The sequence below is a fragment of the Salmonella sp. SSDFZ54 genome, assembly GCF_004010735.1.
Lineage (GTDB): Bacteria > Pseudomonadota > Gammaproteobacteria > Enterobacterales > Enterobacteriaceae > Salmonella > Salmonella enterica.
The window spans coordinates 2820762-2878432 of sequence record NZ_CP034819.1 but is presented as its reverse complement, the minus strand read 5'-3'; the positions used below and the strand labels follow the sequence as shown (position 1 = coordinate 2878432).

The window sequence follows — 57671 nt, the reverse complement described above, 5'->3', positions numbered from 1 at the left end:
TGTATGGGCGGACAATCGTCTGGCGCTGATCATCACCCTGCAACATCAGCGCATTATGCCGCTTCGCATCAAGCGTATGGGCGTTAACGCCGCACTGTGGAAAGAAGAGCAAAGCGCTGAAATTATTCATCAGTTGGCCACGCTCATTCATGCCGGACTGACGCTTTCTGAAGGGCTGGAACTCCTTGCGCAACAGCATCCACACCGACAATGGCAAGCGCTGTTGCGCACGCTGGCTCACGAGCTTGAACAGGGCGTCCCTTTTTCCAGCGCATTAGTCTCCTGGCCGCAGGTATTTCCGCCGCTCTACCAGACGATGATCCGCACCGGAGAACTGACCGGCAAACTGGCCGACTGCTGCTTTGAACTGGCCCGTCAGCAAAAAGCGCAACGGCAGATTACGGTTAGCGTGAAAAAGGCGCTGCGCTATCCCGCCATTATTCTGACAATGGCCGCCCTGGTCGTTTTCGCCATGCTGCACTTTGTCCTGCCGGAATTTGCCGCCATTTACCGTAGCTTCAATACCCCGCTCCCTCTTCTGACGCGCGGTATTATCGCGATAGCGCAATGGGGGTCGGCATGGGGTTGGCTCATCTTGTTCCTGACGATGCTCATTGCTATCGCTCACCGCAGGGTAAAACAAAAGCCGTCCTGGCAAGCGCAGCGGCAGCGTCTTCTGCTACGGCTTCCCGTTATGGGTCGCCTGATAAGAGGCCAGAAACTAGCGCAAATATTCACCGTACTGGCATTGACCCAAAGCGCAGGCATTCCTTTTCTTCAGGGACTGGAAAGCGCTATCGATAGTCTCGGCTGCCCTTACTGGTCACAGCGTTTAACGCAGGTACATCAGGAGATCGCCGCGGGCAATCCGGTCTGGTTGGCGCTAAAAAATACCCAGGAATTTAGTCCGCTATGCCTGCAACTGGTCAGAACGGGCGAAGCGTCCGGTTCACTCGATATCATGCTGCATAACCTTGCCCGTCACCACAGTGAAACTACGCTGGCGCTGGCCGATAATCTGGCGTCGCTGTTGGAACCGACGTTATTGATCATCACCGGCTTAATTATCGGTACGCTGGTGGTGGCGATGTATTTGCCGATTTTTCATCTGGGAGACGCGATGAGCGGGATGGGATAAGGCTGGCGCACATTTACGCCAGCCAGAATATTAGAGGCTATTGAAAATGCGGTTTTCTTGTTCCTGCACCCGAATAAAGGTGGTGCGTTTGGTCAACTCTTTCAGGCGAGACGCGCCGACATAAGTGCAGGCTGAGCGTAGACCGCCCAGGATATCGCGGGCAGTATTGCCCACCGGCCCACGCAGCGGCAATTTAACCGTTTTACCTTCTGCCGCGCGGTATTTCGCGACGCCGCCGACATGACGGTTCATCGCAGATTCCGAACTCATGCCGTAGAACAGCATAAATTTCTCGCCGTTCTCTTCTACCACGCTGCCGCCGCTCTCTTCGTGCCCCGCCAGCATGCCGCCCAACATAACGAAATCCGCGCCGCCGCCGAAGGCTTTTGCTACGTCGCCTGGCATGGTGCAGCCGCCATCGCTGACGATCATGCCGCCCAGGCCATGCGCCGCGTCAGCGCATTCGATAACCGCCGACAGTTGCGGATAACCAACGCCAGTTTTTACACGCGTCGTGCATACGGAGCCGGGACCAATTCCCACTTTCACGATATCGGCGCCGGAGAGGATAAGCTCTTCGCACATCTCGCCCGTTACCACATTGCCTGCGCAGATTGTTTTTGTCGGCCATGCTTCACGTGCTTTCGCGACGAACTGCACAAAATGTTCTGAATAGCCATTGGCCACATCAATACAGACAAAGTTCAGCGCAGGATTCAGCGCCAGAATCTGCACGGTTTTTTCGAAATCAGCATCAGAGGTCCCGGTGGAAACCATCACATGCTTGAGAACATCAGCCGAAGCCGTGTCGATAAAAGCTGCCCATTCTTCAACGGTATAATGTTTATGTACAGCAGTCAGAATATCAAACCCGGCCAATGCTTGCGCCATTTCAAACGTCCCGACGGTATCCATATTGGCCGCAATAATCGGTACGCCAGACCAGGTCTGACCTGAGTGTTTAAAGGTGAATTGACGTTCCAGTTCGACATCGGAACGGCTTTTGAGGGTAGAACGTTTAGGACGGATAAGAACGTCTTTGAAACCTAACTTCAGATCTTCTTCAATACGCATGTGCGGATTCCTGGGGTTAATGGCGAAAAATCGAAACTCACAACTCCAGTGACGCTATCATACGCACTAATCATGGCCGTACAAGACTGCGAAATTCTCTTTTTTTACGTTACAATCCCATAAATTTACCTGGCGAATAGTAGGTTAATGCTCAGAGCGTATCGTCTTTGTATGCTTAAAATTTAACCTTTTGATTGTCAAACTAAAATTCCGGAAGCTGGAGATATGAGGTATACCGTAGCCTTAACCGGCGGTATTGGCAGCGGTAAAAGTACCGTCGCTGATGCCTTCGCTGACCTCGGAATAACCGTCATCGACGCGGATATTATCGCGCGCCAGATGGTTGAGCCAGGGCAGCCCGCCCTGAACGCAATAGCGGAACATTTTGGTTCTGAACTTATCGCCGCCGACGGCACGTTACGTCGCCGGGCGCTGCGTGAGCGTATTTTTTCGCATCCGGAAGAAAAAGCCTGGCTTAACGCTCTGCTTCACCCCTTAATTCAGCAGGAAACCCAACGACAGTTTCAACAGGCTACGTCGCCCTATGTGTTATGGGTTGTGCCTCTGCTGGTTGAAAACAGGCTGTATCAAAAAGCCAACCGCGTACTGGTGGTTGACGTGACGCCCGAAACGCAGCTCATACGCACAATGCAGCGTGATGATGTTACGCGCGAGCATGTTGAACACATTCTCGCTGCGCAGGCGACGCGTGAAGCGCGCCTTGCCGTGGCGGACGATGTTATTGATAATAACGGCGCACCGGATGCTATCGCATCAGATGTGGCCCGCCTGCACGCCAGTTATCTTAAGCTCGCGTCGCAGTTTGTCTCACAGGAAAAACCGTAATGCATACCCAGGTCCTATTTGAACACCCTCTCAATGAGAAGATGCGTACGTGGCTGCGCATAGAGTTTTTGATCCAACAGCTCTCCATCAACCTGCCAATTGCAGACCATGCTGGCGCACTGCATTTTTTCCGTAACATCAGCGATCTACTGGATGTGTTCGAACGGGGCGAAGTCCGTACCGAACTGCTGAAAGAACTGGAGCGCCAGCAGCGTAAATTACAGGCCTGGGTTGAGGTTCCCGGCGTCGATCAAGACCGTATTGAAGCCCTGCGCCAGCAGTTAAAATCCGCGGGCAGCGTGCTAATCTCCGCCCCGAGGATTGGCCAGCAGCTACGCGAAGATCGCTTGATTGCCCTTGTGCGTCAACGCTTAAGTATTCCTGGCGGCTGTTGCAGTTTCGATTTACCCACTCTGCATATCTGGTTGCACCTACAACAGGCGCAGCGCGACGCCCAGATTGAAAGCTGGCTTGCCAGCCTGAATCCCCTCACCCAGGCGCTGACGCTGGTGCTTGATCTGATCCGTAATTCAGCGCCTTTCCGTAAGCAAACCAGTCTGAACGGTTTTTATCAGGATAACGGGGACGACGCCGATTTGCTGCGTCTTATGCTGACGCTCGATTCACAACTTTATCCGCAAATTTCCGGCCATAAGAGCCGTTTTGCCATTCGCTTTATGCCGCTGGATAGTGAAAATGGTCTGGTGCCGGAGCGTCTTGATTTTGAACTGGCCTGTTGCTAAGGAGTAAAAATGTCTGACGTGACCGTCGTAAACTGTCCGACCTGCGGTAAACCGGTCGTCTGGGGGGAAATTAGCCCCTTCCGCCCATTTTGTTCTAAACGCTGTCAGTTAATTGATTTGGGCGAATGGGCCGCCGAAGAGAAACGAATCGCCAGCAGCGGCGACCAGTCTGATAGCGACGACTGGAGCGAAGAGCGCTAACAGTGATGGCTCTGTTGAGACGGCAATATCGCCTTATGACAAAAATAATCAATAAATACGCGTAGTTTTGGTGCCATATGCGCGCGGCCGGGATAATACAAATAAAACCGGTCCGCCGCAGGCAGCCACTCCTCAAGCACGGAACACAACCGCCCATCCTGTAAGTCTTCGTGGACATCCTGTTCAAAAACGTAGGTTAGACCTGCCCCATCACGCGCGGCGGAGAGACGCAACGCTTTATCATTCACCATTAACGCGGCTTCCGGCGTAATTTCCAGCCGTTGCGCTCCATGAACAAACTCCCACCGATATAGCCCGCTCTCACGCGTAAAACGATGGCAAAGGCAGCGGTGATTGATGAGTTCCTGAGGATGCAGCGGCGTGCCAAAACGCGCAAGGTATGCAGGGGATGCTACGATCGCCGGGCGTAAAACATCACCGAGCGGAACGACATTCATATCAAGTTGTACCGCATCGCCAAAGCGAATACCGGCATCAAAGCGTTCGTTAATTAAATCCACAAAACCGTCATTCACGTCGATATCCAGCCGAATATCGGGATAATCGCGCATGAAACCGGCGAGATTAGGTTGTAACAAAAGCGTAGCCGCCGTGCGCGGTACCGTAAGGCGTAATGTCCCTCCGGGTATATCGCGGCTCTGGCGGGCATGTTCCATCGCCTCATCAATATGGTTTAATGCGGGCCTGATACTGGCAAGAAAGGCATGTCCTGCTTCTGTCAAACCGACACGCCGGGTGGTTCGGTTCAACAATTTCACGCCAAGTTCATCCTCCAGTTGGCGCATATTCTGACTTAACGCCGACGTGGAAATATGTAACTGCGCCGCTGCCCGCGTGAAGCTATGGTTTTCAGCAATCATGCAAAAAGCATGCAATATGGACATCACATCATGACGCATTATTAAGCCAGCCTTCATAAACCATGCTTATTCCCCCTATTTTTCATCTTATACGCCAGGTATAGACTGCCTGCCATGCACAAAATATCCTCATGGAGGTAGTATGCAATATCGTACATTAGGCGCAAACGGACCGCGAGTGTCAGCCATCGGACTGGGATGTATGGGCATGAGCGCATTTTACGGCGCTCATGACGACAGCACCTCAATTAAGACACTACATTATGCGTTAGATCAGGGGGTAACACTGCTCGATACCGCAGATATGTATGGCCCTTATACCAATGAAAGGTTAGTCGGAAAAGCCATCGCCGATCGTCGCGATCGGGTATTTTTAGCGACGAAATTTGGTATCGTTCTCGACCCTGCTAACCCTATGGCGCGTGGCGTCAATGGCAGACCGGAGTACGTTCGCCGTAGTTGTGAGCAAAGTCTGCAACGCCTGGGGGTCGATCATATCGATCTGTACTACCAACATCGCGTTGATCCATCAGTCCCCATAGAAGAGACTGTCGGTGCAATGGCGGACCTGGTGCGCGAGGGAAAAGTGCGTTATCTCGGGCTATCCGAAGCATCAACGCAAACGCTGGAACGCGCCCATCACGTTCACCCCATTACCGCGCTGCAAAGTGAGTATTCGCTTTGGTCCCGCGAAGCGGAAATTTCAGCACTTTCCACCTGTGAACGGTTGGGTATAGGATTCGTCGCTTACAGCCCGCTGGGACGCGGATTTCTGACCGGTACGATTAAAACGCCAGAAGATTTTGCTGCGAATGACTTCCGTCGCACAAATCCCAGGTTCATGGGTGAGAACTTCTCGCGCAATTTACGTCTGGCTGAAGCAATAAAACAAATGGCACGCGAAAAAGAGTGTACCCCCGCACAATTAGCGCTGGCCTGGCTGCTGGCCCGCAACAGGCACATCGTTCCCATTCCCGGCACCCGCCACTGTGCCAGGGTGGATGAAAACCTCGGCGCGTTATCACTGACCCTAAGCCCGCAGGAGCTGGCGGCAATTGAGGCGGTTTTTCCTCACGACGCCGCGGCCGGCCCCCGCTACTGGCCGGAAATTATGTCGACATTAAATCGCTAATAAGATCGATGGGGATCGTGTTGCGATCCCCCACTAAGGCGCAAATTGGCGTAATTTACGAATAATCGGTTCATTGGCCGGTGGAAAATCGTCCGTATTCAACGCGTTTTGCGCGATCCACCGTCCCGGCTGTCCTTCTTTCCCCCACGGTTCGCCCTCCCAGCGTTCAACCAGCCAAAACCACAGCGTAATGTGTCGGTCCGGGAATTGATATTCCAGAGTGTCGAATAATGTCACCTGTGTTGGCGTAATCCCCACCTCTTCCTGTAGCTCCCGGATCAACGCCTGCTCTGGTGTTTCGTCGGCTTCAATTTTTCCGCCGGGAAATTCCAGCTTGTTCGCCATATGCGCATCAGCGGCGCGTCGGGTAATAAAAATTTCGTCGTTCGGGTTGCGGATAATCCCAACCGCGATTTGCAGTTTTTTCATCTTGTTGCATCCATAAAAAAGGCGCAGTCGCCTGCGCCTTTTTATCTGTGTTCAATGCCAGGCCGAATAAGCGTAGCGCCCTTCGGCAATAATGCCAGCACCGACCGACCTGATGGCAACACATTATGTCTTATCAGGCCGGTAAGTTTATCGCATCAGCTCAGGCGACCGTGACACTGTTTGTATTTCTTACCGGAACCGCAAGGGCAAGGATCGTTACGTCCAATCTTACGTTCGCCGGTTTGGGCGGCCAGATCGGCAGCCACGGCGGCATCGTCATCCTGATGGCTTAGCTGCTGCATCTGCGCCAGGCGCTCCGCCTCTTCGCGACGCTGCATTTCCATCGCTTCGACCTCTTCCGGCATACGTACCTGGACTTTGCTCAGGGTACTGATCACTTCATATTTCAGCGATTCCAGCATCGCGGCGAACATAGCGAAGGATTCGCGCTTGTATTCCTGCTTCGGATCTTTTTGCGCATAGCCGCGCAGATGAATACCCTGACGCAGGTAATCCATCGCCGCCAGGTGCTCTTTCCACAGGGAATCGAGCGTTTGCAGCATCACGCCTTTTTCGAAATGACGCATCATTTCAGCGCCAACCACCTCTTCTTTACGCTGATACACCTCGATGGACTGCGCCAGGATGCGCTCACGCAGCGTCTCCTCATGCAGCTCCGGCTCTTTATCCAGCCATTCGGCAATCGGCATCTCCAGGTCGAAGTCGTTTTTCAGGCGTTCCTGCAAACCCGGGATATCCCACATCTCTTCCAGCGACTGCGGCGGAATGTAGGCGTCGATAGTCGCCTTAAAGACATCTTCGCGAATGCTGTTAATGGTGTCGCTCACGTCAGACACATCCAGCAGTTCGTTACGCTGGGTATAAATTGCACGGCGCTGATCGTTCGCCACATCATCATATTCCAGCAGTTGCTTACGAATATCGAAGTTACGGCTTTCTACTTTACGCTGCGCGTTAGCGATAGCTTTCGTCACCCACGGGTGCTCAATCGCTTCGCCCGGCTTCATCCCCAGTTTACGCATCATACCGGAGACACGATCGGAGGCGAAAATACGCATCAGCGCATCTTCCATCGACAGGTAGAAACGGGAAGAACCCGGATCGCCCTGGCGACCGGAACGGCCACGCAGCTGGTTGTCGATACGGCGGGATTCATGGCGCTCGGTGCCAATGATATGCAGGCCGCCGGCAGCCAGAACCGCGTCATGGCGTACCTGCCAGTCCGCTTTAATCTGCGCAATCTGTTCTTCCGTCGGCGCTTCCAGCGCGGCGACTTCCGCCTGCCAGCTACCGCCCAGCATAATATCGGTACCACGACCCGCCATGTTAGTAGCGATAGTGACCGCCGCTGGATAACCAGCCTGCGCAACGATGCCTGCTTCGTTGGCGTGGAATTTTGCGTTCAGGACGTTATGTTTGATACCCGCTTTGGTCAGCTCTCTGGAGACCACTTCAGATTTCTCGATAGAAATCGTCCCGACCAGCACTGGCTGACCGTTCGCGGTACGTTCTTTAATATCTTCGATAATGGCCTGGATTTTTTCCGCTTCGGTCATGTAGACCAGATCCGGCAAATCTTTACGGATCATCGGACGGTTGGTCGGAACAACGACGGTGTCCAGCTTATAGATAGAACTAAATTCGAAGGCTTCAGTATCCGCCGTACCGGTCATACCGGCCAGCTTTTCATACAGACGGAAGTAGTTCTGGAAGGTAATAGACGCCAGCGTCTGGTTTTCATTCTGAATTTCAACGCCTTCTTTCGCTTCTACCGCCTGGTGCAGACCGTCAGACCAGCGACGCCCCTGCATGGTACGACCGGTATGTTCATCAACAATGATGACTTCGCCGTCTTTCACAATGTAATCCACGTCACGGGTAAACAGCGCGTGCGCGCGCAGCGCGGCGGTGACGTGATGCATCAGCATAATATTGCCAGGCGAGTAGAGCGACTCGCCTTCATCCATAATGCCTTCTTGCACCAGTAGCTCTTCAATCAGCACCAGACCGCGTTCGGTCAGGTTAACCTGGCGCGCTTTCTCATCAACGGAGAAGTGGCCTTCGCCCTGGAAAGTGTCAGAATCTTCTTTCTCCTGACGAATCAGGTGCGGAATGATTTTGTTCACTTTTTTGTACATTTCCGAGCTATCTTCCGCCGGGCCGGAAATAATCAGCGGCGTACGCGCTTCATCGATCAGGATGGAGTCGACCTCATCCACCAGCGCATAATGCAGTTTACGCTGCACGCGCTCTTCCGGGCTGAACGCCATGTTGTCGCGCAGGTAGTCAAAACCGTATTCGTTGTTAGTGCCGTAAGTGATGTCGGCAGCGTAAGCTTCACGTTTGGCTGGCGCAGGCATACCTGGCAGGTTGATACCAACGGACATACCGAGGAATTCGAATAGCGGACGGTTGTTTTCGGCGTCACGCTGCGCCAGATAGTCGTTCACGGTTACCACATGAACGCCTTTGCCGGACAGCGCGTTCAGGTAGGCTGGCAGCGTTGCGGTCAGCGTTTTACCTTCACCAGTACGCATTTCGGCGATACAGCGATCGTTGAGCACCATACCACCCAATAGCTGAACGTCGAAGTGACGCATCCCAAAGACGCGTTTACTGGCTTCACGCACCACCGCGAACGCTTCCGGAATCAGGCTCTCTACGCTTTCGCCTTTTTCAATACGGGCGCGAAATTCGTTGGTTTTCGCTTTCAGTTCGTCATCGGAGAGTTTTTCCATCTCCGGTTCCATCGCATTAATAAGGCTGACGGCCTTACGCATACGACGCAGCGTACGATCGTTACGGCTACCGAATACTTTGGTTAATAATTTGATTAGCATAATAAAGTCTCAAATGCCCCGCGCCGCGGAGCTACAAATAAAGTAAAAGGGTCTTTTTTCGTTAGCTGAGACGTTGCGGACCGGCGCGGATACCCTGCGCCTGACTTATCCAGGCCGGGATGCTAAATGCGGTTTGTGGCGCAAAATACGCCAGGGAGAGGCGGCGAACAATCGCCGGCGGCGTGCCCTCCTGCGTGAGCATCGCGCTGAGCGTATTCAGTAAGGCGATATGATGCGCCTGTAATGGCGACGGCGCGTCGGCAACGGGCAGCGTTTGCGGCGCCATTGCAAAAGAAAGGTGGCGAATCACCGTGCGAATAGCGTGCTGATGCCAGTAATCTACGGTGAAATTGGGACGACGGTTAGAGGCTTCTAACAGCGCAAGATGGCTAAAGTTAACTTTAGACGCGGTGCTGGCGGTCGTCCTTGCAGGCGTATTGGTTTCAGCGGCGTTACTGAGCGCGGGCAAACCAAAACTCGCCGCGACCATCCCTAATAAGAGATGCGGCCAGAAGTATCGTCTGCCTAACTGTCGCCAGCGCGTCAGTATTCCACTCACGTCATTGCCACCTGATATGCCCCTCATGGGCTTACGGAATCAAAACAATTTGCGCACAAATCTTATCATTAAAGCGTACGCGCTACAGCAGTAATGACGAGAAGCTAAGGTGAAAATCGGCTAAGAAAACAGCGAACGCGCCGTGTTTCCATTTAACTCTGCCAAAATGGCTGTATTAAGGAAAGCGCAGATAAAGGATAGTAAAAAAAACGACTGGCTCGCCTGGCCGGAGAGAGTGCCAGGTTAACCAGTCGAATTTTATACGACAACGTATGTCGTTATGCCAGTACCGTCGAAGGCGCTTTGAAAGCCAACGGCAGTTCTGCGTCGTCCTGGAAGGTCACAAATTCCCAGGCTTCCTGTTTTGCCAGGACTGCCTGTAACAATTTGTTATTCAATGCGTGACCGGATTTATACGCGGTAAACGCACCAATAATATTGTGACCACACATGAACAAGTCACCGATCGCGTCGAGCATTTTGTGACGAACGAATTCATCTTCAAAACGCAGGCCGTCTTCGTTCAATACGCGATAATCGTCAACAACGATGGCACAATCGAAGCTGCCGCCCAGGCACAGGCCGCGGGACTGCAGATATTCGATATCACGCATAAAACCGAAGGTACGCGCACGGCTGATCTGGCGCATGAACGCATCCGCAGAGAAGTTCATCGCGTAGCGCTGGCTGCTGGAATCGATCGCCGGATGGTTAAAGTCGATGGTGAAATCCAACGTAAAACCATTGTACGGTCTGAATTCAGCCCATTTATCGCCATCTTCAACCCGAACAGTCTCTTTGATGCGTACGAATTTTTTGGCGCAGTTCAGTTCATCAATACCGGCGTCAAGCAGCAGGTAGACAAACGGAGCGGCACTGCCATCCATGATCGGGATTTCCGGGGCATTAACCTCAATAACGATGTTATCGATACCTAAGCCCGCCAGAGCAGCGTTCAGGTGCTCAACGGTTGAAATCCGTACATCATGCTCATTCACCAGACACGTACAGAGCATGGTATCACGCACAGATTTGGCATCGGCCGGGAAATCTACCGGTGGATTCAAGTCGGTGCGACGATAGATGACCCCGGTATTGGCCGGCGCAGGGCGTAATGTCAGGGTGACTTTTTTGCCGGTGTGTAAACCGACGCCAGTCGCCTGAACGATACGTTTAAGTGTCCTTTGTTTGATCATCGTATAATCTCGCCAAATTACCTATCCAACCGAAGTGTACTATACATTCGGCGGGCCAGTTTAGCACAAAGAGCCCAGAATCCCAAATTCCAGCTAATTCTTAATCAGCTTGCTTACGCAGGAATGCGGGGATATCCAGATAATCCGGCTCTTTCGCCGCCTGTGGTGTATTGTCGTTAACCACTTTCGCGACCGTTTTTTGCTCCTGCGTCAGCGGCGCCATACCGTGCTGCTGATAACGATCCAACACCGGCTGCTGCACCTGTTTATTGGTGACCAGAGTGATTTCCGGACGTTTGTCCATACCAATACCGGTCGCCACTACCGTCACGCGCAGTTCATCATTCATATCCGGGTCCAGAGAAGTACCGATAACCACGGTGGCGTTATCCGACGCAAACGCGCGAATGGTGTTACCGACGGTTTCAAACTCGTCCAGACGCAGGTCGAAGCCCGCGGTAATGTTGACCAACACGCCGCGCGCGCCGGACAGGTCGATATCTTCCAGCAGCGGAGAAGAAATAGCCATTTCAGCCGCTTCTTCCGCACGGTCTTCACCGCTCGCCACGCCGGAGCCCATCATTGCGTAGCCCATTTCAGACATCACGGTACGCACGTCAGCAAAGTCGACGTTCATCAGACCCGGGCGGGTGATCAGCTCTGCGATGCCCTGAACCGCGCCTTTCAGCACGTCGTTAGCCGCGCCGAACGCGTCGAGCAGGGAGATACCACGGCCCAGCACTTTCAGCAGCTTGTCGTTCGGGATGGTGATCAACGAGTCCACATGCTTGGACAGCTCGGTGATACCCTGCTCCGCAAATGCCATGCGCTTTTTGCCTTCAAAATTGAAAGGCTTAGTCACCACGGCAACGGTCAGAATACCTAAATCTTTAGCCACTTCAGCAACCACTGGCGCCGCGCCAGTTCCGGTACCGCCGCCCATGCCTGCCGCGATAAATACCATGTCTGCGCCTTCAAGCGCCGCACGCAGCGCTTCACGGTCTTCGTCCGCCGCGTTACGACCGACTTCCGGGTTAGCGCCAGCGCCCAGACCTTTGGTAATGCCGCTACCAATTTGAATGGTCTGGCCAACCGCCGTTTTACGCAACGCCTGAGCGTCGGTATTCACCGCGAAGAATTCAACACCTTCGATGCGCTCGCGCACCATGTGTTCAACAGCGTTACCGCCGCCACCACCGACGCCGATGACTTTAATCACCGCGTCGTTGGTTAGTTCCATAGGTTCAAACATAATCTCTCTCCGTCATGTGCCTGTCGCCTGAGGCCGTAATATCTGGCGGCCTCATAAAAATTAAAACTCTTTTCGCAGCCAGCTATTAAGTCGCTTGATCCACGAGCCAACTGATGCCGTAACACGTTTTTCCACTTCTGCTTCACCGTTTAAGTGGGACTCTTTCCCGTAGTGAAGCAATCCCACCGCCGTTGAGTAATACGGCTCCTGGGCATAATCCGTCAGACCGGTGATATTCAGCGGCGCGCCGATACGCACCTGCGTATGAAACACGCGCTGAGCGCAAGCAGCAAGCCCTTCGATTTGCGCCGCGCCGCCGGTTAACACAATCCCCGCCGCCAGGTGATGTTTTACCCCTTGTTGGCGAAGCTGTTCCTGTAATTGCAATATCTCTTCGTTGACCAGATTGAGCAGCTCGGTGTAACGCGGCTCAATCACTTCCGCCAGCGTCTGACGTTGCAGGCTGCGCGGCGGACGCCCGCCTACGCTCGGTACTTCAACGCTTTCGTCTTTACCGACGATGGAACCCAGCGCGCAACCGTGGCGAACTTTAATGGCTTCAGCATCGCTCGGCGGCGTACCAAAGGCATAAGCGATATCGCTGGTCACCACGTTCCCCGCGTAAGGGATCACTTTGGTATGACGCAGCGCGCCGCCAGTATAAACGGCGATATCCATTGTACCACCGCCGATATCCACGACACAGACGCCCAGTTCACGTTCATCTTCCGTTAACACGGAATAACTGGCCGCCAGTCCGGCAAATATCAGTTGGTCAACTTTCAGACCACAACGTTCAACAGCTTTGACAATGTTTTTTGCCATATCGTTGTGGCAGGTAATCAAATGTACTTTCGCCTGCATACGCACGCCGGAAAGACCGACCGGATTTTTAATGCCTTCCTGGTAGTCAATGGCGTACTCCTGAGGAATCACATGCAGCACGCGATGTTCATCGCGCACGCGCACTGACTTCGCAGTATGCACGACGTTTTCCACATCTTCTTGCGTCACTTCCTCTTCGGAAATGGGCACCATACCAATTTCATTCTGACAGCTAATATGTTTGCCGGAAAGCGCCAGATATACCGAGGAGATCTGGCAATCGGCCATCAATTCCGCCTGGTCAATGGCGCGCTGAACGCATTTCACCACTGACTCAAGGTCATTCACCCCGCCTTTATCCATACCCCGCGATGGGCAACTGCCCACGCCAATGATATTGACCATACCGTCGGGCAGAACTTCCCCTACTAAAGCGGCAACCTTCGCGGTGCCAATCTCCAGTCCTACTACCAGTTTTCTGTCCGTCGCCTTGATCATTGTTGTTCTGCCTGTGCCTGATTCTGTTGCTGATTAGATTCCTCAGGGGGGAGCGGCGCCCAGCCAACTGCCGCACCTGAGTCATAACGCAAATCAACGTAGCTAATCCGTTTGCCATCGGTTTGCGCCTGCTGCTGTAAAACCGGATAGAGTTCTACAAAGCGAGCCAACCTTTTCATCGTATCGCCCCTGCCGAGATTGAGCTTAATGCCGTTATTAAGCGTCAATTGCCAGGAGCGACGTGCGGTCATCGCCGCTTCCTTTAGAGTGAATTTATCCTTAGCCAGCACCTGCCCCATCTCGCGGTATCCCTGCAACACTTCACTCGCGCTGCCTTCCGGGCCATACAACATGGGTAAAACCTGTTTGCCGATGCGGTCTGACGGCACGCTGAAGGTGTTCCCTTCAGCATCGACCATATGTTGATCATTCCAACGCGCAATCGGCACATATTCAACCAGATGAATCTTCAATTCATCAGGCCACTGTTTTCTGACGCTGGCCTGTTTAATCCACGGCAAACGCTCAATCTGGCTCTGGATAATGTTCACATCCTGCGTCATGAAGGTTCCCGGCGCGCCCAGAGCCAGTATCGCCTGACGGATATCATCGTTACGCGTGTAGTGACGCTCGCCGGTTAATACCAGCTTTGATAACGGTAAACGCTGCGCATCTTCCATCCACCCTAACACGACCCACCCGCTAACAAACACGGTGCACAGTACCGTCAGCAGAAATAAAATACCTGCAAGACGCGTTCCATTATTGCGGCGTGAAGAAGGCGTCTCTTCATCACTGTTTCGCGTGTTCAGCGCAGCCTGCGACATATCAGTCCGCCAACTCCAGAATTCGTACCACTAACTGCGAGAAGCTCATTCCCGCCTGACGCGCCGCCATCGGCACCAGACTATGGCTGGTCATCCCCGGAGAAGTATTGGCTTCCAGCAGATAAAACTGACCATCGCTGTCCAGCATGACGTCAATACGCCCCCATCCCGTGCAGCCTAAAGCTTTCCATGCCTGCAGGACGAGAGACTGTAGCGCGGCTTCCTGGGACGCTTCTAAACCGGCAGGGCAGAAATACTGAGTCTCATCAGAGAGATACTTCGCCTCATAATCATAGAAGGTTCCTGCCGGTTGGATACGAATTGACGGTAAAATTTCTTCGCCAACTATCGCCACCGTAAATTCCGGACCGCACAGCCATTTCTCAATCAGTATTTCGTCATCATGCTGAAAAGCCAATGATAACGCACCCTGTAAAGCATTTTCTTCTACTACTTTCGTCATACCGACGCTGGAGCCTTCACGGCTGGGTTTGACGATCAGCGGTAAACCCAGCGCCGAAATTCGCGCTTTTTGTTCTTCGCTAAGGCCTTTTTCAAACTCAGCGCGCGTCAATGCGACCCACGGCGCAACCGGTAAGCCCGCGCCCTGCCACAGCAATTTACTGCGCAGTTTATCCATGGAAAGCGCCGAGGCCATCACGCCGCTGCCGGTATAAGGCAGGCCGAGCAGCTCAAGCATTCCCTGTAAGGTGCCATCTTCACCGCCGCGGCCATGCAACGCAATAAAGACCTTCTGAAAGCCCATTGCTTTAAGCTGCGCGACATCGACCTCTTGCGGATCGACGGGATGCGCATCAATACCGCCTTCACGTAACCCGGCCAACACTGCCGCGCCGGAATTTAACGAAACGTCCCGCTCCGCAGAGGTTCCGCCCAACAGGACCGCGATTTTATCAGCCATGTTGCTCTTCCTCCTGGATTTGCGGCTTCAGCTTGATTTCAGATAAGTAACGCGCAATTTTGCCAACATTTCCTGCGCCTTGCACTAATATCAAGTCGTTACCCGTCAGCACCGGCGCTAACATTGTCGCAACCTGAGCCGGATCGGAAACCAGAATCGGGTCAATTTTTCCCCGATTACGAATCGTACGACATAAAGAACGGCTATCCGCGCCCGGAATCGGCGCTTCGCCCGCCGGGTAAACGTCCAGCATCAGCAGCGCATCGACCTGGGTCAGCACATTGGCGAAATCGTCATACAGATCGCGCGTGCGCGTGTAACGGTGCGGCTGAAACAGCATCACCAGGTTTTTATCCGGCCACCCTGCTCGCGCAGCTTTAATGGTGGCGTCTACTTCAGTCGGATGATGGCCATAGTCATCCACCAGCATCGCCGTCCCGGCTTTACCATTCACCGGCTCAAGCGGGAACTCGCCGAGGAAGTCAAAACGACGCCCGGTCCCCTGGAAGCTTTCCAGCGCGCGCAGGATAGCGTCATCGGCGATGCCTTCTTCGGTCGCTACCGCCACTGCCGCAGCGGCATTCAGGGCATTGTGGCGACCCGGCGCATTCAACGTGACATGCAGATCCTGCATTCCCTGGCGCAACAGCGTAAAGTGCCCCTGCGGCCCTATCTGCTGATAATCTTCTACGCGGACGTCAGCATCCTCGCTAAAGCCATACGTCGTGGTCTGACGCCCCACCCGCGGCAGCAACTCGCGGATGACCGGATCGTCGACGCACATTACCGCGCGACCGTAGAACGGCAGGTTATGCAGGAAGTTAATAAACGTCTGCTTTAAATTTTCAAAGTCGCCATGATAGGTATCCATATGGTCGGCTTCGATGTTGGTGACGATCGCGACCATCGGCTGCAAATGCAGGAAGGATGCGTCGCTCTCATCTGCCTCGGCAATCAGGTAACGACTATGGCCCAGACGCGCATGAACGCCTGCGGCTTTCACCAGTCCGCCATTCACGAAAGTCGGGTCCAGCCCCGCTTCGGCATAAATACTGGACACCATCGCGGTCGTTGTGGTTTTTCCGTGCGTCCCGGCAATGGCGATGCCGTGGCGAAAACGCATTAGTTCCGCCAGCATTTCCGCACGGCGAATAACCGGAATACGCGCTTCATGCGCCGCGACAATTTCCGGGTTATCCGCGGAAATTGCGCTGGAAACGACGACCACGCTGGCATCACGCACATTTTCCGGACGATGGTTAAAGAAAATCGTCGCCCCCAGGCTCGTCAACTGCTGGGTCACCGGATTCGGCGCTAAATCGGAACCACTGATCTGATACCCTTCATTGGCCAGAACTTCGGCAATACCGCCCATACCAGCACCACCGATGCCGACAAAGTGAATGTGCCGAACGCGACGCATTTCGGGCACGATGGAACGCAGTTTTGCCAGTTGTTGTGTATTCATTCTTTACGCCATTAACTTCAATACCCGCCATACTTCAAATTGCAGATGCGTTGGCTTGCCTGCAACCCAAATTATTGAGGGTAGAAAAACCCTGCGATGCAAAAGGCACCGCCACAAATTATGTCCGGGCAACCCGGCTGACTTCACTGGCGACGCGTTCGGTAGCATCCGGAATGGATACCGCGCGGGCACGCTCCGCCATGGTTAACAACGCCTCGCGCGACCACCCCGCCAGGGTGTCGGCGACAGCCTCTACAGTAAACTGCGGCTGCTCAAAAATCTTAGCTGCGCCGGCGTTTTCTAACGGCAGCGCATTCCAGTACTGCTGCCTGTCTTTATGCTGAAACGGCACGAATATCGCCGGTAACCCGGCGGCGGCGATCTCGCTCACCGTTAAAGCGCCGGAACGACATACCACCACATCCGCCCACGCATAGGCGGCGGCCATGTCATCGATAAATTCCGTCACCTTATGCTGCGGTTGTCCCGCCCCGGCATATGCCTGCTCTACCGTGAGCTGCGCGCCTTTTCCGCTTTGATGCCAGATTGTAACCGTATCGCCCAGTCTGGCGGCAACCTGCGGCATCGTCTGGTTCAGGACTCGCGCCCCCTGAGAACCGCCGACCACCAACACGCGAATCGGGCCGTCACGACCGGCCAGACGCACCTGCGGCAACGGCAACGCCAGTACGTCGGTACGCACCGGGTTACCCACCACTTCCGCGTTCGGAAACGCACCGGGAAACGCCTGCATCACCGTGGTCGCGATTTTGGCCAGCCACTGATTGGTCAGCCCGGCGATACCGTTTTGCTCATGCAAAACGACCGGAATACCCAATGACCAAGCGGCAAGACCGCCGGGGCCGGAAACATAACCGCCCATTCCCAGCACGACATCCGGCTTAAACCGCTTCATGATCGCCCGCGCCTGCCGCCAGGCGTTAAAAATCCGCAGCGGCGCCGCCAGAAGCGCTTTTACGCCTTTACCGCGCAGACCGGAGATCCGAATAAAGTCAATGTCGATGCCATGCTTCGGCACTAAATCCGCTTCCATACGATCGGCGGTACCCAGCCAGCGAACCTGCCAGCCCTGGGCCATTAAATGATGCGCAACGGCCAGTCCCGGGAACACGTGCCCGCCGGTACCGCCCGCCATCACCATTAACCGCTTCGGTTGACCACTCATCGAGAACCTCGTGTAAACGCCTGCGCTTTTTCCAGACGCGTTTCATAATCAATACGTAATAAAAACATAATGGCCGTCGACATAATCAACAGACTCGACCCGCCATAACTGATCAGCGGCAGCGTAAGGCCTTTGGTCGGCAGCATCCCCGCGGCCGCGCCAACGTTTACCAGCGCCTGGAAACTAAACCAGATACCGATAGAACACGCTAAAAATCCGGAAAAACGGTGGTCAATCTCCAATGCCTTACGGCCAATCGACATCGCGCGAAAAGCGACGAAGAATACCATTAAAAGCGCCAATACCACACCGATATAACCCAGTTCTTCCCCAATAATGGCGAAGATGAAATCGGTGTGCGCCTCCGGCAAATACTCCAGTTTCTGCACCGAATTCCCCAGCCCTTGCCCCCATATCTCACCGCGACCAAAAGCCATCAGCGACTGCGTCAGCTGATAACCGCTGCCGAACGGATCTTCCCAGGGGTTCCAGAACGAGGTAACGCGGCGAATACGATACGGTTCGGCGAGGATTAACAGAATCACCGCCGAGATGCCCATCCCGATAATGGCGATGAACTGCCATAATTTCGCCCCAGCGAGAAACAGCATCGCCAGCGTGGTGACAAACAGTACGACCACCGTCCCGAGGTCAGGCTGCGCCAGCAGTAACACCGCCAGCACCAGAATCACGCCCATTGGTTTTAAAAAGCCGCGCAGGTTATTTCGCACTTCATCAACCTTACGCACCAGATAGTTCGCGAGGTAGCAGAACAGCGACAGCTTAGTAAACTCCGCAGGCTGAATACGCAGCGGCCCCAGCGCAATCCAGCGCGACGCCCCGTTAACCGAGCTCCCGACGACCAGCACGATAAGCAGCATAATGATCGACGCTATCAGCATCGTCGTGCTGTATTTTTGCCAGAAGGTCATGGGCAAACGCAGCGTGACCATCGCCAGACAAAATGCCAGGAAGATATAGAGCGCATCACGTTTGGCAAACAAAAACGGATCGTTCGCCAGGCGCTGCCCGACTGGCATGGAGGCCGACGTCACCATGACAAAACCAATCGCCGCCAGCCCGAAGGTCAGCCATAGCAGCGTGCGGTCATACATGATCAGACTGTCGGCGTCTTTATCGCGCGAAGCCATCACCCAGCCTTTAAGCGCCGCAAACAGCCAGGCCAGGAGGCCAAAACCTGGTACGCGCGGCATTCTCAGACGGGGGAGAGATAAACGCATCAACCTAACTCCTTCGCCAGACGGGTAAAGACATCGCCCCGTTGCTCAAAATTTTTAAACTGATCGAGGCTGGCGCAGGCGGGCGACAGCAGCACCATATCACCCGGCTGAACGCGCGGCGCCAGCAAACGCATCGCCTCTTCCATCGTCTCAGTCTGTTGGGCGATTTCCGGACGCAATGCGGCAAACTGCGCGCCATCGCGCCCAAAGCAATACAGGCGGATACGATCGCCGGTCAGATAGCGCGCCAGCGGAGAAAAGTCTGCCGACTTACCGTCGCCGCCCAGCAGCAGATGCAGCGTACCGTCCACATGCAAACCGTTTAGCGCCGCTTCGGTACTGCCGACGTTGGTCGCTTTCGAGTCGTTGATCCAACGTACGCCGTTATGCTCCAACGCCAGCTGGAAGCGATGCGCCAGACCGGTAAATGTCGTCAACGCCTTCAAACTGCTGGCGCGCGGCAGACCTACGGCATCCGCCAGCGCCAGCGCCGCTAACGCATTGGTATAGTTATGCTGCCCGGAAAGCTTCATCTCTTTCACGTTCAGCACCTTCTCGCCTTTGACTCGCAGCCAGGTTTCGCCCTGCTGACGATTAAGGTGATAATCACCCATATTGACGCCAAAGCTGACGCAGCGCTCATCGGCCCCACGAACCGGCATCGTCAACGCATCATCGGCATTCACCACGCACACTTTCGCCTTCTCGTAGACGCGCAGTTTCGCCGCCCGGTACTGTTGCAAACCAAACGGATACCGGTCCATATGATCTTCAGTGACGTTGAGCACCGTTGCCGCCGCCGCTTGCAAACTTGACGTGGTTTCCAGTTGGAAACTGGATAATTCCAGCACGTACAATTCGCGATCGGCATCCAGCAGCATCAGCGCCGGAAGACCGATATTGCCGCCAACGCCGACATTGACGCCCGCCGCTTTCGCCATCTCGCCCACTAAGGTGGTCACGGTGCTTTTGCCGTTCGAGCCGGTGATGGCCACAATCGGCGCTTGCGCTTCGCGGCAAAACAGTTCGATATCGCCGACAATTTCCACTCCAGCGCTGGCGGCAGCGCTAAGAGAGGGATGCGCCAGAGCAATACCAGGGCTGGCGACGATTAAATCCGCCGCTAAGAGCCACTCGTCGTTCAGGCCGCCAACGTGACGCTCAACCTCTTGCGGCAGCTTATCCAGACCCGGCGGCGTCACGCGAGTATCCATCACCCGCGGCGTCACGCCGCGGGCGAGAAAAAAGTCCACGCAAGAGAGTCCGGTTAAGCCCAGACCAATAATGACGACGTTTTTGTCCTGGTAATCAGCCATGATTAACGTACCTTCAGCGTTGCCAGGCCAATCAGCACCAGCATCAGCGAAATAATCCAGAAGCGCACAATCACGCGCGGTTCCGGCCAGCCTTTCAGTTCATAGTGGTGATGGATAGGCGCCATACGGAAAATACGCTGTCCGCGTAGTTTAAAGGAACCCACCTGCAGGATGACCGACAGAGTTTCCACCACAAAGACGCCGCCCATGATCACCAGCAGGAACTCCTGACGCAGCAGCACGGCGATAATGCCCAACGCGCCGCCCAACGCCAGCGATCCGACGTCGCCCATAAAAACCTGCGCCGGATAGGTGTTAAACCACAAGAATCCTAATCCCGCGCCGACAATCGCCGTACAGACAATCACCAGCTCCCCCGCATGGCGTAAATACGGAATATGCAGGTAATTGGCGAAGTTCATGTTCCCGGTCGCCCAGGCCACCAGCGCAAAGCCGGCGGCAACGAAAACAGTCGGCATAATCGCCAGACCATCAAGCCCGTCGGTCAGGTTTACGGCGTTACCCGTACCGACGATGACAAAGTAGGACAGCAGAATGTAAAACAGCCCCAATTGCGGCATAACATCTTTAAAGAACGGCACCACCAGTTGGGTCGCGGGTGTGTCTTTCCCGACGAGATAAAGCGCAAAGGCCACGCCGAGCGCGATAACCGACATCCAGAAATATTTCCAGCGCGCAATCAGCCCTTTGGTATCTTTCCGCACCACTTTGCGGTAGTCATCGACAAAACCGATAATGCCGTAGCCGATCAATACCACCAGCACGCACCAGACGTACGGGTTAGACGGGTAAGCCCATAACAGAACGGAAATCACAATCGCCGTCAGGATCATGATGCCGCCCATCGTCGGCGTACCGCGTTTACTGAAGTGCGATTCCGGGCCATCGTTACGTACCACCTGGCCAAAAGAGAGTTTTTGCAGACGAGCGATCATACGCGGGCCCATCCATAAAGAGATGAACAGCGCGGTCAACAGGCTGACGATGGCGCGAAACGTCAGATAAGAAAAGACGTTAAAGCCGGAATAATATTTGACCAAATGCTCGGCCAGCCAAACTAACATGAACCTTTCTCCTGTAACGCATGAACCACATCTTCCATCGCGGCGCTGCGTGATCCTTTCACTAAAATAGTCATCATCGGTTGCTCCTGAAGCAGAGCGTGTAAACGCGCAATGAGCGCGGCTTTATCGGCAAAATGTTCGCCGACGCCGCTGGCGTGGCTGATAGCCTGACTGAGTTTTCCGGTGCTTAACACGCGATCAATACCCGCCGCTTTTGCGGCCTCGCCAACCTGGATGTGGCACGCTTCGCTTTCTGCGCCCAGCTCGGCCATATCGCCTACCACCAGCACACGGTAGCCGGGCATTTCAGAAAGGACCTGCACTGCGGCGGTCATCGAACCGACGTTGGCGTTATAAGCGTCATCCAGTACCAGTTGGTTTTCACTTAGCTGAATCGGGAACAGACGCCCGGGTACGGCTTTTAACGCCGCCAGCCCTGCTTTAACCGCCGTCAGCGTCGCCCCCACCGCCATTGATAAAGCAGCGGCCGCCAGCGCGTTGGCAATATTGTGCCGCCCCGGCAACGGCAGCAGCACATCAATGCTGCCCATCGGCGTTTGCAGGGTAAATTCGGTACCGTGTGACGTCACGTGGATATTCGCAGCGGTAAAGTCGCTGTTTGCCGCATTCGGCGAAAAGCGCCACACCTGACGATCGCCAATAATGCTTTGCCAGTTCAGCCAGTCATTATTATCGGCATTCATAATCGCGATACCGTTCTCAGGCAAACCGGTATAGATTTCGCCTTTCGCTTTCGCCACGCCGGCCAGCGAGCCGAAACCTTCCAGATGCGCCGCCGCCAGGTTATTGACCAGCGCCGCTTCCGGGCGCGTCAGGCTAACGGTCCAGGCGATTTCTCCCTGGTGATTAGCGCCTAACTCGATTACCGCATAGTCATAATCATGGTTTAAGCGCAGCAGCGTTATCGGCACGCCGATGTCGTTGTTAAAATTGCCTGCGGTATACAGAGTATTTCCGCACTGGCTAAGAATCGCGGCGGTCATCTCTTTGACCGAGGTTTTGCCGGACGAACCGGTTAACGCCACCACCCGCGCCGGTACCTGCATACGTACCCAGGCGGCCAGTTGGCCAAATGCCTGACGCGTGTCTTTTACAATCACCTGCGGAAGATCGATATCCAGAGGACGACTGACCAGCAGGGCGCCAGCGCCGTTCGCTTTTGCTTTATCAGCAAAATCATGCGCATCAAAGCGTTCCCCTTTCAGCGCCACGAACAGGCATCCCGGCGTCACTTTCCGTGTGTCGGTAATGACCGTATCGAGCGTGAGATCCGCCCCGCGGTGTTCGGCGCCAAGGACATCGGCAATTTTGCTGAGCGTTACGCTAATCATGCGATCACCCCCAGCAAACGCGCTGCGGTCACGCGGTCTGAATAATCAAGACGCTGCGTGCCGACAATCTGGTAATCCTCGTGCCCTTTACCTGCAATCAGCACGACGTCATTGTCTTTTGCCTGCATAATGGCATTGGTTACCGCCTCAGCGCGGCCTTCCATTACCCTGACCTGCCCGGCGTCCAGCATTCCGGCCAGAATATCGTTGATAATGGCGCGCGGCTCCTCGGTACGCGGGTTATCGTCAGTCACCACGACGATATCCGCGAATTCTTCGGCAATGGCCCCCATGAGTGGGCGCTTACCTTTGTCACGATCCCCGCCACAGCCAAAGACGCACCACAATTTTCCGGCGCAGTGCAGGCGCGCCGCCTGCAACGCTTTTTCCAGCGCATCCGGCGTGTGCGCGTAATCCACCACCACCGTCGGTTTGCCTGGCGCAGTGAACACTTCCATACGCCCGCAAACCGGCTGCAAACGCGCGGCGGTTTTCAGCAAATCCGTTAACGGATAGCCCAGCGCCAGCAGCGTCGCCAATGCCAGCAGTAAGTTGCTGACGTTAAACGCGCCCATCAGGCGGCTTTCGATTTCGCCGTCACCCCAGCTTGAAGCAAAACGAATCGTCGCTCCGCGGTCGTGGTACTCCACCGCCTCCGCTTTCAGCCAACGACCGTGACAGTTAGGGTTGATATGCCCTTCCATTGATACCGCGACCGCATCGGGTAGCGACGCCAGCCAGCGGCGTCCAACTTCATCATCGGCGTTGACGATTGCCTGACCGTGATGGTGGGTGGAATAAAGCATCCATTTTGCCGCCTCGTAATGCGCCATATCGCCATGATAGTCGAGATGGTCGCGGCTCAAATTAGTAAACACGGAGGCGGCAAATTTCAGCGCCGCCACGCGATGCTGCACCAGGCCGTGAGAAGAGACTTCCATCGCGCCGAAGGTCGCGCCCTGCGCAACCAGACTGGCCAGCACATGCTGAACATCCACTGCGGAACCGGTTGTGTTCTCCGTCGGGATCACTTTACCCAACAGTCCGTTACCTACCGTCCCCATCACTGCGCTGGTTTCGCCGAGCAACTGGCTCCACTGCGCCAGTAGTTGGGTGGTGGTGGTCTTGCCATTGGTGCCGGTCACCGCCACCAGACGCATGTTTTCAGATGGCTCATGGTAAAAGCGGCCCGCCAGCGCAGATAAACGCTCATTGAGCTGGCTGAGATAGACGACTGGTACGCCGTGCATTTCGCGAATCTCACCGTCGCTCGCCTCGTCTTTCGCCTCTGCAATAATGGCAGCTACGCCTTGCGCTATCGCCTGCGGGATATATCGACGCCCGTCCGCCTGATGACCCACCACTGCTACAAAGAGATCGCCCGCCGCAGCCACACGGCTGTCGAGCGTCATCTCTCGCAGTTCTCGCGCGGGTAGTCCAGCCACCCACGGAGCAAGAAGGTCGCGCAAATTACGATCTGCCACCTGTTCCCTCGCCTTGATTAATTACGAATTCATTTTTTTCGCCCGTTGCCAGCGCGTCCGGTTCGATGTTCATGGTGCGCAGAACGCCGCCCATGATGGCACCAAATACCGGCGCGGAAACGGCGCCGCCGTAGTATTTACCCGCCTGCGGATCGTTGATGACAACCACCAGCGCGAAGCGCGGCTGACTCGCAGGCGCGACGCCTGCGGTGTAAGCAATGTATTTGTTGATGTAGCGACCGTCCGGCCCCACTTTTTTCGCCGTACCGGTTTTAATCGCGATACGGTAGCCTTTAATTGCCGCCTTCACGCCGCCGCCGCCCGGCAGCGCCACGCTTTCCATCATATGCACCACGGTGCGTACGGTGGATTCAGGGAAGATGCGTTCGCCGGGTACAGGCGGATCAACTTTGGTAATCGACAGCGGGCGATAAATGCCATAGCTGCCGATCGTTGCATAGACTCGCGCTAACTGTAACGGCGTTACCATTAGCCCGTAGCCGAAAGAGAAGGTGGCCCTCTCTATGTCGGACCACCGTTGTTTTTGAGGATATAAGCCACTGCGTTCTCCGACCAACCCCAAATTGGTCGCCTTTCCTAGCCCAAAACGTGAGTAAGTATCTACTAACGCTGAGGACGGCATCGCTAACGCCAGTTTGGATACACCGACGTTACTCGACTTCTGTAGAACCCCGGTCAGGGTTAATTCGCTGTAGCGCGCCACGTCTTTAATTTCGTGGCCGTTAATTCGGTATGGAACGGTATTCAACACCGTATTTTCGTTGACGATACCGCGCTGAAGCGCAGTCATCACCACCATCGGCTTAACCGTAGAACCCGGTTCAAACACGTCGGTGATGGTACGGTTACGCATCGCGTCTTTCGGCGTACCGGCAAGGTTGTTGGGGTTATAGGAAGGGCTATTCGCCATCGCCAGTACTTCACCGGTATTTACATCGACCAGCACCGCGCTACCGGATTCCGCCTTGTTAAACGCCACCGCGTTGTTCAGTTCGCGGTAAACCAGCGCCTGTAAGCGTTCATCAATGCTTAACGCCAGGTTGTGCGCTGCCTGACTGTCAGTGGAGGAGATATCCTCAATCACGCGGCCATAGCGGTCTTTACGCACGATTCGCTCGCCAGGCTGACCGGTAAGCCACTTATCAAAGCTCTTTTCAACGCCTTCAATCCCCTGACTGTCGACGTTGGTAAAACCGATGAGGTGAGCGGTTACTTCTCCTGACGGGTAGTAGCGGCGGGACTCTTCACGCAAATGAATCCCCGGCAGTTTGAGTTTTTTGATGTAGTCCGCCATGTCAGGGTTTACCTGGCGCGCCAGATAAATAAAACGCCCTTTCGGGTTGGCGTTGATACGGGCGGAGAGCTGATCGAGCGGAATATTGAGCGCAGTAGAAAGCGCTTTCCAGCGATCGCCAACGCTGATGCCGCCGGCGTCATGAACTTCTTTCGGGTCGGCCCAGATCGCCTTAACCGGTACGCTGACCGCCAGTGGACGCCCGGAACGGTCGGTAATCATACCGCGTGAGGTGGAGACTTCCTGAACACGCAGCGAACGCATATCGCCCTGACGCACCAGCATATCCGGGGCGATAATCTGTAGCCACGCCGCGCGTCCAAGTAAAAAAACCAGCGCCAGTAAAATACAGCCGCACAGCAACGCAAAACGCCAACTGATGAAGTTGGTCTGTTCTTCCTGGCGCTTCGATTTTTGCGTTTTTGCCGCTGCTTTCATGCGTCGCGTTTATCCTTATTTTTGCACTACGATATTTTCTTGGGACGGATCAACATGCTGCATTTGCAGCTTTTCCGTTGCGATCCGCTCCACCCGGCTGTGATCGCCGAGCGCATTTTCTTCAAGGATCAGGTTGCGCCATTCAATGTCCAATGCATCGCGCTCCAGAACCAGTTGTTCACGCTGCGCGGTGAGTAAACGAGTATGGTGCGCCGTCGTGACCACCGTCACCGCCGTTAAAATGATGCAAATGAACAAGCAGAGTGGCAGCTTCCCGAACCGCAAAAGATCGTCACCGATCACGCCAGGCAAGGCATGGCGCTCGTTGCTTCCTATCGATCCCTTCACTTTGCTTAGGGCTTCTGTCACTCTGCTGATCATGCGTTCGTCCTCTCTGCGATACGCAGAACTGAACTACGGGCCCGAGGATTTTCAGCTACCTCTTTTTCACCCGGCATCAACTTGCCTAACGCTCGTAACTCACGACCGCCCAGTTTTTTGAGCTGCGCTTCCGTCATCGGTAATCCCGCCGGTACCTGCGGACCGCGGCTTTGCTCACGCATAAAGCGTTTCACAATACGGTCTTCCAGCGAGTGGAAACTGATGATTGAAAGCCGCCCGCCTGGGGCCAGTACGCTGAGCGAGCTTTTTAGCGCCTGCTCTATCTCCTCCAGTTCACTGTTTACCCAGATGCGCACCGCCTGGAAGGTACGGGTCGCGGGATGTTTGAATTTGTCTTTTACCGGGGTCGCCGCCGCAACCACTTCAGCCAGCTCTTTGGTGCGGGTCATCGGCTGTTCGCGATTGCGCTCAACAATGGCGCGAGCAATACGTTTGGCAAAACGCTCCTCGCCGAATGTTTTCAGCACCCAGGCGATATCCGCCTCCTCCGCCGTTTGTAACCACTCGGCGGCAGACTGGCCGCGCGTCGGGTCCATTCGCATATCCAGCGGACCGTCGCGCATAAATGAAAAACCGCGCTCCGCATCGTCAAGCTGCGGAGAAGAGACGCCAAGATCTAGAAGGATCCCGTCAATCTTGCCGGTAAGCTCGCGCTCGGCGACATAATCAGCCAGCGCGGAAAAAGGTCCATGAATGATGGAGAAGCGAGGATCATTAATGGCCTGCGCAACGGCGATCGCCTGCGGATCGCGATCGATCGCCAGCAAGCGCCCCTCTTCGCCCAGTTGCGAGAGGATCAGGCGCGAGTGGCCGCCGCGACCAAATGTGCCATCAATATAGATACCATCCGGACGAATATTCAGCCCATTAACGGCTTCATCCAACAGTACCGTAGTGTGTTTAAAATTTTCCATCATCTTATAGAGACAAGTCCTGCAGCCGCTCCGATAACGTTTCGGTAGCTGACTGTTCAGCGTCGATATCTTCCTTGACCTGTTGATACCAGGTCGTTTCATCCCACAGCTCAAATTTGTTGAACTGTCCAACCAGCATCACTTCTTTCGTCAGTCCGGCATGTTGCCGCAGAACTGGCGCGATCAGTAATCGACCTGCACCATCCATCTGACATTCGCTGGCATGGCCCAACAGTAAACGCTGTACGCGACGTTCTACCGGGTTCATGCTCGACAGACGAGATAACTTTTGCTCAATAATTTCCCATTCAGGCAGGGGGTAAAGCAGCAGGCATGGGTGATGGATGTCAATGGTACATACCATTTGACCGGTAGCGCTCTCGATCAGTTGCTCCCGATAACGGGTCGGCACGGTCAGGCGCCCTTTACTGTCGAGATTGACTAACGTTGCCCCCCGGAACATGCCAGTCTCACCCCTTCTTACCACTTTATCCCACAAATTCCCACTCGAAGGAGTTTACGGAGCGGAGGAAAAGCTTGTCAAGCAAGTCACAACGCTTACCGAAGTAAAAAAGCCAATGTTTACGGCGAATATCTGCGTTGATTAATTTCCGTCCAGCGCGCAAGCCAAATTAACGTTATGAATATTTGTAAGAAAAAAACCAAAGACCCACCGCCGTTTAAAACGGACTCAATATAATCCGAGAAAAATATAAAGTGTCAGTTTGCGACGCGAGCGGCATTTTAGGACATATTGCACCGTGTTAACAGTGCCTGTTTAACGTGTGCAGCGCCTGCTATACCAGCGCCTACGAGCGACTGTCGCGCCAAAGACAAAAAGTGGCTGTTAATTCGACGATTTCTTGCCTGCTTGTAACAAAACAAGACAAAGGAAAAGACTCGTTACGTCTTAATTAGTGGAATATGGACGATTTCGGACAAAAGAAAGGTAATAAAAAAGAATTTTCGGATAATTTTAAGGAATAATCTTAATTATTTAAGGGATATTTTTACTGATACGCATTTGTTTGACGGCGGCAGAAGAGAGAGTCTTTTACCGCCGGTCCTTTAGCTACGGCTCAGAATGCCGCGACGATACAGGTTTCGCCGAATACGCGTTAAGCCAGGTTTCGGTTTACGCGGTTCATCAAGACTTGCCAGCACAATCTCCAGCACGCGTTCCGCGACATCACGATGACGCTGCGCCACCGCCAGTACCGGGCATTGCAGAAAATCCAGCAGCTCATGATCGCCGAAGGTCGCAATCGCCAAATCCGAAGGCAGTTTTCCATCGCGCCGCAGCGTAACGTCCATCACGCCCTGTAATAGCGCGAATGATGTCGTAAAGAGCGCCTGCGGCATAGGATGCGTTTCCAGCCATTTCTCAAACAGCTGCGCGGCGGCTTCGCGCTCATAGCTGTTGGCATATAAGAAATTCACCTCCCGCGGATCGTCTTTCCATGCGGTGCGGAACCCCTGCTCGCGCAGGAAACTGACGGACAACTCCGGCAGCGCGCCCAAATAAAGCACCGTTTCCGCCGGGAATTTACGCAGCTCTTCCGCCAACATCTCGGCATCATCCTGATCGGCGCCGACCACGCTGGTGAAATGTTCGCGATCCAGCGCGCGGTCGAGCGCGACGATGGGGAACGGATCGTTGGCCCAGCGCTGATAGAAGGGATGCTCCGGCGGTAACGAAGTTGAAACAATGATTGCATCCACCTGGCGTTGCAAAAGGTGCTCAATGCAGCGCATTTCGTTATCCGGCTGATCTTCAGAACAGGCGATCAGCAGTTGGTAGCCACGCTGGCGTGCCTGGCGCTCAAGATAGTTTGCGATACGGGTGTAGCTCGTGTTTTCAAGGTCCGGGATCACCAGACCAATGGAACGTGTGCGTCCAGCACGCAGCCCGGCAGCCACAGCGTTAGGATGGTAATTGTGCTCACGCACTACCGCCATGACTTTTTCTACGGTTTTGTCGCTCACGCGGTATTGCTTTGCTTTACCGTTTATAACGTAGCTTGCAGTTGTGCGCGAGACACCGGCCAGCCGAGCGATTTCATCCAGTTTCACAATTGCCCCTTGTGTAAATTGTACAAACCATAACCTTTATGTCGGCATGGGTTAAAATCGTTAACATCTAAGCGCAGTTTGATCACTCCGGCAACCGCTTTTATTCCGGGTTACCACGGATTTCGCAAAAAAAAGCCCAACCGGTGATATTGGGTTGGGCGATAATTCCTGTTGGCTGATATCCGGCAAACCTGCCTGATGGCGCTACGCTTATCGGACCTGGGCCAGATATCAGCCTGTAGACCGGATAAAACGCAACCGCGTCGTCATCCGGCGAATCTGCTCAGCGCATAATCTTATCGCCGCGCGAAAGCCCGACGACGCCTGAACGCGCCACTTCAACAATTTTCGCCACGTCGCGCAGCGAGGCCAGAAAAGCATCCAGTTTATCGCTGGTGCCCGCCAGTTGAACGGTATACAGCGTTGGCGTAACGTCAATAATCTGACCACGGAAAATTTCCGTATTACGCTTCACCTCTTCCCGTCCGTAGCCGCTGGCCTGGATTTTCACCAGCATGATTTCCCGCTCAACGTGCGCTCCCTGTCCCAGCTCGCTGACGCGCAGCACATCAACCAGCTTGTGCAGCTGCTTTTCAATTTGCTCAAGCACTTTTTCATCGCCTACCGTCTGGATAGTCATGCGCGACAACGTCGGATCGTCTGTCGGCGCGACGGTCAGGCTTTCAATATTATATCCGCGTTGCGAAAAGAGGCCGATAACCCGCGATAACGCCCCAGATTCGTTTTCCAGTAATACCGATAAAATCCGGCGCATCATCAGGTCCTCTCCGTTTTGCTTAACCACATTTCGTCCATCCCGCCCCCGCGAATCTGCATCGGATAGACATGCTCGCTGCCATCAACGGTGACATCGACGAACACCAGTCGGTTATTACGCACATGCTCAAGGGCTTCGCTGAGTTTACTTTCCAGCTCATCCGGACGGTTAATCTGCAGCCCGACATGGCCATATGCTTCCGCCAGGCGCACAAAATCCGGTAACGACTGCATATAAGACTGAGAATGGCGACCGGAATAGATCATATCCTGCCACTGTTTCACCATCCCCAGATAACGGTTGTTCAGGTTCAGAACCAGTACCGGCAGTTCATACTGTAAGGCTGTCGACAGCTCCTGAATGTTCATCTGTATACTGCCATCGCCGGTCACGCAGACCACCATTTCTTTCGGCAGGGCCATTTTAACGCCCAGCGCAGCCGGTAGGCCAAAACCCATCGTGCCGAGCCCGCCGGAATTAATCCAGCGACGTGGCTTATCGAACGGGTAATAGAGGGCGGCAAACATCTGGTGTTGTCCTACATCGGACGTCACGTAAGCGTCGCCCTTCGTCAGACGCCAGAGGGTTTCAATCACCGCCTGGGGTTTAATGCTTTCGCTTTCCGCGTCATATTTCAGGCACTGACGGGCGCGCCAGATCTCTATCTGCTGCCACCAGTCGCGAATATCATCCTGCGGCTGAGACGGCGCATCCTGCGCCAGTAGCTCCAGCATTTGTTCCAGTACCAGGCGGGCATCGCCCACCACCGGGATATCAGCGTTAACCGTTTTGGATATGGACGTCGGGTCAATGTCGATGTGTAATACCGTCGCGTTCGGACAATATTTAGCGAGATTATTCGTCGTGCGGTCGTCAAATCGTACGCCAACAGCGAAAATCACGTCGGCGTTATGCATGGTCATATTGGCTTCATAAGTGCCATGCATTCCCAGCATTCCTAACGACTGGCGATGAGTAGCAGGAAACGCGCCCAGTCCCATTAATGAAGAGACCACCGGCAGGTTAAAGGTTTCAATGATGTGGCGCAACGGCGCATAGCAGGCCGCGCTTATCGCCCCTCCCCCAACGTAGACCACCGGCTTTTTTGCCGACGCCAGCGTTTGCAAGGCACGCTTAATTTGTCCTTTATGTCCTGATGTTGTGGGATTGTAAGAGCGCATACTGACCGTCTCCGGCCAGGCATACGGCATTTTTTTCGCCGGATTCAAAATATCTTTCGGCAAATCCACGACCACCGGCCCAGGACGTCCGCTTGCCGCCAGCCAGAAGGCCTTTTTAAGCACCTGGGGAATATCTTCCGTCTGTTTGACCAGGAAGCTATGTTTGACCACCGGTCGGGAAATCCCCACCATGTCGCACTCCTGAAAGGCATCATAGCCAATCAATGAGGTGGCGACCTGGCCGGAAAGAATCACCAGCGGAATGGAATCCATATAGGCCGTAGCAATCCCGGTAATCGCATTGGTCGCTCCCGGTCCGGAAGTCACCAGCACCACGCCAACGTCGCCAGTGGCTCGCGCCAGGCCATCCGCCATATGCACCGCGGCCTGCTCATGACGCACCAGCACATGATCGATCCCTCCAACGGTATGTAGCGCATCATAAATATCAAGCACTGCGCCTCCAGGATAGCCGAACACCTGCTTTACGCCTTGATCGATAAGCGATCGGACGACCATCTCGGCTCCAGACAACATCTCCACGGCTTGCCTCCACTTTATACCTGTCATCACGGTTTGACGGACACCTTAACCGCTCGCTATCACGCCTGGCAATTGGGTGGAATGACGTAAAGATGGGGAAGGTTAGAATAATCAGGAGGCAAGAAGAGAATAAATGGAGAAATACTCCGTCTGAATCACACCAGGTAATAAATAATCGTTTATAAATGCAGACTTACAGCAATTCATCTATTTTTCACAACGACGAAAAGAATCGCTCACCGTTAATTCAGCATAAAATTTTTTATATACGCTAAAAAGCAGAATAAACCAGAATTTGTTTCTGATTTATTCTGCCCGGTTTTATCGCTTACAAACAGAAACTAATAAATCTTCCATCCATTGGTGCCCTTTATCACGCCCAGCCGCTTCATGCCAGGAAAGGTAGCATGTCCGGCTATTCAGTTTTAAAGGCAACGGCAATATTTGCAGATCCAGCGATTCCGCAAACTCTTCCGCCAGCCAGCGCGGGGCAATAGCGACCAAATGCGTCTGCGAAACCACGTTCAGAACGCTGATAAGCGCCATGCCCTGATAAGCCACGCTCGACTGTTTATCCGGCGTGTCATACCACGGCTGACTAAATGACGCATAACGATCGAGAGAAACAACCGCATGTTGTTCATTATAAACATCGCCTTCCAGTAGCGGGCCGCTAATACGCGGGTGTTTTCGGCTGGCGACTAAAACCATTTCATCTTTAAATAGCGGTACGCTGGTAAACTCAGGACGACGGAATTCTTCATAACTAATAACGAACTCGGTTTCCTGATAGCGTAACTGATGCTCAGTATTCTGATTCAACGACGCTTTAAAAACGACATGAATATTTGGCGCAATTTTTTCTACACGATTATAAATCTGTGACGTCAGGATATTATCCAGCGGACTGCACACGCAAAGATTGAATACACGTTCGCTGCTGGTCGGCTCAAACCCCGATCCCGGCAATTCATTTTGCACCAATTGTAACGCCTGACGGACTGAACCAAATAACTGAAATGCACGGGCAGTCGGCTGAATTCCTCGTCCATATCGAACAAAAAGTTCGTCATTAAACATAACCTTCAGACGCGCTACGGCGTTACTGACCGCAGGCTGCGACATTCCCAGCGTGTGGGCGGCGCGCGTAATATTCTGCTCTTGCATTACCGCATCGAACACGGTCAATAGGTTCAAATCAACCATGCGAAGCTGTGGTTTGCCCATATCTAAAAGATGCGGCTTTTCGGTTTTGACCTCTGGCATATTTAACTCCACTGTCACGCTTAACTCCCTTTTTCTGGCTGAAGGCAGAAATAATTCCTGAAAATATGATTTACCATGCATATAAAATAAGAAAAAGGGAAAGCGTTAAAATTCGGAAAACATAAAGACGCTGACAGTGACAAATAGAATGCCAGCGCAAGCGTAATGTGTCCTGAGTCACACCATTGCGATTCATAATGTTTAAATTACGCAAGCAATATAACCATAACTATGGCGAATACACAATCATACACCAAGTGAATGATCATTTAAGTTTCAATTAAATGTTTATATTATTAATAGCTAAAAAGTTAACATTAATTTATCAATAACTTTATCCTTATCCATTAAGTAAACAAGGTTATTTGTTAAAATATAAAACAAATCAAAAAGATAAACCAAACCTTTAGCATACCTTTAACAGGCCATTCCCCTAACCAATTTGCAAACAAAAATGCCTAAATATTTCAAACAATGAAAAGTATGAATGTCCACTCGTTCTTTTATCCTTTATTGGACGCGCAGCCCAGCACAATTAGCTAAAGTACGTATCCGGATATCGTCAACAAAATGCAATGGCGACAGAAAATAGAGTTGACATTAAACGGCATATCCAGTACCACTAAAAGCATAACGCATTCGCTGGAGCTGAATTAATGTCACATATCGTTCGTTTCACTGGGCTACTACTACTCAACGCATTTATTGTGCGCGGTAGACCGGTGGGCGGCATTCAACATTAAGTCAGCTCGAAGTCAAACAAAACCCGCGCCGTTGCGCGGGTTTTTTTATGCCTGACGCAAGGCGCCCCTGGAGACAAGGACCACATCATGAGCCAGCAAGTCATTATTTTTGATACGACCTTACGCGACGGCGAACAAGCGTTACAGGCCAGCCTGAGCGCGAAAGAGAAGCTGCAGATTGCCCTGGCCCTTGAGCGCATGGGTGTTGATGTCATGGAAGTAGGCTTCCCGGTCTCTTCTCCGGGTGATTTTGAATCTGTCCAAACCATCGCCCGCACCATCAAAAACAGTCGCGTTTGCGCCCTGGCGCGTTGTGTAGAAAAAGACATCGACGTCGCGGCACAGGCGCTGAAGGTCGCCGACGCGTTTCGCATCCATACTTTTATCGCCACCTCGCCAATGCACATCGCCACCAAGCTGCGCAGCACGCTGGATGAGGTCATCGAACGCGCGGTATACATGGTTAAGCGGGCGCGTAATTACACTGATGACGTAGAGTTCTCCTGCGAGGATGCTGGCCGGACGCCTGTTGACGATCTGGCGCGCGTGGTGGAAGCCGCTATAAACGCCGGCGCGAGAACCATTAATATTCCCGATACCGTGGGCTATACCATGCCGTTTGAGTTCGCGGGAATCATTTCCGGCCTGTATGAACGTGTCCCCAATATCGACAAAGCTATCATCTCCGTTCATACCCACGACGATTTAGGGATAGCAGTAGGCAACTCGCTGGCGGCAGTACATGCGGGCGCGCGTCAGGTTGAAGGCGCGATGAACGGTATCGGAGAACGTGCCGGTAACTGCGCACTGGAAGAAGTGATCATGGCGATTAAAGTGCGCAAAGACATCATGAACGTACACACCAACATCAATCACCACGAAATCTGGCGCACCAGCCAGACCGTCAGCCAGATCTGTAACATGCCGATCCCGGCCAACAAAGCGATTGTCGGCAGCGGCGCTTTTGCCCACTCTTCCGGCATCCACCAGGATGGCGTCCTCAAGAACCGCGAAAACTATGAAATCATGACGCCAGAGTCCATCGGTCTGAACCAGATACAGCTGAACCTGACCTCCCGCTCTGGCCGTGCCGCCGTGAAACATCGCATGGAAGAGATGGGTTACAAGGACACAGACTACAACATGGATCACCTGTACGACGCGTTCCTGAAGCTGGCGGACAAAAAAGGCCAGGTGTTCGACTATGACCTGGAAGCGCTGGCGTTTATTAATAAACAGCAAGAAGAACCAGAGCATTTCCGTCTGGATTACTTCAGCGTGCAGTCCGGCTCCAGCGATATCGCCACCGCTTCCGTGAAGCTGGCCTGTGGTGAAGAGATCAAGGCCGAGGCGGCGAACGGCAACGGCCCGGTCGACGCCATCTATCAGGCGATTAACCGCATCACTGGCTACGACGTTGAGTTGGTTAAATACGACCTGAACGCCAAAGGCCAGGGCAAAGACGCGCTGGGTCAGGTCGATATCGTCGTGAACCATCATGGTCGCCGCTTCCACGGCGTCGGGCTGGCGACGGATATCGTCGAATCCTCCGCCAAAGCGATGGTGCACGTACTGAACAATATCTGGCGCGCCGCCGAAGTTGAAAAAGAATTGCAACGCAAAGCTCAAAATAAAGAGAACAACAAGGAAACCGTGTAATGTCGAAGAACTATCATATTGCCGTACTGCCGGGCGACGGTATCGGCCCGGAAGTCATGGCGCAAGCCCTGAAAGTTATGGATGCGGTACGCAGCCGTTTTGATATGCGTATCACCACCAGCCGCTATGACGTCGGCGGTATTGCTATCGACAATCATGGTCATCCACTGCCGAAAGCCACCGTTGAAGGGTGCGAGCAGGCGGATGCCATTCTGTTTGGCTCCGTCGGCGGCCCGAAATGGGAAAATTTGCCCCCGGAAAGCCAGCCAGAGCGCGGCGCCCTGCTGCCGCTGCGCAAACATTTCAAATTATTCAGTAACCTGCGTCCGGCGAAACTGTATCAGGGACTGGAAGCATTTTGCCCGTTGCGCGCCGATATCGCCGCTAACGGTTTCGATATCCTGTGCGTGCGCGAGCTGACCGGCGGGATCTATTTCGGACAGCCAAAAGGCCGTGAAGGCAGCGGTCAGTACGAAAAAGCCTTTGATACCGAAGTTTATCACCGCTTTGAGATCGAGCGCATTGCCCGTATCGCCTTTGAATCGGCGCGTAAACGCCGCCGTAAAGTCACCTCTATTGATAAAGCCAACGTACTGCAAAGCTCTATCCTGTGGCGTGAGATCGTCAACGATGTCGCGAAAACGTATCCCGATGTGGAACTCGCGCACATGTATATCGATAACGCCACCATGCAGTTGATTAAAGACCCGTCGCAGTTTGACGTACTGCTGTGCTCTAACCTGTTCGGCGACATTCTGTCCGACGAATGCGCGATGATCACCGGCTCAATGGGGATGTTGCCCTCCGCCAGCCTGAACGAGCAAGGGTTTGGCCTGTATGAACCGGCTGGCGGCTCCGCGCCGGATATCGCCGGGAAAAATATCGCCAATCCAATTGCGCAGATCCTGTCGCTGGCGCTGCTGCTGCGCTACAGCCTGGATGCCAACGATGCGGCAACAGCCATTGAACAGGCGATCAATCGCGCATTAGAAGAGGGCGTTCGCACCGGCGATTTAGCCAGGGGCGCTGCCGCAGTCAGTACCGATGAGATGGGCGATATTATCGCCCGCTATGTCGCAGAAGGGGTGTAATCATGGCCAAAACGTTATACGAGAAATTATTTGATGCCCACGTGGTCTTTGAGGCGCCAAACGAAACGCCGCTGCTGTACATCGACCGCCACCTGGTGCATGAAGTCACCTCTCCGCAGGCGTTTGACGGTCTGCGTGCGCACCATCGTCCGGTACGTCAGCCAGGGAAAACCTTCGCCACGATGGATCACAACGTCTCGACGCAGACTAAAGACATTAATGCCTCCGGTGAAATGGCGCGTATCCAGATGCAGGAGCTGATTAAGAACTGTAACGAGTTCGGCGTCGAGCTGTATGACCTGAATCACCCGTATCAGGGCATCGTCCATGTGATGGGGCCGGAACAGGGCGTCACCCTGCCGGGCATGACCATCGTCTGCGGCGACTCCCACACCGCCACCCACGGCGCGTTTGGTGCGCTGGCCTTCGGCATCGGCACTTCTGAGGTAGAACATGTACTGGCGACGCAAACTCTGAAACAGGGGCGCGCTAAAACCATGAAGATTGAAGTCACGGGCAACGCCGCGCCGGGCATTACCGCCAAAGACATCGTGCTGGCGATCATCGGTAAAACCGGCAGCGCCGGCGGCACCGGGCACGTGGTTGAATTTTGCGGCGACGCTATCCGCGCGCTGAGTATGGAAGGCCGCATGACGCTGTGCAATATGGCGATTGAGATGGGCGCCAAAGCCGGTCTGGTCGCCCCGGATGAAACCACTTTCAACTACGTAAAAGGGCGTTTGCACGCGCCGAAGGGCCGCGATTTTGACGAAGCCGTCGAGTACTGGAAAACGCTGAAAACCGATGACGGTGCGACCTTTGATACTGTCGTCACCCTGCGAGCAGAAGAGATCGCGCCGCAGGTGACCTGGGGCACGAATCCGGGCCAGGTGATTTCCGTCACCGACATCATCCCCGATCCCGCCTCCTTTAGCGATCCGGTTGAGCGCGCCAGCGCCGAAAAAGCGCTGGCTTATATGGGCTTACAGCCTGGCGTACCGTTAACGGACGTTGCTATCGATAAAGTCTTTATCGGCTCTTGTACCAATTCGCGCATTGAAGATTTGCGCGCGGCGGCGGAAGTCGCCAAAGGGCGCAAAGTGGCGCCGGGCGTGCAGGCTCTGGTGGTACCGGGTTCAGGTCCGGTGAAAGCGCAGGCGGAAGCGGAGGGTCTGGACAAGATCTTTATCGAAGCAGGATTTGAATGGCGCTTACCGGGCTGTTCCATGTGCCTGGCCATGAATAATGACCGCCTGAACCCGGGCGAGCGCTGCGCATCCACCAGCAACCGTAACTTTGAAGGCCGTCAGGGCCGCGGGGGTCGCACGCATTTAGTCAGCCCGGCGATGGCCGCCGCTGCCGCCGTTACCGGCCACTTCGCCGACATTCGCAGCATCAAATAAGGAAACTACCATGGCAGAGAAATTTACCCAGCATACCGGCCTGGTTGTCCCACTGGATGCCGCCAACGTCGATACCGATGCAATTATCCCTAAACAGTTTTTGCAGAAGGTTACGCGTACCGGTTTTGGCGCCCATCTGTTTAACGACTGGCGTTTCCTGGACGAAAAGGGTCAACAGCCAAATCCGGAATTTGTACTGAACTTTCCGGAATATCAAGGCGCGTCGATTCTGCTGGCGCGGGAAAACTTTGGCTGCGGCTCGTCGCGCGAGCATGCGCCGTGGGCGCTGACCGACTACGGCTTTAAAGTGGTGATCGCGCCAAGCTTCGCCGACATCTTCTACGGCAACAGTTTCAATAACCAACTGCTGCCGGTAACCCTGAGCGACGCACAGGTCGATGAGCTGTTTGCTCTGGTGAAAGCCAATCCGGGCATTAAATTTGAAGTGGATCTGGAAGCACAGGTGGTGAAAGCAGGCGATAAGACCTACAGCTTTAAAATCGACGACTTCCGCCGCCACTGCATGTTGAACGGTCTGGACAGCATTGGGCTGACGCTGCAGCACGAAGACGCGATTGCCGCCTACGAAAATAAACAACCGGCATTTATGCGGTAACCTTTCACGCCTTACCGGGCCTACAGGTTATGCAATATCACCAGGTTGCCACTATATCCTGTAGGCCTGATAAGCGTAGCGCCATCAAGCGCCGGGTTACTCATCAGTCGCTCATGCCGGGGATATTCCGGCATTTTTTATACGTCTTTTACTCGCCCGGTCATCACCTGCGTGACCACAGAAACCGCCGTATAAATCCCGTTGAGACGCCGTCCCATCGTCGTCATCCAGAAACAGCCGAAATAAAAAAAGCCAGCAGATATTATCTGCTGGCGGGTGATTTTAGGCTATCGCCTACACCAATACTCAGTCACACATGATGTCTGCAATTGGCTTCAATCGGTCGCCTCCCACTGCATCAGTTCCGCGAGCATTTTTAAGCGCTGCGGCGCGCTCAGGCAAGCCAGCCAGGACGTTTTTTCCGTCGCGGCAAAATATCTCAACCAGAACTGGCGCATAGTGACCTCTTCCTCTTGCTTCATCGAAAGATATTATTGGCCTAATATAGGGATAATAAAATTGCTGAGTTTTTCATCGGAGTTCCCCTTTTATGCCCTCAGGTCGCCTGCAACAACAATTTATCCGTCTCTGGCAATGTTGTGACGGTAAAACGCAAGACACCACGCTTAATGAGCTGGCGGATCTGCTGAACTGTTCGCGTCGCCATATGCGTACGCTGCTAAATACGATGCAGGCGCGCGGTTGGCTAACATGGGAAGCCGAGGTCGGACGCGGAAAGCGTTCGCGTCTGACGTTCCTGTATACCGGACTGGCGCTGCAACAGCAGCGGGCGGAAGACCTGCTGGAACAAGATCGAATCGATCAACTGGTACAACTGGTCGGCGATAAAAGCGCTGTCAGGCAAATGCTGATTTCCCATCTGGGACGCAGCTTCCGCCAGGGGCGGCATATTCTGCGGGTTCTTTACTATCGTCCGATGCACAATCTCCTGCCGGGAACCGCATTACGTCGCTCGGAAACCCATATTGCCCGGCAAATTTTCAGTTCGCTCACGCGGGTAAATGAGGAAAACGGGGAACTGGAAGCGGACATTGCGCACCACTGGCAGCAAATTTCCCCTTTACTGTGGCGCTTCTACCTGCGCCCTGGCATTCATTTTCATCATGGCCGCGAGCTGGAGATGGAAGATGTCATCGCCTCGCTGACGCGTATCAATACGCTTCCGCTTTACTCGCACATCACAAAGATAGACTCCCCTACCGCGTGGACGCTGGATATTCATCTTTCCCAGCCGGATCGCTGGTTGCCGTGGCTGCTGGGCCAGGTCCCGGCGATGATTTTGCCGCGGGAGTGGGAAACGCTGGCTAATTTCGCCAGCCACCCTATCGGCACCGGGCCTTATGCCGTGCGGCGTAATACGCCGAACCAACTCAAGATACTCGCCTTTGATGACTACTTCGGCTATCGGGCGTTGATAGACGAAGTGAACGTCTGGGTACTGCCGGATATCAGTGAAGAACCGGCCTGCGGCTTGATGCTGGAAGGGCCGATACAAGGCGGTGAAAAAGCGATAGAAAGCCGACTGGAAGAGGGGTGCTATTACCTGCTATTCGACGCCAGAACGCCGCGCGGCGCGCATCCGCAGGTCAGAGAATGGGTAAGCCACGTCCTCTCCCCCACCAATTTACTCTATCATGCCGATGAACCGCTACAGCAGCTCTGGTTCCCGGCCTATGGGCTTTTACCGCGCTGGCATCACGCCCGTCCAGGCCCGGGCGAAAAACCCGCCGGGCTGGAAACCCTCACGCTGACCTTCTATCGCGAACACATTGAGCACCGGGTTATCGCCCGTATCATGAGCGCGCTTCTGGCTGAACATCAGGTGCATCTGCATATTCAGGAGACCGACTACGATCAATGGCACGCCGGCGAGATCGAAAGCGATATCTGGCTCAATAGCGCTAACTTTACGCTGCCGCTGGATTTCTCGCTGTTCGCGCACCTGTGCGAAGTACCGCTCTTGCAGAACTGCATTCCGCGCGACTGGCAGGGCGACGCCGCGCAGTGGCGCGCTGGCGAGATGAACCTGGCGACCTGGTGCCAGCAACTGCTGGCCAACAAAGCGATTGTGCCGCTGATCCACCACTGGCTGATTATCCAGGGACAACGCAGTATGCGCGGGCTGCGCATGAATACCCTCGGCTGGTTTGATTTTAAATCGGCGTGGTTTGCGCCGCCAGATCCTTAACGCCAGCTCTTGATTGCTGCCCGGCAACAAAATCACTACACTAACGCCGAACTCAACGGGGTGCCGCGCTCATGCGCGCGCTGAGAAAATACCCGTCGAACCTGATCCGGATAATGCCGGCGAAGGGATTTGAGGCTACCTCTCAAGTCCTTTGCCACTCTTTAACTGAGGTGCAAAGTGTTAAAAAAATATCTTCCGCTTTTACTCCTGTGCGCGGCGCCTGCTTTCGCCAAACCCGTTCTCACCGTCTATACCTACGACTCGTTCGCCGCCGACTGGGGGCCAGGCCCGGCGGTGAAAAAAGCGTTTGAAGCCGATTGCAACTGCGAGCTGAAACTGGTGGCGCTGGAGGATGGCGTTTCGCTGCTCAACCGCCTGCGGATGGAGGGGAAGAACAGCAAAGCCGATGTGGTGTTGGGGCTGGACAACAATCTGCTGGAAGCGGCCACGCAAACTAAGCTCTTTGCCAAAAGCGGCGTGGCGAATGAGGCGGTCAAGGTGCCCGGCGGCTGGAAAAACGACACATTTGTGCCGTTCGATTACGGCTATTTCGCCTTTGTCTACGATAAAAGCAAGCTGAAAAATCCGCCGAAAAGCCTGAAAGAACTGGTCGAGAGCGATCAAAAATGGCGGGTGATTTATCAGGACCCGCGTACCAGTACGCCAGGGCTGGGGCTGTTACTGTGGATGCGCAAAGTCTATGGCGATAACGCGCCGCAGGCCTGGCAAAAACTGGCGGCCAAAACGGTGACGGTGACGAAAGGCTGGAGCGAGGCCTACGGTTTATTTCTGAAAGGTGAAAGCGATTTGGTGCTCAGTTACACCACCTCTCCGGCGTATCACATTATTGAAGAGAAGAAGGACAATTACGCCGCCGCGAACTTCAGCGAAGGCCATTACTTACAGGTAGAAGTCGCGGCGCGTACCGTCGCCAGTAAGCAGCCGGAACTGGCGGAGAAATTCCTCAAATTTATGGTTTCTCCGGCGTTTCAGAACGCCATACCCACCGGCAACTGGATGTACCCGGTAGCGGACGTCGCCCTACCAGCAGGGTTTGAATCATTGGCAAAACCCGCCACAACGCTGGAATTCACGCCGCAACAAGTGGCAGCACAACGCCAGGCATGGATTAGCGAATGGCAACGCGCCGTCAGCCGTTAATTCCCGGCTGGCTGATTCCGGGGCTGTGCGCCGCCGCGCTGATGATAACCGTCTCGCTGGCGGCCTTTCTGGCGCTTTGGCTGAACGCGCCGTCGGGCGCGTGGTCGACAATCTGGCGGGATAGCTACCTGTGGCATGTGGTGCGCTTCTCATTCTGGCAGGCGTTTCTGTCCGCAGTGCTGTCTGTGGTCCCGGCGGTTTTTCTCGCCCGCGCGCTTTATCGACGCCGTTTTCCTGGACGTCTGGCGCTGCTGCGTCTGTGCGCCATGACGCTGATTCTGCCGGTACTGGTTGCCGTGTTCGGCATTCTTAGCGTGTATGGCCGTCAGGGCTGGCTGGCCTCGCTGTGGCAGATGCTGGGGCTTCAGTGGACATTCTCCCCCTACGGCTTGCAGGGCATTTTACTGGCGCACGTCTTTTTTAACCTGCCAATGGCGAGCCGTTTGTTGCTGCAATCTTTGGAAAGCATTCCCGGCGAGCAGCGCCAGCTCGCCGCCCAGCTCGGTATGCGCGGCTGGCATTTTTTCCGCTTTGTCGAATGGCCGTGGCTGCGCCGCCAAATTCCGCCCGTCGCGGCGCTGATTTTTATGCTCTGCTTCGCCAGTTTCGCAACGGTCCTGTCGCTCGGCGGCGGCCCGCAGGCCACCACTATCGAGCTGGCTATCTTTCAGGCGCTCAGTTATGACTACGATCCCGCCCGCGCGGCGATGCTGGCATTAATCCAGATGGTCTGCTGCCTGGCGCTGGTACTGCTAAGCCAACGGCTGAGCAAAGCGATTGCGCCGGGGATGACGCTGACGCAGGGTTGGCGCGATCCTGATGATCGTCTCCACAGCCGTCTGACGGACGCCTTATTAATCGTGCTGGCGCTGCTGCTGCTGCTTCCGCCGCTGGTCGCCGTGGTGGTCGATGGCGTCAACCGCAGCCTGCCGGAGGTGCTGGCGCAACCCATTCTGTGGCAGGCTGTCTGGACATCGCTACGCATTGCGCTGGCGGCGGGCGTTCTGTGTGTGGTGCTGACCATGATGCTACTGTGGAGTAGCCGCGAGCTACGCCAACGCCAGCAAGTCTTCGCCGGACAAACGCTGGAACTCAGCGGAATGTTGATCCTCGCGATGCCGGGGATCGTGCTGGCGACAGGCTTCTTTTTACTGCTCAATAACAGCGTTGGCTTACCGGAATCCGCCGACGGCATCGTGATTTTCACCAATGCGCTGATGGCAATCCCCTACGCGCTAAAAGTCCTGGAAAACCCAATGCGCGATATTACCGCCCGTTATGGAATGCTGTGCCAGTCATTAGGAATTGAAGGCTGGTCGCGGTTAAAGGTCGTGGAACTGCGGGCGCTGAAACGTCCGCTGGCGCAGGCGCTGGCGTTTGCCTGCGTACTTTCTATCGGTGATTTTGGCGTCGTCGCGCTTTTCGGCAATGACAATTTCCGCACGCTGCCGTTTTATCTGTATCAGCAGATCGGCTCCTACCGCAGCCAGGACGGCGCGGTGACCGCGCTGATACTGCTGCTGCTCTGCTTTACGTTATTTACCCTCATAGAGAAACTACCGGGCCGACATGCTAAAACTGATTGATATCACCTGGCTTTACCATCATTTGCCGATGCGTTTTACGCTGGCGGTAGAACGCGGCGAGCAGGTGGCGATTCTTGGCCCCAGCGGCGCGGGGAAAAGCACGTTGTTGAATTTAATTGCCGGTTTTCTTGCGCCTGCCAGCGGTACGTTACTGATTGCCGGTGACGATCATACGCTTACGCCGCCCTCACGCCGTCCGGTCTCAATGCTGTTTCAGGAGAATAATTTATTCAGCCACCTGAATGTGCAGCAAAATATCGGTCTGGGGCTAAACCCCGGGTTAACGCTCAACGCCAGCCAGCGGGAAAAACGGGACGCTATCGCATGTCAGATGGGCATTGAGAGTCTGATGACGCGTTTACCGGGCGAACTGTCCGGCGGCCAGCGTCAGCGGGTAGCGCTGGCGCGCTGCCTGGTACGTGAACAGCCGGTACTGCTGCTGGATGAACCGTTCTCCGCGCTCGATCCCGCGCTGCGCCAGGAGATGCTGACGTTGGTCAGCGATATCTGCCGCGAGCGACAGCTCACGCTGTTGATGGTCTCGCACAGCGTGGAAGATGCGGCGCGAATTGCGCCCCGGTCAATCGTCGTGGCCGACGGACGCATTGCGTGGCAAGGCAAAACAGACGAGCTACTAAGCGGTCAAGCCAGCGCCTCAGCGCTATTGGGCATCAAATCCCATATTTTGTAGGCCGGATAAGGCGAAGCCGCCATCCGGCAAAGGAATCGTTAGTAACCCACAACTTTGCGCAGAATATCGATATATACCGGCATCAGCGGGTGGCGAACCAGCACCACCAGCGCGACCACGCCGATCCCGAGCGTCAACGGCGCCAGATACAGCAAACGGCTGCGGGGGAAATACGCGGTTAAACGATCGACTGCCGCTTTGCCGCTGCGCCACAGCCGCCAGCATAGCCAGCCTCCGACCCACAGCAGCAACGCCGTCGCCAGCAGCAGCCATTTGAAGTCTCCGCTCTGCATATCGGAAGGAATATCGATTGCCGCTCCCGCCAGAATGCCCGGCAGGAAATAAAACGGCGGCCACAGCAAACAGCCAATCAAGTTCGGCCCAATAAATTTCGCCACGGGAAGATCCAGCATCCCTGCCACCATCGGCACCAGCGGCCTCGTCGGACCGACAAAACGTCCGACCAGGATCGTGAACATACTGTGCTGATGCAGCGCGTGTTCGGTTTTATCCAGCAGCGACTTGTTCTTTTTCATAAAAGACCAGCGGTGTAGCGGCTTTTTAAAGCGCCACCCCAGCCAGAACGAAATCCAGTCGCCCATCAGACAGCCGATAATACCCACCAGCCAGGCATGCCAAAAATTGAGCTCGCCGCTGCCGATAAGCGCGCCCAGCCCCGCCATCAGTACCGTGCCGGGTAAAATCAACCCCACCAGCGCCAGCGATTCCAGGAAGGCGACCAGCAACACGGCGATAAGCGAATACAGAGTGGATTGGGTGATAAAGTGTTCCAGCAGTGCTTGCATAGTGTGTCCGTCAGCGTGATGAAGCAGGGATTCTGCTTACCCCGTCCCCCTTCGTCAAGCCGTCAATTATCCGAATAGTTACGGCTTATGACATCTTTGTGGACACATCATTCACTTTTTATTCACATCCGGCCCTGAACTCGCTAGGACTTGCCCCGGTGCATTTTTTAAATACCCGCGAAAAATAGAGCTGATCGTCAAATCCAACATTGCGCCCAACGGACGCTATCGGCATTCGCGTAGTGCTAAGCAGAAGTTTCGCCTGGCTGATACGCTGATCTTCGCGCCAGCTCAATACGCTAATGCCTAACTGCTGGCGGAACAGATGCGATAACCGGGAGGGCGACAGGCAGACATGCTGGGCGACGCTGGCGATATCAAAATGACTGTCCGCGAGATGGTCGCTGATATACTGGCAGGCATCGCGCACACGGCTATCCATCGGCGGGTGCAACGACTCATTAATTACCGCCATACGTCTGAGCAACAGCTGCTCCAGCAGATTGATCGCCAGTAGCTCAGAATAGCGGCCTTCCCCTTGCCCGGCGCTGATGATCTGCCCGAACAGTTCGCTGAAATGCGGCTGGCGCGCCTCGTCCGGGCGGAAAAATCCTGTCTGGGCAAAGATTGTCGGCCAGGTCAGCCACTCCTGCCAGTAGGCGCGAGGCCGGAAATAAACCCACTGATGATACCACTCGCTGGCGTCCGGATGCCGTCCATAGTGATGAATCTCGCCCGGCGGAAACAATAATATATCGCCAGGCCGACAGACAAACTGCTCGCCATTATTATTAATGACGCCCTCTCCGCGGATGGTCAGGTTAAGAATATATCCCTTCATGCCCAACGGACGATCGATAAAAAAATCCAGGTATCCATTCGCTTCAATTGGCGTCAGTCCGGCGACCAGATGGGCATTAAATGAATATCCCGGCAATAGCGGATCATTTTGCGTTTCAGCCATGATTTCTCTACCCCCCGATGTTCAGAGAAGAAACAAATTGTCCATATTGACCAGGACGACAGAGCTTACGTCTCCGCAAGACCTTGCGCTTGATGAAAGCACGTATCAACCCCGCTTGTGAAAAGCGCTTTGTAACAAAAGCGTACAGTTCAGGCGATAAAATTAAGTAACAGAAGTGTCTATAACTATGGCTGGAATGTCCACATTGAATATTTGCACAGCGTCACACTTTGCAAAGCATTAGCATTTTTGTCCATAAGATTAGCGGATCCTGCCTGACGGTTTTTGCCGCGACTCTCTACTGTTTCTCCATACCTGTTTTTCTGGATGGAGTAAGACGATGGCAATTGCAATTGGCCTCGATTTTGGCAGTGATTCAGTGCGCGCTCTGGCAGTGGACTGCGCCACCGGCGACGAGATCGCCACCAGCGTAGAGTGGTATCCGCGCTGGCAAGAAGGCCGTTATTGCGACGGCCCGAACAACCAGTTCCGTCATCATCCGCGCGACTACATGGAGTCAATGGAGGCCGCGCTGAAAGCCGTTCTGGCACAATTAAGCGCCGCGCAACGCGCAAATGTCGTTGGCATTGGCGTTGACAGCACCGGCTCTACGCCAGCGCCGATTGACGCCGACGGTAACGTCCTGGCACTGCGTCCGGAGTTCGCCGAGAACCCGAATGCGATGTTTGTGCTGTGGAAAGATCACACCGCGGTGGAAGAGGCCGACGAAATCACTCGTCTGTGCCATAAGCCAGGCAAGGTCGACTACTCCCGCTATATTGGCGGCATTTACTCCAGCGAATGGTTCTGGGCGAAAATTCTGCACGTCACCCGCCAGGATAGCGCCGTCGCGCAGGCCGCCGTCTCGTGGATTGAACTGTGTGACTGGGTGCCGGCGCTGCTTTCCGGCACCACTCGCCCGCAAGATATCCGCCGTGGCCGCTGCAGCGCCGGGCACAAAACACTGTGGCATGAAAGCTGGGGCGGTCTGCCGCCCGCGAGCTTCTTTGATGAACTCGATCCGTGCATTAACCGTCATCTGCGCTACCCGTTATTTAGCGAAACCTTCACCGCCGATCTGCCCGTGGGCACCCTGTGCGCCGAATGGGCGCAGCGCCTCGGCTTGCCGGAAAGCGTGGTGATTTCCGGCGGCGCGTTCGACTGTCACATGGGCGCGGTCGGCGCGGGCGCACAGTCCAATACGCTGGTAAAAGTCATCGGCACGTCTACCTGCGACATTCTGATTGCGGATAAACAGAGCGTCGGGGATCGCGCCGTGAAAGGCATTTGCGGTCAGGTTGACGGCAGCGTGGTGCCGAACTTTATCGGTCTGGAAGCGGGGCAATCTGCTTTCGGCGATATCTACGCCTGGTTTAGCCGCGTGTTGAGCTGGCCGCTGGAACAACTTGCCGCGCAGCACCCGGAACTGAAACCCCAGATTAACGCCAGCCAGAAGCAGCTACTGCCAGCGCTCACCGACGCCTGGGCGAAAAATCCGTCCCTGGATCACCTGCCGGTGGTGCTCGACTGGTTTAACGGTCGCCGCACGCCCAATGCTAATCAGCGTCTGAAAGGCGTCATTACCGATCTCAATCTCGCCACCGACGCACCAGCGCTGTTTGGCGGTCTGGTCGCCTCGACCGCCTTCGGCGCGCGCGCCATTCAGGAGTGTTTTACCGATCAGGGTATCGCGGTCAATAACGTGATGGCGCTTGGCGGCATCGCCCGTAAAAATCAGGTCATTATGCAGGTCTGCTGCGACGTACTGAATCGTCCGTTGCAGATCGTCGCTTCCGACCAGTGTTGCGCATTAGGCGCCGCTATCTTTGCCGCCGTCGCTGCGAAAGTCCATGCCGACATTCCAGCCGCCCAGCAAAGCATGGCGAGCGCGGTAGAACGCACTCTGCGCCCCCACCCTGAACAGGCGCAACGCTTCGAACAGCTTTACCGCCGCTACCAGCAGTGGGCGCTAAGCGCAGAACAACATTATCTTCCGACTGCCGCGCCGGCGCCAACGACCCCGGCCAATCAGGCAATCCTGACTCATTAAGGACACGACAATGACGATTTTTGATAATTATGAAGTATGGTTTGTGATTGGCAGCCAGCATTTGTATGGCGCAGAAACCCTGCGTCAGGTCACCCAACATGCCGAGCATGTGGTCAACGCGCTGAATACCGAAGCCAAACTGCCATGTAAGCTGGTATTAAAACCGCTGGGCACCTCGCCGGATGAGATTACCGCCATTTGTCGTGACGCCAATTATGACGATCGCTGCGCGGGGCTGGTGGTCTGGCTGCACACCTTCTCCCCGGCCAAAATGTGGATCAACGGGCTGAGTATCCTTAACAAACCACTACTGCAATTCCATACCCAATTTAACGCCGCCCTGCCGTGGGACAGCATTGATATGGACTTTATGAACCTGAACCAGACTGCGCACGGCGGCCGAGAGTTCGGTTTTATCGGCGCGCGGATGCGTCAGCAGCACGCGGTCGTCACTGGCCACTGGCAGGATAAAGAGGCCCATACGCGTATCGGCGCCTGGATGCGCCAGGCGGTCTCTAAACAGGATACTCGCCAGCTAAAAGTCTGCCGCTTCGGCGACAATATGCGTGAAGTCGCAGTGACTGACGGTGATAAAGTGGCCGCGCAAATCAAATTTGGCTTTTCGGTCAATACCTGGGCGGTCGGCGATCTGGTGCAGGTGGTGAATTCTATCGGCGACGGCGATATCAACGCTCTGATTGACGAGTATGAAAGCAGCTATACCCTGACGCCCGCCACCCAAATCCACGGCGATAAACGCCAGAACGTGCGAGAAGCGGCGCGTATTGAACTCGGTATGAAGCGTTTCCTGGAACAGGGCGGCTTCAACGCCTTTACGACGACATTTGAAGATTTGCACGGCCTGAAACAACTCCCGGGTCTGGCCGTACAGCGTCTTATGCAACAGGGCTACGGCTTTGCGGGCGAAGGCGACTGGAAAACCGCCGCTCTGCTTCGCATTATGAAAGTGATGTCAACCGGTCTGCAGGGCGGCACCTCATTTATGGAGGATTACACCTACCACTTCGAGAAAGGCAACGATCTGGTGCTCGGCTCGCACATGCTGGAGGTGTGTCCGTCCATCGCGGTGGAAGAGAAACCGATCCTCGACGTCCAGCACCTCGGCATTGGCGGCAAGGAAGATCCGGCGCGTTTGATTTTCAATACCCAAACCGGCCCCGCGATCGTCGCCAGCCTGATCGACCTCGGCGATCGTTATCGCCTGCTGGTCAACTGCATTGACACCGTAAAAACGCCGCACTCCCTGCCGAAACTGCCGGTAGCTAACGCGCTGTGGAAGGCGCAGCCGGATCTGCCGACCGCCTCCGAAGCGTGGATTCTGGCTGGCGGCGCGCACCATACCGTCTTCAGCCACGCGCTGGATCTGAACGATATGCGCCAGTTCGCAGAAATACACGATATCGAAATCGCGGTAATTGATAATGATACCCGTCTGCCGGCCTTTAAGGACGCGCTGCGCTGGAACGAGGTGTATTACGGGTTCAAACGTTAATTGGTGAAACGGATTGCCCGGCGGCACTGCATTTACCGGGCCTACGGTCCTGTAGGCCGAATAAGGCATTTATGTCGCCATCCGGCACACCGTCGCTCGTAGGCCGGATAAGCGAAGCGCCATCCGGCAGGGAGAAAACAATGTTAGAAGATCTCAAACGCCAGGTACTGGAAGCTAATCTGGCGCTGCCAAAACACAACCTGGTCACCCTTACCTGGGGTAACGTCAGCGCCGTCGATCGCGAACGCGGCGTACTGGTGATTAAGCCGTCCGGCGTCGATTATAGCGTCATGACCGCTGACGATATGGTGGTGGTCAGTCTGGAGAGCGGTGAAGTCGTTGAAGGTCATAAGAAACCGTCGTCCGATACGCCAACCCACCGTCTGTTGTACCAGGCATTTCCGACTATCGGCGGCATCGTACACACCCATTCGCGCCACGCGACTATCTGGGCGCAGGCGGGTCAGCCGATTCCGGCGACGGGAACCACCCATGCCGACTATTTCTACGGTACGATTCCCTGCACTCGCAAAATGACCGAGGCGGAAATTAATGGCGAGTATGAATGGGAAACGGGCAATGTCATTGTTGAAACCTTTGAAAAACAAGGTATTGACGCCGCTCAAATGCCCGGCGTGCTTGTCCATTCGCACGGCCCGTTTGCCTGGGGTAAAAATGCCGAGGATGCCGTGCATAACGCCATCGTGCTGGAAGAAGTGGCCTATATGGGGATCTTCTGCCGCCAGCTTGCGCCGCAGTTGCCCGACATGCAGCAATCCCTGCTGGATAAACACTATCTACGCAAACACGGCGCAAAAGCCTATTACGGGCAGTAATGCCTCTAAAAACGCGTCCCATGGGGGGCGCGTTGATGAATCTGGTCGGTGATATATTCAGCAAATGCGCTTTGATAGACGTAATGATCAGAACTCACATATTCAATAATATTATCATAATGCCCCTGCCACGCTTTTCCTTCCAGCGCATGGAAGAAAATATAATCTTCGATTGTTGACTGCCAGCGTTGCCCATTTAACAGATAATTAATAATGGTATCCCGATGTCCGTTTTTTCTGTCGTGTCCTTGCCAGTGAAAAAAAGCATTGCCGTTTTCAATAATCTCGGTACGCCAAATTTGTTCTGTCCATGTTTTATACTCAAAAAATCGACTCACGGTTTTTATGGAAGGGTTAGCGCGTTGAGTATTGACGAAAAGATAACGGTCGCTCCCTACCAGACGCGCCTGCATACTCACATTCATAAAAGATCATTCCCGAATACCACAAATTTTGATAAAAACACCCGCACCCGAAAGTCAAAATAAAATTATATTCTAAAATAAAAATTAAATTATGCAGAGAGTTCCCGACGAATTCGCACTGTAATCCATTTTTATTTAACCATAGCGGCCAATTGGAATATTATATTTCTACCTGACGGTGCGGATGTTCCAAATGAAATTGTTACACTTTTCATTAAGTAAAACAAACAAAAAATATCGCTTTTTTGTTAATCCGAGAAATAAGTAACAGATTCGAACAAGCGCCTTTCTGAAAAATACTGAATGTATGAAAACAGACTTGACACAAAACAGCTAATACATGGGTAAAAATGGTAAATAAACATGATTCAAAATTAGCAGTTATAGGATAATTATATCTGCTGTATATACCGGCATCATTATATTGATAAATATACGTCAGCAAAAATATCTGACGCTAAAAGCCATTTTATCGTTAAAATATCCATTACACCCGTCACGGGGAACGAACTCATTCATGAAATATCGCTACATCATCAGAATCGCGGCAGGCATAATTCTCATTATGGCTACGGTGTTTATCCATAATGCCATCGCTATTTATCAGTTCAGTCAGCAAAACCAGACGCGCGTAGCTGACTGCGCGATTGTCGCAGGAGCAGGCGTTAGCGGAAAAACGCCTTCTCCCGTTTTTCAGGCCAGACTGGATCATGCCATCTGGCTTTACCAACAACACATTGTCCGCGCGTTGGTATTAACCGGCGGCTACGGCGCTGGCGCAACGGTTTCCGACGCGGCGATAGCCCGTCAATACGTTCTGGAAAAAGGGATTCCGGCTAAGGCGATTTTTATTGAAGAGCGCTCTACCGTGACGCGCGAAAATATTCGTTACGCAAAACAGATACTGCGACAACAACAATGGCGCACAGCATTACTGGTCAGCGATCCGCTGCATATGCTGCGTCTGAAAACTATCGCTCAGGATAATGGTATCGATAGCCGCTCATCACCCACGCGATCCACCCGCTATAAATCCTGGTGGGCGAAAACCCGCTTCTTACTGCGAGAAACTTTTTATTACAGCGGATATCGGCTTTTACGTTATATGCCTGTACAAAATAACAGTATCACCCCCTAAAACAGGTTATAATTAGCGTGAATTTTTTAGACAGGTAATCATCGTGGCGCAGGCAGGCTTCATTTTAACCCGGCACTGGCGGGATACGCCGCAAGGGACGGAGGTCTCTTTCTGGCTGGCGACAGACAACGGCCCTGTGCAGGCGACGCTGGCGCCGCAAGAGTCCGTGGCGTTTATTCCGACCAGCCAGACCTCCCGCGCCGCCTCGCTGCTACAGGCGGAAAAAGACTATCGCCTGACGCCGCTCCAGCTGCGAGACTTTCATCGTCAGCCGGTATCCGGTCTGTATTGCCGCACTCACCGCCAGCTTATGCGGATGGAGAAACTGCTGCGCGAAAACGGCGTCACCGTTTATGAAGCGGATGTACGCCCGCCGGAACGTTACCTGATGGAGCGTTTTATTACGTCGCCCGTTTGGGTAGACGGCGAGATGCGCAACGGCGTTATCCGCAATGCGCGTCTTAAACCCCACCCCGACTATCGACCGCCGCTAAAATGGGTCTCGCTGGATATCGAAACCACGCGACACGGCGAACTGTATTGCATTGGTCTGGAAGGCTGCGGCCAGCGTACCGTTTATATGCTGGGTCCGGCGAATGGCGATGACCGCCAACTGGACTTCGAGCTTGTGTATGTCGCCAGCCGCCCGCAGTTGCTGGAAAAACTCAACGCCTGGTTTGCCGAACATGATCCTGACGTCATCATCGGCTGGAACGTGGTGCAGTTCGACCTGCGTATGCTGCAAAAACATGCCGAACGCTACCGTATCCCTTTACGGCTGGGGCGAGACAATAGCGAACTGGAGTGGCGCGAACATGGCTTCAAAAACGGCGTTTTTTTCGCCCAGTCCAGAGGGCGAGTCATTATCGATGGTATCGACGCGCTTAAATCCGCGTTCTGGAATTTTTCGTCTTTTTCGCTGGAAGCCGTCTCGCAGGAACTGCTCGGCGAAGGAAAATCCATTGATAATCCCTGGGATCGTATGGATGAGATCGATCGCCGCTTTGCCCAGGATAAACCCGCCCTCGCCACCTACAACCTGAAAGACTGCGAGCTGGTCACGCGCATTTTCCATAAAACCGAGATCATGCCGTTTTTGCTGGAACGCGCGACGATCAACGGCCTGCCGGTCGATCGCCACGGCGGTTCGGTCGCCGCATTCGGGCATCTTTACTTTCCGCGAATGCACCGCGCCGGCTATGTCGCGCCCAATCTCGGCGAAGTGCCGCCGCTGGCAAGTCCCGGCGGCTACGTAATGGATTCACAACCCGGATTATACGATTCAGTACTGGTGCTGGATTATAAAAGCCTGTACCCGTCGATTATCCGCACGTTTTTGATTGATCCCGTCGGGCTGGTCGAAGGCATGGCGCAGCCGGATCCGGAACACAGTACCGAAGGTTTCCTTGACGCCTGGTTTTCACGAGAAAAGCACTGCCTGCCGGAAATTGTTAGCCAAATCTGGCACGGGCGCGATGAAGCCAAACGTCAGGGCAATAAACCGCTCTCGCAGGCGCTTAAAATCATTATGAACGCCTTTTATGGCGTACTCGGCACCACGGCCTGTCGCTTTTTCGATCCCCGTCTGGCGTCGTCAATCACCATGCGCGGTCATGCGATTATGCGCCAGACCAAAGCGCTGATTGAGGCGCAGGGTTATGACGTGATCTATGGCGATACCGATTCCACTTTCGTCTGGCTCCGGCGCGCGCATTCAGAAGCCGATGCGGCGGAAATCGGGCACAGGCTGGTGCGTCACGTGAACGAATGGTGGGCGCAGACGTTACAACAGCAAAATTTGACCAGCGCGCTGGAGCTGGAGTTTGAAACCCACTTTTGCCGTTTTCTGATGCCGACCATCCGCGGCGCGGATACTGGCAGTAAAAAACGCTACGCGGGCCTGATTCAGGAAGGCGACAGCCAGCGCATGGTATTTAAAGGTCTGGAAACGGTGCGGACCGACTGGACGCCGCTGGCGCAGCGCTTTCAACAGGAGCTGTATCTGCGTGTTTTTCGCAATGAACCTTATCAAGACTATGTGCGTGAGACTATCGATAAACTGATGGCGGGCGAACTGGACGCACAGCTGGTTTATCGTAAGCGTCTGCGTCGCCCTTTACATGAGTACCAACGTAACGTTCCGCCGCACGTTCGCGCCGCCCGGCTGGCGGATGAACAAAACCTGAAGCAGGGTCGTCCGGCGCAGTATCAGAATCGCGGCGCCATAAAATATGTCTGGACTGTTAACGGCCCCGAGCCCGTGGATTACCAGCAGTCGCCGCTGGATTACGAACACTATCTTACTCGCCAGCTACAACCCGTGGCGGAAGGAATTCTTCCCTTCGTTGAAGATAATTTTGCTACACTACTGACCGGGCAACTGGGGCTATTTTGACGCGTGACGAAAGCGCCGCCTTCCAGTACCATAGCGCCCTTTCCATTCCTGGACCTAATTAACGCCACTACCACATTAGCCTGGTAGCGGGGTCGTATACTCGCAATTATCCAGTGCTGTCGCCTGGGAATGGCGAGTAATGCCTGCAATTAAAGATATAGAGCCGAACACATATGCCTTTTACACTTGGTCAACGCTGGATCAGCGATACAGAAAGCGAGCTGGGACTTGGAACCGTTGTTGCGATGGATGCGCGAACCGTCACCTTACTTTTCCCGTCCACTGGGGAAAACCGCCTGTATGCGCGCAGTGATTCTCCCGTGACCCGCGTCATGTTCAACCCTGGCGATACGATTACAAGCCATGAAGGCTGGCAGCTACATATCGATGAAGTAAAAGAAGAAAATGGCCTGCTTGTTTATGTCGGCACCCGCCTGGATACCGAAGAGACCAATGTGACGTTGCGCGAGGTTCTGCTCGACAGCAAGTTGGTTTTCAGTAAGCCCCAGGATCGTCTGTTCGCCGGTCAAATCGATCGAATGGATCGGTTCGCGCTGCGCTATCGCGCCCGTAAATTTCAGAGCGAGCAGTACCGGATGCCATACAGCGGCCTGCGCGGCCAGCGGACCAACCTGATCCCGCATCAGCTTAATATCGCTCATGATGTGGGTCGTCGCCACGCGCCGCGCGTACTGCTGGCGGATGAAGTGGGCTTAGGTAAAACCATTGAAGCCGGGATGATTCTGCATCAACAGTTATTATCCGGCGCGGCGGAACGCGTATTGATCATTGTTCCGGAAACCCTGCAACACCAGTGGCTGGTAGAAATGCTGCGCCGTTTCAACCTGCGCTTCGCGCTGTTCGATGACGAACGCTATACCGAAGCGCAGCACGACGCGTATAACCCGTTTGAAACCGAACAACTGGTGATCTGCTCGCTGGATTTCGCCCGCCGTAATAAGCAGCGTCTGGAACATTTGTGCGACGCCGAGTGGGATCTGCTGGTGGTCGACGAAGCGCATCATCTGGTGTGGAGCACCGATGCGCCGAGCCGTGAATATATGGCCATCGAACAGTTAGCTGAACGCGTACCGGGCGTGCTGCTGCTGACCGCCACGCCAGAACAGCTGGGGATGGAAAGCCATTTCGCCCGTCTGCGCCTGCTGGATCCGAACCGTTTCCACGATTTCGAACAGTTTGTCGAAGAACAGAAAAACTACCGTCCTGTCGCCGATGCGGTGGCCATGCTGCTGGCGGGCAATAAACTCAGCAACGACGAACTGAACAGGCTGGGCGATCTGATCGGCGAACAGGATATTGAACCGCTGTTGCAGGCCGCTAATAGCGATCGCGACGACGCGCAGGCCGCCCGTGATGAGCTGGTGTCGATGCTGATGGATCGCCACGGCACCAGCCGCGTTCTGTTCCGCAACACCCGTAACGGCGTCAAGGGGTTCCCGAAACGTGAACTGCATACGGTAAAACTGCCGCTGCCGACCCAGTATCAGACCGCCATTAAGGTCTCCGGCATTATGGGCGCGCGTAAAAGCGCGGAAGATCGCGCCCGCGATATGCTCTATCCGGAACAAATTTATCAGGAGTTCGAAGGCGATACCGGCACCTGGTGGAACTTCGACCCGCGCGTTGAGTGGCTGATGGGCTATCTGACCAGCCATCGTTCGCAAAAAGTGCTGGTGATCTGCGCCAAGGCGACCACCGCGTTACAGCTGGAACAGGTGCTGCGCGAACGCGAAGGCATCCGCGCCGCCGTGTTCCATGAGGGCATGTCGATTATTGAACGCGACCGCGCCGCCGCCTGGTTCGCCGAAGAAGATACCGGCGCGCAGGTGCTGTTATGTTCCGAAATCGGCTCCGAAGGACGTAACTTCCAGTTTGCCAGCAATCTGGTGATGTTCGACTTGCCGTTTAACCCGGATCTGCTGGAACAGCGTATTGGTCGTCTGGATCGTATCGGCCAGGCGCATGATATCCAGATCCACGTCCCGTACCTGGAAAAAACCGCCCAGTCGGTGCTGGTTCGCTGGTATCACGAAGGGCTGGACGCCTTTGAGCACACCTGCCCGACCGGTCGCGCGATTTATGATTCAGCCTACGCCAGTCTGATTAACTATCTGGCCGCGCCTGAAGAAACCGACGGGTTTGACGATCTGATCAAATCCTGCCGCGAACAGCATGAAGCGCTAAAAGCCCAGTTAGAACAGGGCCGCGACCGCCTGCTGGAGATCCACTCCAACGGCGGAGAAAAAGCCCAACAGCTCGCACAAAGCATTGAAGAACAGGACGACGACACCAACCTGATCGCGTTCGCCATGAACCTGTTCGATATCGTCGGCATTAACCAGGACGATCGCGGCGACAACCTGATCGTGCTGACGCCGTCCGACCACATGTTGGTGCCGGATTTCCCTGGCCTGCCGGAAGACGGCTGTACTATCACGTTTGAACGTGACGTAGCCCTGTCTCGCGAAGATGCGCAGTTTATTACCTGGGAACATCCGCTCATCCGTAACGGACTGGATCTGATCCTCTCCGGCGATACCGGCAGCAGCACCATTTCGCTGTTGAAAAATAAAGCGCTGCCAGTCGGCACGCTGCTGGTCGAACTGGTTTACGTCGTGGAAGCGCAGGCGCCGAAACAGCTACAACTGAACCGCTTCCTGCCGCCGACGCCGGTACGTATGCTGTTAGATAAAAACGGCAACAATCTGGCCGCCCAGGTCGAGTTTGAAACCTTCAACCGCCAGCTCAGCGCCGTGAATCGCCACACCGGCAGCAAACTGGTGAACGCCGTGCAACAGGACGTCCACGCCATTTTGCAACTGGGCGAGACGCAGATTGAAAAGTCCGCCAGAGCGCTAATTGATAACGCGCGTCGCGAGGCGGATGAAAAACTGTCCGGGGAACTGTCGCGTCTGGAAGCGCTGCGCGCCGTCAACCC

49 protein-coding genes and 1 riboswitch (2 of these 50 cut by a window edge) are annotated in these 57671 nt (G+C 54.5%); of the genes, 20 read left to right on the top strand and 29 right to left on the bottom strand.

Annotated features, from left to right (window positions below):
• A protein-coding gene (gene hofC / locus EOS97_RS14260) for a protein transport protein HofC (protein WP_000114092.1) crosses the window boundary here: on the top strand, positions 1 to 1138 show its 3' portion. Its footprint begins 65 nt before the window's first position; the window shows 1138 of its 1203 coding nt (coding positions 66–1203); its start codon lies off the left edge, out of view; the stop codon is at positions 1136 to 1138.
• 30 nt (positions 1139 to 1168) lie between these two features.
• On the opposite strand, the gene EOS97_RS14255 is transcribed toward hofC, so the two are convergent.
• Positions 1169 to 2212 carry a GMP reductase gene (locus EOS97_RS14255; RefSeq protein ID WP_001217360.1) on the bottom strand — a complete coding sequence of 348 codons (1044 nt, stop codon included), beginning with the start codon at positions 2210 to 2212 and terminating at the stop codon, positions 1169 to 1171.
• A gap of 225 nt (positions 2213 to 2437) precedes the next feature.
• Here EOS97_RS14255 and coaE point away from each other — a divergent pair, with 225 nt between their 5' ends.
• Genes coaE through yacG form a run of 3 tightly spaced genes read left to right on the top strand, consistent with a single transcriptional unit; the run spans position 2438 to position 4002 of the window.
• Entirely contained in the window at positions 2438 to 3058 is a 621-nt protein-coding gene (gene coaE, locus EOS97_RS14250; protein ID WP_001270913.1) for a dephospho-CoA kinase, read from the top strand.
• Positions 3058 to 3801 (top strand): cell division protein ZapD, encoded by a 744-nt coding sequence (zapD, locus tag EOS97_RS14245; RefSeq protein WP_000557441.1) that lies wholly within the window; start codon positions 3058 to 3060, stop codon positions 3799 to 3801. Before coaE ends, zapD begins: the two co-directional genes overlap by 1 nt.
• 9 nt (positions 3802 to 3810) lie before the next feature.
• Complete coding sequence (gene yacG, locus EOS97_RS14240; protein ID WP_001286419.1) at positions 3811 to 4002, top strand: DNA gyrase inhibitor YacG; 192 nt, start codon at positions 3811 to 3813, stop codon at positions 4000 to 4002.
• On the opposite strand, the gene EOS97_RS14235 is transcribed toward yacG, so the two are convergent.
• Complete coding sequence (locus EOS97_RS14235) at positions 3999 to 4940, bottom strand: LysR family transcriptional regulator (protein WP_001622534.1); 942 nt, start codon at positions 4938 to 4940, stop codon at positions 3999 to 4001. The two genes, yacG and EOS97_RS14235, sit on opposite strands and share 4 nt — an antisense overlap.
• Before the next feature lie 85 nt (positions 4941 to 5025).
• Between EOS97_RS14235 and EOS97_RS14230 the strand changes: the two genes are divergently transcribed.
• Complete coding sequence (locus tag EOS97_RS14230; RefSeq protein ID WP_001200029.1) at positions 5026 to 6015, top strand: aldo/keto reductase; 990 nt, start codon at positions 5026 to 5028, stop codon at positions 6013 to 6015.
• 33 nt (positions 6016 to 6048) lie between these two features.
• On the opposite strand, the gene mutT is transcribed toward EOS97_RS14230, so the two are convergent.
• The 23 genes from mutT to leuO all read right to left on the bottom strand — a co-directional run bounded on the left by mutT (position 6049) and on the right by leuO (position 33426).
• Entirely contained in the window at positions 6049 to 6444 is a 396-nt protein-coding gene (mutT, locus tag EOS97_RS14225) for an 8-oxo-dGTP diphosphatase MutT (RefSeq protein WP_000736058.1), read from the bottom strand.
• Positions 6445 to 6599: 155 nt separating this feature from the next.
• Entirely contained in the window at positions 6600 to 9305 is a 2706-nt protein-coding gene (secA, locus tag EOS97_RS14220) for a preprotein translocase subunit SecA (protein WP_000905756.1), read from the bottom strand.
• A 61-nt stretch (positions 9306 to 9366) separates the two neighbouring features.
• Positions 9367 to 9864 (bottom strand): secA translation cis-regulator SecM, encoded by a 498-nt coding sequence (gene secM / locus EOS97_RS14215; RefSeq protein WP_000014336.1) that lies wholly within the window; start codon positions 9862 to 9864, stop codon positions 9367 to 9369.
• A 278-nt stretch (positions 9865 to 10142) separates the two neighbouring features.
• Positions 10143 to 11060, bottom strand: coding sequence for a UDP-3-O-acyl-N-acetylglucosamine deacetylase (lpxC, locus tag EOS97_RS14210; protein ID WP_000595487.1), 918 nt, complete (start codon positions 11058 to 11060; stop codon positions 10143 to 10145).
• A 100-nt stretch (positions 11061 to 11160) separates the two neighbouring features.
• Positions 11161 to 12312 (bottom strand): cell division protein FtsZ, encoded by a 1152-nt coding sequence (gene ftsZ, locus EOS97_RS14205; protein ID WP_000462785.1) that lies wholly within the window; start codon positions 12310 to 12312, stop codon positions 11161 to 11163.
• Positions 12313 to 12372: 60 nt separating this feature from the next.
• Positions 12373 to 13635, bottom strand: coding sequence for a cell division protein FtsA (ftsA, locus tag EOS97_RS14200; protein ID WP_000588463.1), 1263 nt, complete (start codon positions 13633 to 13635; stop codon positions 12373 to 12375).
• Positions 13632 to 14462: a cell division protein FtsQ gene (gene ftsQ / locus EOS97_RS14195; RefSeq protein ID WP_000075728.1), complete on the bottom strand. Its 831-nt coding sequence runs from the start codon at positions 14460 to 14462 to the stop codon at positions 13632 to 13634. Before ftsQ ends, ftsA begins: the two co-directional genes overlap by 4 nt.
• Position 14463: 1 nt before the next feature.
• On the bottom strand, positions 14464 to 15384 hold the full coding sequence (locus EOS97_RS14190; protein ID WP_000763895.1) for a D-alanine--D-alanine ligase: 921 nt from the start codon (positions 15382 to 15384) through the stop codon (positions 14464 to 14466).
• Positions 15377 to 16852 (bottom strand): UDP-N-acetylmuramate--L-alanine ligase, encoded by a 1476-nt coding sequence (murC, locus tag EOS97_RS14185; protein ID WP_001096077.1) that lies wholly within the window; start codon positions 16850 to 16852, stop codon positions 15377 to 15379. Before murC ends, EOS97_RS14190 begins: the two co-directional genes overlap by 8 nt.
• 118 nt (positions 16853 to 16970) lie before the next feature.
• Positions 16971 to 18038 (bottom strand): undecaprenyldiphospho-muramoylpentapeptide beta-N-acetylglucosaminyltransferase, encoded by a 1068-nt coding sequence (murG, locus tag EOS97_RS14180; RefSeq protein ID WP_000016613.1) that lies wholly within the window; start codon positions 18036 to 18038, stop codon positions 16971 to 16973.
• The gene (gene ftsW, locus EOS97_RS14175) at positions 18035 to 19279 is read right to left on the bottom strand and encodes a cell division protein FtsW (RefSeq protein ID WP_001239803.1); all 1245 of its coding nucleotides are present in this window, start codon (positions 19277 to 19279) and stop codon (positions 18035 to 18037) included. Before ftsW ends, murG begins: the two co-directional genes overlap by 4 nt.
• Positions 19279 to 20595 carry a UDP-N-acetylmuramoyl-L-alanine--D-glutamate ligase gene (gene murD / locus EOS97_RS14170; protein WP_000796440.1) on the bottom strand — a complete coding sequence of 439 codons (1317 nt, stop codon included), beginning with the start codon at positions 20593 to 20595 and terminating at the stop codon, positions 19279 to 19281. The genes ftsW and murD overlap by 1 nt, the downstream gene beginning before the upstream one ends.
• Positions 20596 to 20597: 2 nt before the next feature.
• Positions 20598 to 21680, bottom strand: a complete 1083-nt coding sequence (gene mraY, locus EOS97_RS14165; RefSeq protein WP_000964138.1) for a phospho-N-acetylmuramoyl-pentapeptide-transferase — start codon at positions 21678 to 21680, stop codon at positions 20598 to 20600.
• The gene (gene murF / locus EOS97_RS14160) at positions 21674 to 23032 is read right to left on the bottom strand and encodes a UDP-N-acetylmuramoyl-tripeptide--D-alanyl-D-alanine ligase (protein ID WP_000626639.1); all 1359 of its coding nucleotides are present in this window, start codon (positions 23030 to 23032) and stop codon (positions 21674 to 21676) included. The genes mraY and murF overlap by 7 nt, the downstream gene beginning before the upstream one ends.
• Positions 23029 to 24516, bottom strand: a complete 1488-nt coding sequence (gene murE, locus EOS97_RS14155; protein WP_000775071.1) for a UDP-N-acetylmuramoyl-L-alanyl-D-glutamate--2,6-diaminopimelate ligase — start codon at positions 24514 to 24516, stop codon at positions 23029 to 23031. Before murE ends, murF begins: the two co-directional genes overlap by 4 nt.
• Positions 24503 to 26269 carry a peptidoglycan glycosyltransferase FtsI gene (gene ftsI, locus EOS97_RS14150; protein WP_000642235.1) on the bottom strand — a complete coding sequence of 589 codons (1767 nt, stop codon included), beginning with the start codon at positions 26267 to 26269 and terminating at the stop codon, positions 24503 to 24505. The genes murE and ftsI overlap by 14 nt, the downstream gene beginning before the upstream one ends.
• Before the next feature lie 15 nt (positions 26270 to 26284).
• Entirely contained in the window at positions 26285 to 26650 is a 366-nt protein-coding gene (gene ftsL / locus EOS97_RS14145) for a cell division protein FtsL (protein ID WP_000625651.1), read from the bottom strand.
• Positions 26647 to 27588, bottom strand: coding sequence for a 16S rRNA (cytosine(1402)-N(4))-methyltransferase RsmH (rsmH, locus tag EOS97_RS14140; protein ID WP_000970433.1), 942 nt, complete (start codon positions 27586 to 27588; stop codon positions 26647 to 26649). The genes ftsL and rsmH overlap by 4 nt, the downstream gene beginning before the upstream one ends.
• A 1-nt stretch (position 27589) precedes the next feature.
• Positions 27590 to 28048, bottom strand: a complete 459-nt coding sequence (gene mraZ / locus EOS97_RS14135) for a division/cell wall cluster transcriptional repressor MraZ (RefSeq protein ID WP_000488294.1) — start codon at positions 28046 to 28048, stop codon at positions 27590 to 27592.
• A gap of 605 nt (positions 28049 to 28653) precedes the next feature.
• Positions 28654 to 29658: a catabolite repressor/activator gene (cra, locus tag EOS97_RS14130; RefSeq protein ID WP_000762406.1), complete on the bottom strand. Its 1005-nt coding sequence runs from the start codon at positions 29656 to 29658 to the stop codon at positions 28654 to 28656.
• A 283-nt stretch (positions 29659 to 29941) separates the two neighbouring features.
• Complete coding sequence (gene ilvN, locus EOS97_RS14125; RefSeq protein ID WP_001563086.1) at positions 29942 to 30433, bottom strand: acetolactate synthase small subunit; 492 nt, start codon at positions 30431 to 30433, stop codon at positions 29942 to 29944.
• A 2-nt stretch (positions 30434 to 30435) separates the two neighbouring features.
• Complete coding sequence (gene ilvI / locus EOS97_RS14120; RefSeq protein ID WP_000425612.1) at positions 30436 to 32160, bottom strand: acetolactate synthase 3 large subunit; 1725 nt, start codon at positions 32158 to 32160, stop codon at positions 30436 to 30438.
• 321 nt (positions 32161 to 32481) lie between these two features.
• Complete coding sequence (gene leuO, locus EOS97_RS14115; RefSeq protein ID WP_001115420.1) at positions 32482 to 33426, bottom strand: transcriptional regulator LeuO; 945 nt, start codon at positions 33424 to 33426, stop codon at positions 32482 to 32484.
• 656 nt (positions 33427 to 34082) lie between these two features.
• Here leuO and leuL point away from each other — a divergent pair.
• The 5 genes from leuL (at position 34083) to leuD (ending at position 38938) form a co-directional block, all read left to right on the top strand.
• The gene (leuL, locus tag EOS97_RS14110) at positions 34083 to 34169 is read left to right on the top strand and encodes a leu operon leader peptide (RefSeq protein ID WP_001575587.1); all 87 of its coding nucleotides are present in this window, start codon (positions 34083 to 34085) and stop codon (positions 34167 to 34169) included.
• Between the two features lie 87 nt (positions 34170 to 34256).
• Positions 34257 to 35828 carry a 2-isopropylmalate synthase gene (gene leuA / locus EOS97_RS14105; RefSeq protein WP_000082819.1) on the top strand — a complete coding sequence of 524 codons (1572 nt, stop codon included), beginning with the start codon at positions 34257 to 34259 and terminating at the stop codon, positions 35826 to 35828.
• On the top strand, positions 35828 to 36919 hold the full coding sequence (gene leuB, locus EOS97_RS14100; protein ID WP_000042336.1) for a 3-isopropylmalate dehydrogenase: 1092 nt from the start codon (positions 35828 to 35830) through the stop codon (positions 36917 to 36919). Before leuA ends, leuB begins: the two co-directional genes overlap by 1 nt.
• Positions 36920 to 36921: 2 nt before the next feature.
• On the top strand, positions 36922 to 38322 hold the full coding sequence (gene leuC / locus EOS97_RS14095) for a 3-isopropylmalate dehydratase large subunit (protein ID WP_001140632.1): 1401 nt from the start codon (positions 36922 to 36924) through the stop codon (positions 38320 to 38322).
• A 10-nt stretch (positions 38323 to 38332) separates the two neighbouring features.
• A complete protein-coding gene (gene leuD / locus EOS97_RS14090; RefSeq protein WP_000818267.1) occupies positions 38333 to 38938 on the top strand; it encodes a 3-isopropylmalate dehydratase small subunit in 606 nt (201 codons plus the stop codon).
• Between the two features lie 335 nt (positions 38939 to 39273).
• Here leuD and sgrT read toward each other — a convergent pair whose 3' ends face one another.
• Positions 39274 to 39396, bottom strand: coding sequence for a glucose uptake inhibitor SgrT (gene sgrT, locus EOS97_RS14085; RefSeq protein ID WP_001248755.1), 123 nt, complete (start codon positions 39394 to 39396; stop codon positions 39274 to 39276).
• A 92-nt stretch (positions 39397 to 39488) separates the two neighbouring features.
• Between sgrT and sgrR the strand changes: the two genes are divergently transcribed.
• From sgrR to thiQ, 4 genes are all read left to right on the top strand, one after another.
• Positions 39489 to 41147 (top strand): HTH-type transcriptional regulator SgrR, encoded by a 1659-nt coding sequence (gene sgrR, locus EOS97_RS14080; protein WP_001139031.1) that lies wholly within the window; start codon positions 39489 to 39491, stop codon positions 41145 to 41147.
• A gap of 46 nt (positions 41148 to 41193) precedes the next feature.
• Positions 41194 to 41293: riboswitch (TPP riboswitch) on the top strand.
• A gap of 31 nt (positions 41294 to 41324) precedes the next feature.
• The gene (thiB, locus tag EOS97_RS14075) at positions 41325 to 42308 is read left to right on the top strand and encodes a thiamine ABC transporter substrate binding subunit (protein WP_000915326.1); all 984 of its coding nucleotides are present in this window, start codon (positions 41325 to 41327) and stop codon (positions 42306 to 42308) included.
• Positions 42284 to 43894, top strand: a complete 1611-nt coding sequence (thiP, locus tag EOS97_RS14070) for a thiamine/thiamine pyrophosphate ABC transporter permease ThiP (RefSeq protein ID WP_000235639.1) — start codon at positions 42284 to 42286, stop codon at positions 43892 to 43894. Before thiB ends, thiP begins: the two co-directional genes overlap by 25 nt.
• Positions 43878 to 44585, top strand: coding sequence for a thiamine ABC transporter ATP-binding protein ThiQ (thiQ, locus tag EOS97_RS14065; RefSeq protein ID WP_000915962.1), 708 nt, complete (start codon positions 43878 to 43880; stop codon positions 44583 to 44585). The genes thiP and thiQ overlap by 17 nt, the downstream gene beginning before the upstream one ends.
• A gap of 38 nt (positions 44586 to 44623) precedes the next feature.
• Here the strand turns inward: thiQ and EOS97_RS14060 are convergent, their stop codons facing one another.
• Entirely contained in the window at positions 44624 to 45391 is a 768-nt protein-coding gene (locus tag EOS97_RS14060) for a DedA family protein (protein ID WP_001148369.1), read from the bottom strand.
• Between the two features lie 118 nt (positions 45392 to 45509).
• Positions 45510 to 46355 carry an arabinose operon transcriptional regulator AraC gene (gene araC / locus EOS97_RS14055; RefSeq protein WP_000852385.1) on the bottom strand — a complete coding sequence of 282 codons (846 nt, stop codon included), beginning with the start codon at positions 46353 to 46355 and terminating at the stop codon, positions 45510 to 45512.
• A gap of 340 nt (positions 46356 to 46695) precedes the next feature.
• Between araC and araB the strand changes: the two genes are divergently transcribed.
• The 3 genes from araB to araD all read left to right on the top strand — a co-directional run bounded on the left by araB (position 46696) and on the right by araD (position 50754).
• Positions 46696 to 48405 carry a ribulokinase gene (gene araB / locus EOS97_RS14050; RefSeq protein ID WP_000951823.1) on the top strand — a complete coding sequence of 570 codons (1710 nt, stop codon included), beginning with the start codon at positions 46696 to 46698 and terminating at the stop codon, positions 48403 to 48405.
• Between the two features lie 10 nt (positions 48406 to 48415).
• The gene (araA, locus tag EOS97_RS14045) at positions 48416 to 49918 is read left to right on the top strand and encodes an L-arabinose isomerase (RefSeq protein ID WP_000151694.1); all 1503 of its coding nucleotides are present in this window, start codon (positions 48416 to 48418) and stop codon (positions 49916 to 49918) included.
• Between the two features lie 140 nt (positions 49919 to 50058).
• Positions 50059 to 50754, top strand: a complete 696-nt coding sequence (araD, locus tag EOS97_RS14040; protein WP_000888683.1) for an L-ribulose-5-phosphate 4-epimerase — start codon at positions 50059 to 50061, stop codon at positions 50752 to 50754.
• A gap of 5 nt (positions 50755 to 50759) precedes the next feature.
• Here araD and EOS97_RS14035 read toward each other — a convergent pair whose 3' ends face one another.
• Positions 50760 to 51179 carry a DUF4751 family protein gene (locus tag EOS97_RS14035; RefSeq protein WP_001103154.1) on the bottom strand — a complete coding sequence of 140 codons (420 nt, stop codon included), beginning with the start codon at positions 51177 to 51179 and terminating at the stop codon, positions 50760 to 50762.
• A 517-nt stretch (positions 51180 to 51696) separates the two neighbouring features.
• Between EOS97_RS14035 and EOS97_RS14025 the strand changes: the two genes are divergently transcribed.
• The 3 genes from EOS97_RS14025 to rapA form a co-directional block, all read left to right on the top strand.
• Positions 51697 to 52317, top strand: a complete 621-nt coding sequence (locus tag EOS97_RS14025; protein ID WP_000877511.1) for a YdcF family protein — start codon at positions 51697 to 51699, stop codon at positions 52315 to 52317.
• Between the two features lie 43 nt (positions 52318 to 52360).
• Entirely contained in the window at positions 52361 to 54712 is a 2352-nt protein-coding gene (polB, locus tag EOS97_RS14020; RefSeq protein WP_000035722.1) for a DNA polymerase II, read from the top strand.
• 173 nt (positions 54713 to 54885) lie between these two features.
• Positions 54886 to 57671 carry the 5' portion of an RNA polymerase-associated protein RapA gene (gene rapA / locus EOS97_RS14015; RefSeq protein ID WP_001116966.1) on the top strand. Its footprint extends 121 nt past the window's final position, so the window shows 2786 of its 2907 coding nt (coding positions 1–2786); the start codon lies at positions 54886 to 54888; the stop codon falls past the right edge of the window.

Bases quoted from the DNA above. Each gene is read 5' to 3' on its own strand.
- mraZ (WP_000488294.1), bottom strand. From the start codon at position 28,048: ATGTTCCGGGGGGCAACGTTAGTCAATCTCGACAGTAAAGGGCGCCTG.
- ftsA (WP_000588463.1), bottom strand. From the start codon at position 13,635: ATGATCAAGGCGACGGACAGAAAACTGGTAGTAGGACTGGAGATTGGC.
- araC (WP_000852385.1), bottom strand. From the start codon at position 46,355: ATGGCTGAAACGCAAAATGATCCGCTATTGCCGGGATATTCATTTAAT.
- sgrT (WP_001248755.1), bottom strand. From the start codon at position 39,396: ATGCGCCAGTTCTGGTTGAGATATTTTGCCGCGACGGAAAAAACGTCC.
- EOS97_RS14190 (WP_000763895.1), bottom strand. From the start codon at position 15,384: ATGGCTGATAAAATCGCGGTCCTGTTGGGCGGAACCTCTGCGGAGCGG.
- EOS97_RS14230 (WP_001200029.1), top strand. From the start codon at position 5,026: ATGCAATATCGTACATTAGGCGCAAACGGACCGCGAGTGTCAGCCATC.
- leuC (WP_001140632.1), top strand. From the start codon at position 36,922: ATGGCCAAAACGTTATACGAGAAATTATTTGATGCCCACGTGGTCTTT.
- EOS97_RS14035 (WP_001103154.1), bottom strand. From the start codon at position 51,179: ATGAATGTGAGTATGCAGGCGCGTCTGGTAGGGAGCGACCGTTATCTT.
- leuO (WP_001115420.1), bottom strand. From the start codon at position 33,426: ATGCCAGAGGTCAAAACCGAAAAGCCGCATCTTTTAGATATGGGCAAA.
- yacG (WP_001286419.1), top strand. From the start codon at position 3,811: ATGTCTGACGTGACCGTCGTAAACTGTCCGACCTGCGGTAAACCGGTC.
- leuB (WP_000042336.1), top strand. From the start codon at position 35,828: ATGTCGAAGAACTATCATATTGCCGTACTGCCGGGCGACGGTATCGGC.
- ftsQ (WP_000075728.1), bottom strand. From the start codon at position 14,462: ATGTCGCAGGCTGCGCTGAACACGCGAAACAGTGATGAAGAGACGCCT.
- murG (WP_000016613.1), bottom strand. From the start codon at position 18,038: ATGAGTGGTCAACCGAAGCGGTTAATGGTGATGGCGGGCGGTACCGGC.
- leuA (WP_000082819.1), top strand. From the start codon at position 34,257: ATGAGCCAGCAAGTCATTATTTTTGATACGACCTTACGCGACGGCGAA.
- thiP (WP_000235639.1), top strand. From the start codon at position 42,284: ATGGCAACGCGCCGTCAGCCGTTAATTCCCGGCTGGCTGATTCCGGGG.
- ftsL (WP_000625651.1), bottom strand. From the start codon at position 26,650: ATGATCAGCAGAGTGACAGAAGCCCTAAGCAAAGTGAAGGGATCGATA.
- araD (WP_000888683.1), top strand. From the start codon at position 50,059: ATGTTAGAAGATCTCAAACGCCAGGTACTGGAAGCTAATCTGGCGCTG.
- secA (WP_000905756.1), bottom strand. From the start codon at position 9,305: ATGCTAATCAAATTATTAACCAAAGTATTCGGTAGCCGTAACGATCGT.
- murC (WP_001096077.1), bottom strand. From the start codon at position 16,852: ATGAATACACAACAACTGGCAAAACTGCGTTCCATCGTGCCCGAAATG.
- lpxC (WP_000595487.1), bottom strand. From the start codon at position 11,060: ATGATCAAACAAAGGACACTTAAACGTATCGTTCAGGCGACTGGCGTC.
- sgrR (WP_001139031.1), top strand. From the start codon at position 39,489: ATGCCCTCAGGTCGCCTGCAACAACAATTTATCCGTCTCTGGCAATGT.
- ilvN (WP_001563086.1), bottom strand. From the start codon at position 30,433: ATGCGCCGGATTTTATCGGTATTACTGGAAAACGAATCTGGGGCGTTA.
- ftsI (WP_000642235.1), bottom strand. From the start codon at position 26,269: ATGAAAGCAGCGGCAAAAACGCAAAAATCGAAGCGCCAGGAAGAACAG.
- EOS97_RS14025 (WP_000877511.1), top strand. From the start codon at position 51,697: ATGAAATATCGCTACATCATCAGAATCGCGGCAGGCATAATTCTCATT.
- leuD (WP_000818267.1), top strand. From the start codon at position 38,333: ATGGCAGAGAAATTTACCCAGCATACCGGCCTGGTTGTCCCACTGGAT.
- coaE (WP_001270913.1), top strand. From the start codon at position 2,438: ATGAGGTATACCGTAGCCTTAACCGGCGGTATTGGCAGCGGTAAAAGT.
- ftsW (WP_001239803.1), bottom strand. From the start codon at position 19,279: ATGCGTTTATCTCTCCCCCGTCTGAGAATGCCGCGCGTACCAGGTTTT.
- araA (WP_000151694.1), top strand. From the start codon at position 48,416: ATGACGATTTTTGATAATTATGAAGTATGGTTTGTGATTGGCAGCCAG.
- thiQ (WP_000915962.1), top strand. From the start codon at position 43,878: ATGCTAAAACTGATTGATATCACCTGGCTTTACCATCATTTGCCGATG.
- mraY (WP_000964138.1), bottom strand. From the start codon at position 21,680: ATGTTAGTTTGGCTGGCCGAGCATTTGGTCAAATATTATTCCGGCTTT.
- zapD (WP_000557441.1), top strand. From the start codon at position 3,058: ATGCATACCCAGGTCCTATTTGAACACCCTCTCAATGAGAAGATGCGT.
- leuL (WP_001575587.1), top strand. From the start codon at position 34,083: ATGTCACATATCGTTCGTTTCACTGGGCTACTACTACTCAACGCATTT.
- murD (WP_000796440.1), bottom strand. From the start codon at position 20,595: ATGGCTGATTACCAGGACAAAAACGTCGTCATTATTGGTCTGGGCTTA.
- EOS97_RS14235 (WP_001622534.1), bottom strand. From the start codon at position 4,940: ATGAAGGCTGGCTTAATAATGCGTCATGATGTGATGTCCATATTGCAT.
- ftsZ (WP_000462785.1), bottom strand. From the start codon at position 12,312: ATGTTTGAACCTATGGAACTAACCAACGACGCGGTGATTAAAGTCATC.
- EOS97_RS14255 (WP_001217360.1), bottom strand. From the start codon at position 2,212: ATGCGTATTGAAGAAGATCTGAAGTTAGGTTTCAAAGACGTTCTTATC.
- murF (WP_000626639.1), bottom strand. From the start codon at position 23,032: ATGATTAGCGTAACGCTCAGCAAAATTGCCGATGTCCTTGGCGCCGAA.
- araB (WP_000951823.1), top strand. From the start codon at position 46,696: ATGGCAATTGCAATTGGCCTCGATTTTGGCAGTGATTCAGTGCGCGCT.
- mutT (WP_000736058.1), bottom strand. From the start codon at position 6,444: ATGAAAAAACTGCAAATCGCGGTTGGGATTATCCGCAACCCGAACGAC.
- EOS97_RS14060 (WP_001148369.1), bottom strand. From the start codon at position 45,391: ATGCAAGCACTGCTGGAACACTTTATCACCCAATCCACTCTGTATTCG.
- rsmH (WP_000970433.1), bottom strand. From the start codon at position 27,588: ATGATGGAAAATTTTAAACACACTACGGTACTGTTGGATGAAGCCGTT.